The 57,671-nt window shown below is 42.9% G+C and carries 41 protein-coding genes and 1 pseudogene (1 of these 42 running past the window's edge); 23 read left to right on the top strand and 19 right to left on the bottom strand.

Translation table 11 applies throughout. From position 1 onward, the window contains the following. Positions 1-454, top strand: partial view of an amidohydrolase family protein gene (locus tag OPS28_RS05355; RefSeq protein WP_265608428.1) — the 3' end only. It extends 1,001 nt beyond the left edge of the window; the window shows 454 of its 1,455 coding nt (coding positions 1,002-1,455); its start codon lies beyond the left edge, outside the window; it ends in the stop codon at positions 452-454. Positions 455-493: 39 nt separating this feature from the next. On the opposite strand, the gene OPS28_RS05350 is transcribed toward OPS28_RS05355, so the two are convergent. Together OPS28_RS05350 and OPS28_RS05345 are read right to left on the bottom strand one after the other, a co-directional pair. Further along, a complete protein-coding gene (locus tag OPS28_RS05350) occupies positions 494-2,395 on the bottom strand; it encodes a M1 family metallopeptidase (protein ID WP_265608427.1) in 1,902 nt (633 codons plus the stop codon). Between the two features lie 140 nt (positions 2,396-2,535). After that, positions 2,536-3,429 carry a substrate-binding periplasmic protein gene (locus OPS28_RS05345; protein ID WP_265608426.1) on the bottom strand — a complete coding sequence of 298 codons (894 nt, stop codon included), beginning with the start codon at positions 3,427-3,429 and terminating at the stop codon, positions 2,536-2,538. A 508-nt stretch (positions 3,430-3,937) separates the two neighbouring features. Between OPS28_RS05345 and OPS28_RS05340 the strand changes: the two genes are divergently transcribed. Together OPS28_RS05340 and OPS28_RS05335 are read left to right on the top strand one after the other, a co-directional pair. Continuing rightward, the gene (locus tag OPS28_RS05340) at positions 3,938-5,071 is read left to right on the top strand and encodes an NAD(P)-dependent alcohol dehydrogenase (protein WP_265608425.1); all 1,134 of its coding nucleotides are present in this window, start codon (positions 3,938-3,940) and stop codon (positions 5,069-5,071) included. 558 nt (positions 5,072-5,629) lie between these two features. Next, positions 5,630-6,370 (top strand): hypothetical protein, encoded by a 741-nt coding sequence (locus OPS28_RS05335; RefSeq protein WP_265608424.1) that lies wholly within the window; start codon positions 5,630-5,632, stop codon positions 6,368-6,370. Positions 6,371-6,400: 30 nt separating this feature from the next. On the opposite strand, the gene OPS28_RS05330 is transcribed toward OPS28_RS05335, so the two are convergent. After that, a complete protein-coding gene (locus OPS28_RS05330) occupies positions 6,401-7,477 on the bottom strand; it encodes a PepSY-associated TM helix domain-containing protein (RefSeq protein ID WP_265608423.1) in 1,077 nt (358 codons plus the stop codon). Between the two features lie 280 nt (positions 7,478-7,757). On the opposite strand from OPS28_RS05330, the gene OPS28_RS05325 reads away from it, so the two are divergent. The 4 genes from OPS28_RS05325 (at position 7,758) to OPS28_RS05310 (ending at position 11,195) form a co-directional block, all read left to right on the top strand. Beyond that, the gene (locus OPS28_RS05325) at positions 7,758-8,732 is read left to right on the top strand and encodes a phospholipase A (protein WP_265608422.1); all 975 of its coding nucleotides are present in this window, start codon (positions 7,758-7,760) and stop codon (positions 8,730-8,732) included. Positions 8,733-8,930: 198 nt separating this feature from the next. Then, a complete protein-coding gene (locus tag OPS28_RS05320; protein ID WP_265608421.1) occupies positions 8,931-9,650 on the top strand; it encodes an SDR family NAD(P)-dependent oxidoreductase in 720 nt (239 codons plus the stop codon). 28 nt (positions 9,651-9,678) lie between these two features. Next, positions 9,679-10,380 carry a class II aldolase/adducin family protein gene (locus tag OPS28_RS05315; protein WP_265608420.1) on the top strand — a complete coding sequence of 234 codons (702 nt, stop codon included), beginning with the start codon at positions 9,679-9,681 and terminating at the stop codon, positions 10,378-10,380. Positions 10,381-10,382: 2 nt separating this feature from the next. Then, positions 10,383-11,195 carry an amidohydrolase family protein gene (locus OPS28_RS05310; protein WP_265608419.1) on the top strand — a complete coding sequence of 271 codons (813 nt, stop codon included), beginning with the start codon at positions 10,383-10,385 and terminating at the stop codon, positions 11,193-11,195. A 71-nt stretch (positions 11,196-11,266) separates the two neighbouring features. Here the strand turns inward: OPS28_RS05310 and OPS28_RS05305 are convergent, their stop codons facing one another. Beyond that, on the bottom strand, positions 11,267-12,394 hold the full coding sequence (locus OPS28_RS05305; protein ID WP_265608418.1) for a histidine decarboxylase: 1,128 nt from the start codon (positions 12,392-12,394) through the stop codon (positions 11,267-11,269). A gap of 86 nt (positions 12,395-12,480) precedes the next feature. Continuing rightward, positions 12,481-14,070, bottom strand: a complete 1,590-nt coding sequence (locus OPS28_RS05300) for an ABC-F family ATPase (protein WP_265608417.1) — start codon at positions 14,068-14,070, stop codon at positions 12,481-12,483. A gap of 585 nt (positions 14,071-14,655) precedes the next feature. Between OPS28_RS05300 and OPS28_RS05295 the strand changes: the two genes are divergently transcribed. Continuing rightward, positions 14,656-16,680, top strand: coding sequence for an NADPH-dependent 2,4-dienoyl-CoA reductase (locus OPS28_RS05295; protein WP_265608631.1), 2,025 nt, complete (start codon positions 14,656-14,658; stop codon positions 16,678-16,680). Positions 16,681-17,106: 426 nt separating this feature from the next. Here OPS28_RS05295 and OPS28_RS05290 read toward each other — a convergent pair whose 3' ends face one another. After that, positions 17,107-17,280, bottom strand: coding sequence for a hypothetical protein (locus OPS28_RS05290; RefSeq protein ID WP_265608416.1), 174 nt, complete (start codon positions 17,278-17,280; stop codon positions 17,107-17,109). A 427-nt stretch (positions 17,281-17,707) separates the two neighbouring features. On the opposite strand from OPS28_RS05290, the gene OPS28_RS05285 reads away from it, so the two are divergent. Next, positions 17,708-18,415, top strand: coding sequence for a class I SAM-dependent methyltransferase (locus tag OPS28_RS05285; protein ID WP_265608415.1), 708 nt, complete (start codon positions 17,708-17,710; stop codon positions 18,413-18,415). Between the two features lie 315 nt (positions 18,416-18,730). Here the strand turns inward: OPS28_RS05285 and OPS28_RS05280 are convergent, their stop codons facing one another. The 6 genes from OPS28_RS05280 to OPS28_RS05255 all read right to left on the bottom strand — a co-directional run bounded on the left by OPS28_RS05280 (position 18,731) and on the right by OPS28_RS05255 (position 26,515). Next, a complete protein-coding gene (locus OPS28_RS05280) occupies positions 18,731-19,966 on the bottom strand; it encodes a serine hydrolase domain-containing protein (RefSeq protein ID WP_265608414.1) in 1,236 nt (411 codons plus the stop codon). An 801-nt stretch (positions 19,967-20,767) separates the two neighbouring features. Further along, positions 20,768-21,220 (bottom strand): endonuclease/exonuclease/phosphatase family protein, encoded by a 453-nt coding sequence (locus OPS28_RS05275; protein WP_332017585.1) that lies wholly within the window; start codon positions 21,218-21,220, stop codon positions 20,768-20,770. A gap of 333 nt (positions 21,221-21,553) precedes the next feature. Next, entirely contained in the window at positions 21,554-22,855 is a 1,302-nt protein-coding gene (locus OPS28_RS05270; protein ID WP_265608412.1) for a DUF2254 domain-containing protein, read from the bottom strand. Between the two features lie 890 nt (positions 22,856-23,745). Further along, positions 23,746-24,354 carry a TylF/MycF/NovP-related O-methyltransferase gene (locus tag OPS28_RS05265; protein WP_265608411.1) on the bottom strand — a complete coding sequence of 203 codons (609 nt, stop codon included), beginning with the start codon at positions 24,352-24,354 and terminating at the stop codon, positions 23,746-23,748. Positions 24,355-25,001: 647 nt separating this feature from the next. Further along, positions 25,002-25,766, bottom strand: a complete 765-nt coding sequence (locus OPS28_RS05260; RefSeq protein WP_265608410.1) for a class I SAM-dependent methyltransferase — start codon at positions 25,764-25,766, stop codon at positions 25,002-25,004. Between the two features lie 578 nt (positions 25,767-26,344). Then, positions 26,345-26,515, bottom strand: coding sequence for a hypothetical protein (locus OPS28_RS05255; protein WP_265608409.1), 171 nt, complete (start codon positions 26,513-26,515; stop codon positions 26,345-26,347). Positions 26,516-26,899: 384 nt separating this feature from the next. Between OPS28_RS05255 and OPS28_RS05250 the strand changes: the two genes are divergently transcribed. Next, positions 26,900-27,556, top strand: coding sequence for a hypothetical protein (locus tag OPS28_RS05250; protein WP_265608408.1), 657 nt, complete (start codon positions 26,900-26,902; stop codon positions 27,554-27,556). A 393-nt stretch (positions 27,557-27,949) separates the two neighbouring features. On the opposite strand, the gene OPS28_RS05245 is transcribed toward OPS28_RS05250, so the two are convergent. Then, the gene (locus OPS28_RS05245; protein WP_265608407.1) at positions 27,950-30,343 is read right to left on the bottom strand and encodes a TonB-dependent receptor; all 2,394 of its coding nucleotides are present in this window, start codon (positions 30,341-30,343) and stop codon (positions 27,950-27,952) included. Positions 30,344-30,728: 385 nt separating this feature from the next. On the opposite strand from OPS28_RS05245, the gene OPS28_RS05240 reads away from it, so the two are divergent. The 5 genes from OPS28_RS05240 (at position 30,729) to OPS28_RS05220 (ending at position 36,609) form a co-directional block, all read left to right on the top strand. Then, positions 30,729-31,760 carry a Fe(3+) ABC transporter substrate-binding protein gene (locus tag OPS28_RS05240; RefSeq protein ID WP_265608406.1) on the top strand — a complete coding sequence of 344 codons (1,032 nt, stop codon included), beginning with the start codon at positions 30,729-30,731 and terminating at the stop codon, positions 31,758-31,760. Between the two features lie 42 nt (positions 31,761-31,802). Next, positions 31,803-33,476, top strand: coding sequence for an ABC transporter permease (locus OPS28_RS05235; protein ID WP_442863969.1), 1,674 nt, complete (start codon positions 31,803-31,805; stop codon positions 33,474-33,476). Positions 33,477-33,479: 3 nt separating this feature from the next. Next, positions 33,480-34,526: an ABC transporter ATP-binding protein gene (locus OPS28_RS05230; protein ID WP_265608405.1), complete on the top strand. Its 1,047-nt coding sequence runs from the start codon at positions 33,480-33,482 to the stop codon at positions 34,524-34,526. Between the two features lie 137 nt (positions 34,527-34,663). Then, complete coding sequence (locus tag OPS28_RS05225; RefSeq protein WP_265608404.1) at positions 34,664-35,377, top strand: ABC transporter ATP-binding protein; 714 nt, start codon at positions 34,664-34,666, stop codon at positions 35,375-35,377. Beyond that, positions 35,371-36,609, top strand: a complete 1,239-nt coding sequence (locus tag OPS28_RS05220; protein ID WP_265608403.1) for an ABC transporter permease — start codon at positions 35,371-35,373, stop codon at positions 36,607-36,609. The genes OPS28_RS05225 and OPS28_RS05220 overlap by 7 nt, the downstream gene beginning before the upstream one ends. Positions 36,610-36,627: 18 nt before the next feature. On the opposite strand, the gene OPS28_RS05215 is transcribed toward OPS28_RS05220, so the two are convergent. Beyond that, the gene (locus OPS28_RS05215) at positions 36,628-36,816 is read right to left on the bottom strand and encodes a DUF3185 family protein (RefSeq protein ID WP_265608402.1); all 189 of its coding nucleotides are present in this window, start codon (positions 36,814-36,816) and stop codon (positions 36,628-36,630) included. A 431-nt stretch (positions 36,817-37,247) separates the two neighbouring features. On the opposite strand from OPS28_RS05215, the gene OPS28_RS05210 reads away from it, so the two are divergent. Next, positions 37,248-38,843, top strand: coding sequence for a hypothetical protein (locus tag OPS28_RS05210; RefSeq protein ID WP_265608401.1), 1,596 nt, complete (start codon positions 37,248-37,250; stop codon positions 38,841-38,843). Positions 38,844-39,368: 525 nt separating this feature from the next. Here OPS28_RS05210 and OPS28_RS05205 read toward each other — a convergent pair. Then, a complete protein-coding gene (locus OPS28_RS05205) occupies positions 39,369-41,435 on the bottom strand; it encodes a glycoside hydrolase family 97 protein (RefSeq protein ID WP_265608400.1) in 2,067 nt (688 codons plus the stop codon). A gap of 548 nt (positions 41,436-41,983) precedes the next feature. Here OPS28_RS05205 and OPS28_RS05200 point away from each other — a divergent pair. Then, a complete protein-coding gene (locus OPS28_RS05200; RefSeq protein WP_265608399.1) occupies positions 41,984-43,369 on the top strand; it encodes a S41 family peptidase in 1,386 nt (461 codons plus the stop codon). 368 nt (positions 43,370-43,737) lie between these two features. Here OPS28_RS05200 and kynU read toward each other — a convergent pair whose 3' ends face one another. Beyond that, positions 43,738-44,973 carry a kynureninase gene (kynU, locus tag OPS28_RS05195; RefSeq protein WP_442863970.1) on the bottom strand — a complete coding sequence of 412 codons (1,236 nt, stop codon included), beginning with the start codon at positions 44,971-44,973 and terminating at the stop codon, positions 43,738-43,740. 10 nt (positions 44,974-44,983) lie between these two features. Further along, a complete protein-coding gene (locus OPS28_RS05190) occupies positions 44,984-45,841 on the bottom strand; it encodes an alpha/beta hydrolase (protein WP_265608397.1) in 858 nt (285 codons plus the stop codon). A 567-nt stretch (positions 45,842-46,408) separates the two neighbouring features. Here OPS28_RS05190 and OPS28_RS05185 point away from each other — a divergent pair. Then, the gene (locus OPS28_RS05185) at positions 46,409-48,274 is read left to right on the top strand and encodes a tetratricopeptide repeat-containing diguanylate cyclase (protein ID WP_265608396.1); all 1,866 of its coding nucleotides are present in this window, start codon (positions 46,409-46,411) and stop codon (positions 48,272-48,274) included. A gap of 229 nt (positions 48,275-48,503) precedes the next feature. On the opposite strand, the gene OPS28_RS05180 is transcribed toward OPS28_RS05185, so the two are convergent. Continuing rightward, entirely contained in the window at positions 48,504-49,301 is a 798-nt protein-coding gene (locus OPS28_RS05180; RefSeq protein WP_265608395.1) for a haloacid dehalogenase type II, read from the bottom strand. A gap of 217 nt (positions 49,302-49,518) precedes the next feature. On the opposite strand from OPS28_RS05180, the gene OPS28_RS05175 reads away from it, so the two are divergent. From OPS28_RS05175 to OPS28_RS17140, 3 genes and pseudogenes are all read left to right on the top strand, one after another. Then, a complete protein-coding gene (locus OPS28_RS05175; protein WP_265608394.1) occupies positions 49,519-50,070 on the top strand; it encodes a CHRD domain-containing protein in 552 nt (183 codons plus the stop codon). A gap of 537 nt (positions 50,071-50,607) precedes the next feature. Further along, a complete protein-coding gene (locus OPS28_RS05170; RefSeq protein ID WP_265608393.1) occupies positions 50,608-51,225 on the top strand; it encodes a hypothetical protein in 618 nt (205 codons plus the stop codon). A 21-nt stretch (positions 51,226-51,246) separates the two neighbouring features. Further along, a pseudogene (locus tag OPS28_RS17140) lies at positions 51,247-51,633 on the top strand (GGDEF domain-containing protein); the annotation flags it as partial. A 111-nt stretch (positions 51,634-51,744) separates the two neighbouring features. Here the strand turns inward: OPS28_RS17140 and OPS28_RS05165 are convergent. Further along, positions 51,745-52,512 carry a hypothetical protein gene (locus tag OPS28_RS05165; RefSeq protein ID WP_265608392.1) on the bottom strand — a complete coding sequence of 256 codons (768 nt, stop codon included), beginning with the start codon at positions 52,510-52,512 and terminating at the stop codon, positions 51,745-51,747. A gap of 753 nt (positions 52,513-53,265) precedes the next feature. On the opposite strand from OPS28_RS05165, the gene OPS28_RS05160 reads away from it, so the two are divergent. Beyond that, positions 53,266-56,568 carry a S8 family serine peptidase gene (locus tag OPS28_RS05160; protein WP_265608391.1) on the top strand — a complete coding sequence of 1,101 codons (3,303 nt, stop codon included), beginning with the start codon at positions 53,266-53,268 and terminating at the stop codon, positions 56,566-56,568. A gap of 243 nt (positions 56,569-56,811) precedes the next feature. Beyond that, positions 56,812-57,671, top strand: an 860-nt coding sequence (locus OPS28_RS05155; RefSeq protein WP_265608390.1) for an IS4 family transposase, incomplete at its 3' end; no start/stop codon positions are given.

The following is a 57,671-nucleotide window of genomic DNA, read 5'->3' as shown; positions in this document are numbered from 1 at the left end:
ACTGGTAAACACTATTTCACCTAACAGTAACGTGTATGCCGAACTCGGGTCAACCTGGCGGTTTGTTATGCGCCATCCAGATCAAGCCGCCCACGTGCTTGGTAAGTTAATTAAATACGTAGGTGAAAATAATATACTTTGGGGAACAGATAGCATTTGGTACGGGTCGCCTCAAGACCAAATACAGGCATTCCGCACCTTTCAAATCAGCAAGGAATTTCAGGAAGCCTACGGATATGAAGAGCTGACCAGATCAGTCAAGCAAAAAATCTTTGGCTTGAATGCCGCAAAACCTTATGGCATTGAAGTCGATGAGATTAATCGCTTTATTAAAGGTGATGCCATTACTACAGCAAAACAAGATTACTTAAATAACCCTACCCCTCATTTTCAAACCTATGGGCCAAAAACCCGCCGTCAGTTTTTAAATTTGAAACGCTGGGAAAACGAGTAATTGAAAAAGCCGGTATGTGATCATACCGGCTTTATGCGGCTAGTTAACGAACCCTTCGTTAGCTTTCACGGTTAAAGGATGATAACCAGGTTTTGCCTCTTCAAACGCTTTCTTAGCAAATGCTTTACCCTCTGCGGTTTTAGATAGCTCTCGATACAGGGGCTTCACTAGTTTATTTCGACCAATGCTAACCAGATAGTCGTATAAACGCGAGTAAGCGGGTTTATATTCATTTTTCACTGCAATCAGTAACCAGCTGTGCGCAATTTCGTTGTTTTTACTATTCGTTAATGAAAAAGCCTTGTCCAATTCTGCCAATTGTTCTTCATCCAGCGCCCCAGGCATATTGTTCAAGAAGTATAACCATTCGTGTACCGTCCAGCCGTGAGTATCGATTTTTGCTGCTGACATCTTTCCATTCAACCATGCTGTGCGCTTAGCATCAATTTTGTTAAATGCATTTGAGTGGGGTTGTGGCGCTCCATCAGGAATGCCCGGTTCGAAAATCCACTGATTGATTCTTTCGCGGTCTAACTTTTCTGAATATTCGCTCAACAATGTTTTGTCTAAATAGTCAATAAACTCATCGGTGGTAATACTCTTAAACGCAAAGTGCTTGAAATACTCCCTTAAAAATTCGTCAAAATTGTCTCGACCTACCTTTTGTTCCAACTCTCTTAAAAATAAAGCGCCTTTTTCATAAGGGATATTTGAAAACACATCATCCGGATTGCGCCCGCGCAAATCGATCGCCAAAATTTCATCATTACTATCAAGTGCTTCGATGTCTGCTTCAAGATCTTGATAACCTAACACGGCCTCTTTTTTGAAACGATTCTTGCCATACACCATTTCCATAATCCGATAAGTTAGATAAGTAGTGAAACCTTCGTTTAACCACAAATCTCGCCATGTGGCGTTGGTCACGGTGTTGCCTGACCAACTATGCGCCAATTCATGGGCAATCAAGGAAACCAGGCTTTTGTCGCCTGCAATAACCGTTGGTGTAATAAACGATAAGCGCGGATTTTCCATACCACCGAATGGAAATGAGGGAGGCAAAATCAGTAAATCATAGCGCTCCCAGCTATAAGGACCATAGGTTTTTTCCGTCACTTCTAACATGGCTTCGGTATCTTCAAATTCTTTTGCCGCCGCGTCTAAAATCTCAGGTTCAGCATACACGCCCGTGCGCTCGCCCATCGCTTTAAATTCCAGATTACCTATTGCCAACGCAATCAAATAAGAAGGGATTGGCTGTGGCATGGTGAATTTATATTCACCGTCTCTGTCAGTATCAGGGTCATTCGACGCGCTCATTACTGCACGCAACTCTTCAGGTGTGCGGATGATAGCGTCGTACGTTACTCGTACTTGTGGTGAGTCCTGCAAGGGGATAAAGCTACGGGCGTGAACTGCCTGAGCCTGCGTAAACAAAAACGGGTGCTTTTTGCCCGCGGTTTGTGCAGGTGTAAGCCACTGTACACCTGAGGCATCAGGAGAAGTCGCATATTCAATCGTTACTTTACTGGCGGTCTTAGGTAGCGTGATAGTCAATGCAGAACCAAGCTCTTCGTCAGCTTCACTTAAGCGAAACTCTACAGGTTCCCCTTCGACCGTAACCTGATTGATGGTTAACTCACGGGTATCCAATACTAATGTATCAACGCTATGCTGCTGTCTTTCCACCGAAAGTGTTACTTGTCCGTTTAACTTTTTGGCATCAAAGTCAGCGGTTAAATCCAAGTCTAAGTGAGTTACCCTAATCTCGTCTGGATTGGCAAACGAGTGATAATCCTTACCTACGTCCATCAATGACTTTACCATGGTCGCATCAGGTTGGTCTGCGATCGCAGTTACAGTCGAAGTATTCTCATTCTGGGTGTCCACGCACGCCCACAACAAAGTGGCAGAAAGCGCCACCAAACCAAGCTTTCGCATAGCTGTCCTCTATCTGAATCAAACTCAAAAATCTATATTACTCTTTTTCAAAGCATTTCCTACCGTTCAGGGGGAAATGCGAAGGGAAGTCGTCATTAAATAATTACACGGCGGAGTTTCGGCGAACTTTTTACCGGCTGTTAGTAGTGCTCGGATGAAGACCAGATCGCGCCCAAGGTCTCGGGCGTGGCGCGGTCCAAATATGCATCCATGTATTTTTGCGTGAGACGATTAACGGTACCGTTTCTTTTTAAGTGGTAAAGTTGGATATCAAACTTCATTACAAAGTCATCTTTAAATGGAAAATTTTTCTTATCATTTACATCCGTGTAGCCTAAATAAGCATCATTCGTTGCTACAACATTCATTTTAACCAGTTTTACCGCTTTACCCCCATCCCCTTTCGAACCTTTCTTTTCTTTCGCAAGTTCCCGACTTAGCCAGCTATAAGGTAATTTCGACGTTACCGTACAATCTGCCCGTCCTAAACGAAGCAATTCTATGGCGGTCTTAATGTCGTTGACATAGGTAACAGAAAGTTTGTTGTCGTCCACCATCTGATTAAACTCAACGCCTGCCCTTCCGTCACCGCGCCACATAACAAAATTTAGTCCCTCATAATCTTCAGGGTAATAAGGACGAGCTATGACCGCCGCTGCTGCGGTACAAACCACCATATCCTGTTGAGTATACAAAGACATGGAATAAGGCCACAGGTATGGTCGTTTAGTGTCTTCGGTTAACCAATCATGGGCGTGGAAATAAGGCGCTAAGATGGCGAAGGCTTCGCCTTTTTGTGCCATTAATTTTGCGCGTTGCCAAGGCACTACTTTGAATACAACATCATAATTTGGCATGCGCTGAACCACTTTTTTAACTAGTTCCACATACAAACCGGTTAACCGTCCATCTTCATCTGTATAGGCAAAGGGTGGCAATGTGTCGTACGTGTAAATTTCTATCCGTTGCGCTGTAGCAAAAGCCGAACAGGCACAGACACTCAAAATTGCTACTACCATTAATAGGCGATTCATATGCGTTTTAAATTCTCGTTTGATGCATACCCCTTAGTGGTATAAACGTGTGAAAAAACAGTATGGATGTAACGCTGCACAATTTTTTACATTTTCCCCTGCTAAAACTAGTGGTTAGTTAATTTCCCCTCTTAAACTCGTTATTATGGTATCAACCCATCTATACTAGGTTAAAAGGTATAGCGGTCATTAACGTTGTTCTTACCCAAGGATTACAACTGCCCCCCACTGCGCGCCTAATTAGCTTAGCTTGCTCTTCGCACAAAATTGTCCTTCCTACATTCCCTTACTCTCGATTTAAGTTTTCTGTCAAAGTGGCAACTTTACACCGATAAATATCCATGCTTTTTATCAGCCTTCATGAAATATTTGAAACAATCTGACCTTTCACCTTTAAAAACGCGTAGCCATCACAAGTCACAATAAAACATATTTTTTATTTACTCTTTCACCTATCGAACCTTCGACTCATATTCGATGCAAAGTGTAAAACATTGGGAGAATGCATATGAAAGTATTTGGTTTTGGCACGCAAGATGCCGACAAAGAATTAACGCCGGTTGTCTTTGACAGGAAAGACCCTCGTGCAGGTGAAGTAGCCTTTAAGGTCACCTATTGCGGTGTTTGTCATTCTGACCTTCACCAGGTAAGAAACGATTGGGATAATACAAAATACCCATGTGTTCCAGGTCACGAAGTGGTGGGAGAAGTAACCGAGGTGGGAGAAGGTGTTACTCGGTTTAAAAAAGGTGACCTCATAGGTGTTGGCTGTATGGTCAATAGCTGTTTAGACTGTGAAAAATGTGATGATGGTGTCGAAAATTACTGCCAGGGTCCTATCGGTTTTACCGGTACCTACAATGGACCAGCGAAGAAGGAAGATCAAAATACGTATGGCGGTTACTCTTCTTACATGGTCGTGCGTGAAGAGTTCGGGATTACCGTACCTGAAAATTACGATCCGAAATACGTGGGCCCAGTGATGTGTGCCGGGATCACAGTTTATTCACCTATGAAACATTGGAATGTGGACGAAAACACCACCTTGGGCGTCGCTGGCGTGGGCGGTTTAGGGCATATGGCTATCAAGTTAGGCAAAGCGCTGGGGGCTAAAGTTGTTGCGCTTACACGTAGTGAGGGCAAAAAAGATAAGCTCCTCAAAATGGGTGCTGACGAAGTAGTGATTTCCGAGAATAAAGACGACATGAAATCAGCAGCACAAAGTATTGATTTGTTAATCAATACAATTCCAGTGCCTCACGATATTAATCCCTATGTAAAACTAATGAAGCCGGATGGTACGGTCGTCATTGTGGGTAACCTTATCAATTTTGAAAACGTGGTACCCGCCCCGCTTGTTATTAATCGCGTGAGCATTGCTGGTTCGCTTATTGGTGGCATTCAGGAGACGCAGGAAGTACTAGACATCTGCGCCAAACATGATATTTCACCCGATATTAAAATGGTGAAAATGCAGGAAATCAATGATGTACTGGATACCCTCGAAAAAGGAAACGAGAGCGATTTTCGACATGTAATTGATATGCAGTCACTGCATGACGATATTGATAACTTGCAGAGCGAAGCAAAACAAATTGATGATCCAGATCGCGGTGAAGTGGTTAACCGAAAGGCTAGCTAAGTAGCGCTGTCCCGACGCAGGTCGGGACACCTTTATAATTTTGTCTAGGCTGCAATCTCCTGAAAAAAATAGTGTCTTATTCGAAAACACCGTGGCAAGACGGGATTATGTTTCGCCACTCATGGATGCTTTTTATGCAGACAGCAACCGAATACACGACGATTTAACACGCCCTACCATAGATGAATGAAAACCAACCCGGCATATAACTATGATTTAACTAGGGTGAATGATGCCTGATTACCTACTCCCACCACCCGTATTTGTGTTCAGCTTCATTCCGGGTGTTTTCCACTGACTCATTCTTCTGGGCTATTTTTTTGGCATATCGTTAAATAGAAAATTTGAACAACACCACGCGCCAGCAAATTGTATGCACACGGGGCAAGAGGTTGCCAACTTTTGACCCACCAACATTAAAAGTCACAAAACTCTATCCTTAAACATTGAATCATTAATTTTGTTCTGATTTACTTAAATTCCGTTTACTTACTAATGTGATCAGGTTTGTCATATTTTGGGACAAATATACTTTGTTTAGGGTTGCAGGTGTTAGCATTGAGCGTGCTTTTACCCGTAACTTATGCTGCTGCTCAAACGCAAACGTATGTTATTGGTGCTGAACAACTAGACTATTACCCTCATTTTGATTTTGCACGACCTTATGACAAAGGTTTTGCCTGGAAAGTGTTACAGCGGTTTGCCACTAAGCACAATATCAAATTTAAATATATTTCTCTTCCCCCTAAGCGACTTAAACTGGAGCTTCAAAAAGGCACTATTGATTTTGCATACCCTGATAATCCCAGATGGGAACAAAAAGGTTTAACACGCATAAACAAGGTTTACAGCCAAGGGCTTGCCCTGGGTGTATACGGGACAATGGTTCAGGCTAATGCACTTGGTAACAAAATCGATAAATTCAGGCGACTGGCGTATCCAAATGGTTTCACCCCGGTAAAGTGGGAGGGTCTTTTGAATGAATATAATATTGAGACTCTCAAAACATATGATGCGATGGGCGCAATACGTGCAGTTTTGAGGGGGCGCGCTGATGGGGCAGATATCGAATTTAATGTGGCGACTTATCTAACTTCAACCTCTGTAGATAAACAAAAACTCGTTCTTGATCCAGAACTCCCTTTCAGCGTGGTGCATTTTTCACTTTCCACAATTGCTTATCCAAAAATAATTGAGAAACTTGATACATTCTTGATTGAAGAGAAAGACTTTATCGATGAACTCAAAGCTCATTATCGTCTGAAGCAATCTATAGAGCCAACAGATTACAGTTTGTAGTACTTAATCATGTATGTTGGCTCAATATAATCAAGCATGTCTTCTACGTTTCTTTCTAAACCAGTAAAAATACAACCCAGTCAACGCCAGCCATAATGGACTTAGTCCTAAAATAGACCAAATAATTTTACTGGGTAAGCCAGCAAAGTAACCAAAATGCAATTTACGGAACATATCGACAAAAGCATTCCAGTCTGTCGCCGTTCGAATATCGTATGCGGAGATTACTTCCCCACTTTGTCGATCATAAGTCACTACTGACGAATACTCACTTGAGAATACATTCTTTTCAGGTACATCACCAAATACACTGATGTGCAGTTCCATTTCGAAAGGAAAAGTCAAATACGTGGGGCGGTGAGCTGGAATGTGGTTTGATGTAGTATCAATTAGCGCTTGAAAATCTAAATTGGGATGATAAAGCGCTACCTTTGTATATGCATGCGCCCCCGAATGCTCAGTCGCTTCATGCACTACTTCCGAAGCATTCCAATACGCCCCTGTAAACGCCAAAATCAATAATACTGGAGAAGATAGAATACCTATAAACTTATGTACGTCACTAAAAAGTATGCGCTTGGCCGAATAAATACGAAGGATAAACAATTTCTTCCAAAACTGCCGATGTAGAATGATGCCGCTCACAGCCAAAAACAATAACATCAGGGCAAATACAAATCCCACTGCAGTACCCGCCGTACCAAGCAAAAAAGTGTAGTGCAATGAGAGCAGCCAATCGGTTATATCATGGGTAACGGAAACGGGCTCGGACAATAACCCCCCCGCATACTGATCCACGTAGAGTTTGTACCATTTGCTATCTTCTTTATTAATAATGTAAGCAGTGTCAGATCGCGCTTTATCGTCGAACAGCTCCCAGCTTCCCAACACAAACGTGGGGTATGTAGTTTCGACTAAACTAATTAAGCCGTTCAAATTTACTCTGGATTGTCCAGATTGTGCTGAAACCTGCATATTTTCTGGCATTAGCCACGTATCGATTTCAACTTTAAATACTAAAATACTGCCTGTAATAGATATGACAATTAAGGGCACCATTGCGAGTAACGCAATGAAGGAGTGCCATTTAAATAATGTTCTACGCATAATGATATTGTTGATTACCACTAGTTTTGAGTAAGTGTGTTTCAACGTCTACGCGGAAGCGAAAACGACACTTTTCATCAATGATTTTTTGAAGCCAGTCTACCGGTAAACATGCAAATGTAAATAACAATCAATCTCAATATCATTTGAGTGAGGATATTTCCGTAGTTCCTCCTATTGTGTGAAAGTCATGCTATTCTTTTATTGTTCTTATCAACTATATTTCACAATGCTCACATTCAAAGCTCCTACTTTTCTCTTATTGTTAGTCACTTATAGTGTGTCATCAACCGAAGATTTAGAAAGTCAGTGTGTGCTTACACTTTATCAAACTGGCCACGACGCTCTTACTCTTAAAGAAATAAAATCCCATTGTAGTAAAGCACTTAAAAGTTCAGGTTCAGAGAAATATGAACAAGCAGCAGAAGAAACAGAAGTACTGCTCGGCGGAATTTCAAACCGAATAATGAGCGAGCGAAAAACAGAATTTAATCCATACGTCATCACCCCCCATAAGATGAATTACATTTTGCCTGCCTGGAAAACTAACGCCATTAATCGGCAAACTTACCGGTCTTTGCAAGGGTATGAAGAAAACCTTGAAGACACGGAAGCTAAGTTTCAACTAAGCCTGAAAGTACCGTTAAATACCGATTCAATGTTCGTTGAAGGCGATGGTCTTTATTTAGGATTTACCCTGGAAGCATGGTGGCAGATTTATGCTAACAATATCTCTAAACCTTTTCGGGAAACAAACTACCAACCAGAGTTGTTCTATATTGCCCCCCTCCCATGGCACCCGCTGGGGGGAAACACAGGGTTTGTTGTAGGCATTGAACACCAATCGAATGGGCGTGGACAAATTTTTTCCCGAAGTTGGAACCGCGTTTATTCTCACTTTTTGTTTGAGAAAGAGAACTTTGCCCTATCAATTAAACCGTGGGTGAGGATAGAAGAAGATCGAAAACTTTCGCCCCAGGACTCCGATGGGGATGACAACCCAGATATTGAAGACTATTTAGGTCATTTTGAACTCGCTATGGTGTATCGCTGGAATGATCTTGAATTTAATATTCGCGGTCGCCAAAACCACCACACCCATAACGGCGCATTGGAAATGGGAATAACCTTCCCCCTGTGGGGCAAATTACGTGGCTATGCTACAGGATTTACCGGCTATGGAGAAAGTCTGATAGATTACAACTATAAGCAAACGCGGGTAGGAATAGGAATTTCTTTAAATAGTGTACTGTAGCTTTCACAATCGCAGAATAGATTGACTGAATGATGAATCATTCTATGAATATCGTTTTCCCAGCTGGTTTTACTCATATAATGAAGGGACAGGCGCAATATGCTCATGAACAACCCAGCCTATTAGATTGCTATGTACTGCATTAAATAATAATGGCAACTATGCTAATATTCCCCTCCCGTTAAGTAGGTATATAAAATGAAGAACTTTATTGTTTCTGGTGGCTCCACCGGAATAGGAAGGGCTGTAATTGAATCGTTAATTAACCAAGGCAATGCAGTTATTAATTTGGACATTAAACCTCCTCAGACGCCTTTTGGAGGAGAAACGTTCATTAAAATAGACTTGGCCGATTACAAAGCAGTAAAGGAAAAGATTACACTAAATACCCATTACGATGGTTTATTTTTAAATGTCGGTATTCATCGCAGTGGGTCCATTTTTTCTCAATCCCTTCAAGAAATCGAAACGGTTCTTAATACGAATTTACTTTCCAACATCGCCGTATTAAAGGCTTTAGAAAATAATTTTAATGAAAACGCGTCAATCGTGTTTAATGGTTCTGATCAATGCTTTGTCGGCAAGCCGAATAGTTTTGCTTATGGGTTGACGAAAGGTGCTATCGCCCAAATGACTAAGTCTCTGGCGCTGGATTTAGTTAAGAAAAAAATTCGCGTGAATACAGTGTGCCCCAGTACGACTGAAACGCCTTTGTACAGACAGGCCATTGAACGATATGCGAAACAAGAGAATATTCCTCTGCAACAAGTTGAACAATCTGAAGCAGCAGAAATTCCACTAGGTAGAGTTGCGTCGACCCAAGAAGTGGCGGATGTGGTTTTGTTTTTACTCAGTGACGCATCACGGTTCATGACAGGATCGCTAGTCCCCGTTGATGGTGGTTATACGGCGAAATAAACCTGTCCCTAAACGTTGAGGAACACCCATGCATGCAATCGAAAATGATGTTCGACAAAAATTAGCCATAGCTCATCATGTCATCGCTTATTACGGGTGGGACGAGCTTGTAGCCACCCATCTATCTGCCAGAATGCCGGACAGCGACGCGATACTGATCACGCCGAAAAATACAGCGTTCAAAAACGTTACGGAAGAAAACCTGGTTAAGCTTAACCTAGACGGCGAATATCTTTCAGATAACGGACACACGGTCCTGGAACAGGCTGCAAATATTCATTTAGAAACCTATAAAGTAAGGCGCGACATTCACTCCATCATCCATACGCATAGCATGTACTCGACTATTATTTCGTCTTTAACTACTGGTTTTAAGTTTACAACTCAGCATAGCCTACGCTTTTATGACGATATTGCCTATCACCCGTTTGACGGTTTGGCCTTCGAAAACGAGGGCGCCGCCATCGCTAATTCCTTAGGCAACAAACGCGTGTTATTTGCCAATAACCACGGCGTCATCACAACAGGGGGTAGCATCGAAGAAACACTTTTATATCATTACCACCTTGAAAACTGCTGTGAAACACTGGTCAAGACATTGCAGTGTAGTGAGGAGATCATCGACATCCCAGATGATATATGTAAATTAACTAAAGCACAGTTTGATAAAATCAAAACGCCCCATGTGGAGTTTGCGTATTTTGCAGATTTAGTAAGATCTGTAGGTTAAACGTGAAAATTATAGATTCTCACATCCATTTTTGGGATGTGGCGAACGGGTTTAATGAATGGGTTGAAGAAACTACATTACCCAAGCAGGTTTCGCCCGACCATCTCAACGCTGAAGGCTTTGTCCATATTGAGGCGCACGGCGAACATCACTCTCCTTTTTGTGAATTCTCCTGGCTTAAACAAACTTATCCTAATTGTCATATCAAGGTTATCGCGTTTATTGACTTCACCTTACCCTTAAAAGACTTTGAACGCTGTCTTTCAGTGCTATCCGCTCAGCCTGATATAGTGGGTGTAAGGCAGATTATGGCGACCACCTCTGAATTTAGCTATAACCCATTTAAAAAAGCAATTCCTGTCGATTTGCGGGAAAAACTTTCCATGTTGACTGCACACGACATGATTTTTGAAGCTCAGATGTATCCCAATCAGTTTCTGGATTTACTCGATGACATCAAGGCTTCCGACGTCACCATGACGCTGCAACACATGGCTTTGCCCGTGCTAAGTTCAGCTGAAAACCAGAGCCATTGGAGGACGTTATTAAAAGAGATATCGCACCAGAAAAACTGGATTATAAAATTATCAGGTTTCGAGATGTTGAATAAGGATAATCAATTAGAAGCGTGCCTTGACTCTATTTTCGAGATAATTCCACTGAACCAGCTTTGTTATGGTTCCAATTACCCTGTTACCCACCCCCATGATTATGCCCGCTGGCAAAATCAGTTGTGCGAATACATTAACGAGGAGGACGTAAAAATGAATATTTTTTATCGCACGGCAAATCGTCTTTATTTTTCCGGAAGATAAATTCTCATACCCAAACTCATTTACGTGTGTTCTACTCACAAAATCAGACGTAATTATAGATGAGTTTTACTTCAAAGCGGATTCACAAAGTAGTCGAAACGCTTAGCACTGGCCATATCAATCGCGTCTGGGTTTTGCATATCAGCAATAAGTTGATGGAGCATTTGTTCAGTAAATTTTGGCAAGCAGGTTAACGTAGCGCGATGACGGCATTGGGGAAAGTGCCACTTCTTAAATACTGACTCAGGCACATTTTCCAGCACAATCGTAATAGCTTTTTCGTTCTTCCAGCAATTAATTGAATGCTGCTGAAGGATCTGTAAAAAAGTGTCTGCCTTTTCTAGGCAAGCGAGGTACTTTGCCCGCATACCCCGTTCAGAGTTTAGGTCCTTAATAGCGTTGTACATGAAGACTGGCGCTAAACCATTTCGACTGCCGCCAATAGTCACGTCGTCATTGTTGATGTATTCCACGTACTTACCACTGACAAATTGTTTTTCCATCAGCAATACACCCGATGGAACAGGTGCGCCTAAAAACTTATGTCCGCTAATATTGACTGACGAAAAATTTTTGCCCAATGCATAGTCGTCTACCAGTGGAAGAAATGCTCCATCGAATGCACCATCTAAATGAATAAAATGTTCTACTTGCGCATTCTCGAACACTAACTTTGCTTCGGCAGCATCGTCTATCGAAGAGGTAATGGTTGAGCCCAATGTTGCCACGAGAATATAACTTTTATCAGGCGTGGAGGTGATAACATCACGCAAGGCGTCAAGGTTCATACTGCCGTTACTGTGTGAGGCTATAACCCGATGCTGTATTCCTAATAAATTAGCGATTTTTGGTACGCAATAATGGGCATATTCCGAAGATAGCAGTACGGCATCTTTACTCGCATGCTCACGATAACGCCAGCAAGCATAAAAAATGGCCTCCGTGCTACAACTCGCAATATATCCCCAGGCGTGGTCCTTATTGGTCTGGTAGAGGCGCATAAAGAACTCAATCACAGCAACTTCGTGAGAAAAAGTGCTGTAACACGACACACTTTTAAACGGGTCACCTATGTTATTTAAGTGCTGATTAAGTAATTCAGAGCAATTAGTGTTATTAAAATCGGTGGCGGTGGGATAGCCGACGTAAATAGGTTTATTGTGCGCTAATTTATCCAGCAAATTGGCGATATCTGACACGTCCCACCACACTTAGTAGTAAATTGAATTTTCACTACTATATCACTGTATCTAATTTAATCACTACTCTTACCAGAAACAAATGCTCAAGCGGCGCGATGAGCGATAAATTCGTTATAGGTGCCTTCAAAATTATTTATTTTCTGGTTGCTGATTTCAATGACCTGGGTAGCCAGTGACGATACGAAAGTACGATCGTGGCTTACAAAAATCACTGTGCCGTCAAAATTAAGCAACGCTTTATTTAGTGCTTCAATAGATTCCATATCCAAATGGTTGGTAGGCTCGTCCATTACCAATACATTGATATCCTGTAACATTAATTTACCGAATAACAGTCGATTCTTCTCACCACCAGAACAGACTTTAACCTTCTTGTTAAAGTCATCCGAACCAAACAGTAACCGCCCAAGCATAGCTTTGACCTGTAGATCATCATGCTGCGGCCCGCGCCATTGAGACATCCATTCAAATAATGTGAGATCTACATTAAAATCTTTGCTGCTGTCCTGTGGAATGTAACCAATGGCCGCATTTTCTGCCCACTTTACCGACCCTTCGTTCACATCAATGTCGTTGAGTAAACACTTCAAAAGCGTTGTTTTACCCGCACCATTTTCACCGATAATAGCCAGTCGCGAACCGGCTTCCAATAACAAGTTAGCGTTACTGAATAGGGGCTGATCAGTATAGCTGTGTCCTAACGCCTCTAATGTGATTGCTAATCTGTGTAGCTTTTTGTGCTGTTTAAACTGAATGAAAGGCTTGCGACGGCTGGAAGCTTTCACTTCTGCCAATTCAATTTTTTCAAGACGTTTAGCTCTCGATGTTGCCTGTTTGGCTTTTGAAGCATTGGCAGAGAAACGAGCTACGAAACCTTGTAATTCTTCAATTTCGGCAGACTTTTTTGCATTTTCATGATGCAGTTGCTCCTGAACCTGGGCCGCCGCGGCAGTAAAGGCATCATAATTACCAGGATAAATACGTAATTCACCGTAATCAATATCTGCCATATGAGTACACACGGAATTTAAGAAATGGCGATCGTGTGAAATAATGATCATCGTGGACTTACGTTTGTTCAGTTCTTCTGCCAACCAATTGATGGTGTATATATCGAGGTTGTTAGTAGGCTCATCAAGTAACAAGATATCGGGATCAGCGAATAACGCTTGAGCTAGTAACACCCTTACTTTACGACCTGGTGCGACTTCTTTCATTAAACCGAAATGATAGGACTCTTCAATACCTGCGGCACTTAAAATATCTCCGGCTCGTGCTTCCGCTGTATAGCCGTTCATTTCTGCAAACTGCGTTTCCAGCTCCGCTACGCGCATACCTTCGTCTTCGCTCATGTCCGTTTTGCTGTAAATCTCGTCACGTTCGCGCTTTACTTCCCACAGTTCCCGATCACCCATGATAACCGCCTCAACGACGCTCATTTCTTCATATGCAAATTGGTCCTGACTTAATATTCCTAGCTTGGTGCCCGGCGCATAAGAAACATTACCCGAAGTAGGCGTTAGTGCGCCGCTTAGTATTTTCATAAACGTAGACTTGCCGCTGCCATTCGCTCCAATTAGACCGTAACGATTACCGTTACCGAACTTCGCGGAGATATTTTCAAAAAGAGGCTTAGAACCAAACTGCATGGTGATATTGGCGGTGGTGATCAAAACAGGACTTCCAGAATAAAGATTGAGAAACTACGACACTCCGAATTGGAGCAAGGTCGCGCAATATAAAGAAAGAGCAGCTAACTGTCGAGGAAATTTTGAGCATCTACCTCAAAAACTTCTGACCTCCCCCCCTCATCAATACTGTGTATCCGTTCATAATAAGAAAGATATTTCTTTCATCGCGTATTAGCGAAGACATACCATGACTTGTCAAATCAACGACATAAAGCGTAGAACCACGCTTTCTTCTTTTTAAGACCAAGGCGTCGTGACCGAACGTATCAATTTTTTAATCAAGGATGACGGTTTATAGATAAAGATGTGTCCCATAATGTCCTGGCGGTGAAACCCTTTTTCCCGCTACGTTAGAAAGTTCATCTGCGTATATCGAAGTGAGAATAAATAGCACTGCAGGCGACGCGCGGGAACCAAACGCCAAGCTGGGTTGTAAAGATGCACTATCCTTCAATGTGTGGAGGTGCTTATTTAGGCGATGGGCAATCTGTTTGGAAATTTCCTTGCAGAAATTCAATTTGTGATAGGCTAGACTAGTTGTCAGACCACTTAACATTACAACCGAATATGACTAAAACTGCTTACCCTAACCTGCTTAAACCTCTGGATCTTGGCTTTACTCAATTACGCAATCGAACATTAATGGGTTCGATGCACGTGGGCCTTGAAGAAGAAAAAAATGGATTTGAAAAGTTGGCTGCATTCTATGCAGAACGCGCTCGCGGCGGGGTTGGCTTGATTGTGACAGGGGGGATTAGCCCCAATATTGAGGGCTGGGTGGCACCATTCGGTGGGCGCATGAGTAGCCGTCGCCACGCCAAAAAACATATGGTAGTCACTGAAGCAGTACATGCTGAGGGGGGGAAAATATGTATGCAACTTCTTCATACTGGGCGATATGGCTACCATCCATTTGCTGTTTCAGCTTCAGCAATAAAATCACCTATTACACCTTTTAAACCCCGAGCATTATCTAAACGCGGAATAAAACGTACCATTAAAGCCTATGCCAAATCAGCCAAACTCGCGCAGCGCGCAGGTTACGATGGGGTCGAAATAATGGGCTCTGAGGGTTACTTAATTAATCAGTTCTTTTGTGAGCGCACTAACAAACGAGATGATGAATGGGGTGGATGTTTAGAGAACCGCGCTAGACTAGCGATTGAAACCGTTCGTCAAACCCGGGACGCTGTAGGTACGGATTTTATTATTATCTATCGCTTATCTATGTTGGACTTAGTAGAAGGCGGAGCTAAATGGGAAGAGGTAGTTTACCTCGCCAAAGAAATTGAAAAAGCAGGCGCGACGTTAATTAATACAGGCATTGGCTGGCACGAGGCTCGTATTCCGACTATTTCTACTTCTGTCCCCCGCGCTGCCTTTACCTGGATTACTGGCAGAATGAAAAATGAAGTTTCTATTCCATTAATCACCACTAACCGTATTAACACGCCCGAGGTTGCTGAAAATATATTAGCAAAAGGCGAAGCGGACATGGTGTCCATGGCGCGCCCTTTTTTAGCCGACTCCCACTTTGTAGCGAAAGCAGAAAGAAATCAGGCCGACCACATTAACACGTGTATTGCCTGTAATCAGGCCTGTTTGGACCATGTATTTCAGCGAAAGCGAGCAAGTTGTTTAGTTAACCCTCGCGCCTGTTATGAAACCGAACTAAATTTTCCGACTACCAGCGTACCTAAAAAGTTAGCAGTTATCGGGGCCGGCCCCGCAGGACTGGCATTTGCCACCTATGCTGCTGAACGCGGCCATGAGGTACATTTATTTGATAAAGCCAGCGAAATAGGCGGACAATTTAATTACGCCAAGCAAATTCCCGGCAAAGAAGAGTTTTACGAAACGTTACGCTATTACAAAAAACAAATTGAATTGCACGGCGTCAAGTTGCATCTGAATCAAACTATGACGGTTAACATGATTGTTGCGCAGCAATTTGATGAAGTAATACTAGCCACAGGTATCAAACCTCGTCAGTTAGATATCCCGGGCATTGACCATCCGAAAGTTATGTCTTACCTGGATGTTTTACGCGACAAAAAGCCGGTAGGACAAAAGGTTGCCATCATCGGCGCCGGCGGTATAGGTTTTGATGTGGCCGAATATTTGGTAGAAGATGAGCATCTTACTACCCACCCCGACAAATGGTTAAAGCACTGGGGAATTGATAAAGAATATTCCCAACCCGGCGCTATAATGCCCCCGCAAATTGAACGAACCCAGCGAGAAGTATTTTTACTTCAACGAAAAGAAACGAAGGTCGGCGCAGGCTTAGGCAAAACCACCGGATGGATCCACCGAGCTTCGCTTAAAAATCACAACGTGAAAAAAATCAATCGTGTTACCTATCAGAAGGTAGACGACAATGGATTACATGTTCTAGTAGGTGATGAGCCAAAAGTATTAAACGTGGACCATATTATTGTGTGCGCAGGACAGGTTCCTTTGCGGGTATTGCAACAAGGTTTAGAAGATGCTGGTCAAAAAGTTCACATAATCGGTGGCGCCGATGTCGCAGCCGAGCTTGATGCTAAAAGAGCCATCAGGCAAGGAGCTGAGTTGGCAGCTGTCATTTAAGGCTAAGATGATAAGGGCTATTACGCCCTTTTATTCATAGGACATATTCGGACTGGATAAGCGACTCTCATACTAGTGGTTGTCTGAAAGGGTGTTAATAACCTGAGGCTGGTATCAACCGCAAGCGTGCAGTTGGTTATGCCAAAATCAATGGCACTACCTGTGTTTTACGCGATCCTAGCGGTGGTTAAGGCCACACCAAGTGGATTAACGTTAAAAGGGCCTGTGGCACGTAATTTGTTGTTGTACGCGGGAACAATTTAAGCTGTTCCTGTCTATTATTCATTACCAAAACATTTAAAGAATGCTTGACTAAAGAACACGGTAAATTTCTCTAGGTAATTAGCGAGTACGACCAAATCCCGCGGTAATTAAATTACGATTCAAACCTTCTGTGTCAATACGGTTTGAATCGACATCAATAATCTAGACGCTTATTAGTTGAAGTTGCAGCACAAAGTGCTGGGCAGGGTGCAGCAAGAGAAGCTCGATTAGCCAGCGAAAGTATCTCTGCGGCCAGTTAGTGGTGCAAGCATCACGAATATAGTTTCCTAGTAACAATGCCTCAGGTTGATATTTGACTTTTTTCAAATCTTTCATTACCACCTCCCGAGCTCGGGATAAATGGCTTACTGCTTCATCTTCTGGATCAAACTGGTAATCAGTGGATCAATCTGATAGCCACGAGGTCCGGCCTCATAAACCAAATGCAATGTTGCTGTCGGTATTTGGATTCGAACTGACGAATGAGCTTTTCCACACTCACTTTTGACGAGGGGTTGCGTCCGAAGTGAACAGGTGAAAAAGCTCGGCCATTCATACACTATGCGACTTCATAGAATTCTTTATGAGTATCTTATGCTAAGAAAAATATGCTATGTTTGTTCTCGTTAGTCTCCAATCAAATTTAGTATTGCACAAACTAATTATGGCTGGGTCTGAAAAGTTGATTCACGAAAATGCCGAGGCTAACGCTTCCGCGGGGAGTCAGTATGTTTAGCCTCGCTATAAACCAAGGAGTATAAAAATGTTTCAGGGAGAGAGTTTCCAGCCATCTAACACCCCTGTAGAAGTCGCTAAATATGAGGAGAGTTCTTATGAAATTGGTCGCGTTGAGCTTCTCAAAGATTTAATACCTTCAGGTCTGGGTAAAAGTGCCATTGATATCGGTTGTGGTCCTGGTTTTTTCTCCAGTGTACTTTCCAATAAGGGGTGGGAAACAACAGCTATTGATACTGACTTCGTCAATATTGAGAGCGCTAAAAATCACGCGTACGAAACGCATCTGGGAGATGCTTTAAGCCTGTTACCGGACCTGCCAGAAAGTCAATATGACTTAGTTCTTTGCTTAGAGCTCATAGAACATATGCCGAAACCTCTTGGCCAAAATTTACTTAAGGAAATCATAAAAGTACTCAAACCAGGTGGTGGCTTAATCATTTCTACACCGAACAAATTTTCTCCTGAAGGATTGGGAGGCTATTACTGGGGTGAGAAGATTAGAGGTCATGGAAAGTGGACTGCATGGGACTCAACCCATATACACATTTACTCTTCGTCTGAAATTATACAACTACTAAAAACAAGTGGGTTCGTCGTAGATAGAATTACCGGTTACTACTATGAGGGCACGCTTCCTGTTATTGGCCGCTGGAAACTACCACTTAAGAAGTCAACGAAGTTTCCACTCAATCAAATTGGATTTAATATCGTCGTTGAATGCCATAAGAAATAGTCGATGACCGTTTATCCATAAGTTGAAAAGGTCAATTGGTAGAATTTTCAGCCAGTCAGTTTTGCGGACGTAATCAATCGTCCGTTATTCAAAGGAGAGAAATCTGATGATCTCTCTTCCAAAGAATATTGATAGATATATGAATCATCTTGTGTGAAGCTCATACGCTCTTCGTTTTCTTGGTATGCCTTAGCAGTGATAATTGCGTTTAACACAGCCGGTTTTTAAACCAGGGTAATTTCGTTAAGAATATTGCGGGAATTGAAAAGGCCATATCAATCCATCGCAACTAATCGCTGTCTTAGCCCCTAGCCTTTATATGAAAGCTGGTACAATTCTTTCCGCAATCATCTGCAAATAGGCTTGCCGCGAGTGAGCCGTAACAATTACAAGAAGATCGAGTTCATCAATGGAGAGAATAGTGACCCCGCCTCCCCCTTGAGCAGAATTAGATAGATATTGCTTATCTTTAACCTTCATATCAGTTTGCCACCAGAAATAGCCGTATCCGGAGTCAGAGAGGTTATCGCCAGAATAAAAGTTTTTAACCTGTTCCTCACTCAATTGGATATTTCTTTTTGTCGCTTTATTAATGAAGGACTGGGGAATCAACTGGCTTCCTTTCCACTTGCCTTCATTCATCACCAGTGAGCCCAATTTGAGCATATCCCGTGACGTTATGCTCGAGAAAGAGCCCGCTGCTGGCAAACCGTTTTTATCCGTGCGCCAATCATAGTTAGCTATCCCCATTTTATCAAATAGCTCGTTTTCGATAAAATCCTTAGCCGAGCCTGGTACCACTGCATCAAGAACCTGCATCACCACATCCGGATTAGCACCTTGATAATTGAATGTCTGAGACGCTTCAGTAACAGGAGCGCTATCTTCGAAAAAAGCCTGCACTAGTTTTATGCCATTATATTGTTCAGGATTTTTTTGATATTCCTCTAATTTTTCTGGGCTTATCTGCAAACCAGATGTCATGGTCATAAGTTTATGAAGGGTGATTGTTTCAACGCCTTTATCAAATTTTGATTCGTCTAACCCTTTTAGGAAACTGACAACAGGCTTGTGAAGATCCTTCATTGACAAATACCCTAATTGGATAGCGCGTCCAATTGCCAAGGCGGTATAAGATTTGGTAGTAGATGATTGTGGGTGAGATAAATCAATGCGCCCGCGCGCAAAATACGACTCAAAAACCAGGTCACCGTTGTGAGCGATAAGCAAGCTGTCCACGTTACTGTGCTTTTTGTCTGCGATTTCCTGTGCCAGAGTAAGGATCATATCCTTGTTGGCACCGTTAATACCCAGTTCACCCACGGTGATGCCGTCATTTTTGTTCGTTGGTGCTACACTAATAAACGCTTTTTCTAGTTCAGCAATATCCCAGAATGTACGTTTTATTGCGGGTTCGCTCCAGTGTTTAATTTTAGTTTCTTCTACCGTAGCTGTCGGTGCCTGATTGTTCGTTTCCTGAGTCCCTTGCGCTGCAAAGCTACCTAACACGCTAATCGCAAGTAAACATTTTAAATTGAATTGGTTGAACATATTAACTTTCCTGTTATTGATGAGGCCTTGCAAGACAATACTCAAACTCAGGCAACCCTCTATTCATCGTTATTATAAGGCTATATATGGAGCTTAGGGTTTCGTTAATCTGCGCCTCCATCCGCATAAGTCCAAAATCCGGGGGCGTAAAACGCCGACAATAATGAAGCTATTTTCAGTCTGGTATGACCTAATCTTTTGCCGACCCGCCCCTCCGTTTCTATTTTCAACGAAATCACAGCAGCCTATGACCCATCCATGCCTACCTAAATTTGACTGCTCAAAGATTACACAGAGACTAAATAAAGCAAACAAAAATCAGTTGGTTAAGCCAACAATCGCGTTAAGTTGCGAACGCTAAACTTTCAATCACCTAGAAATATAAGCTAAATTCACCATGTTTTTGGGGCCTCGCCCTCCCGCAATTGTGAGTAAAGTGGACCGCAAACGAATCCTCGCCCGGCAACCGCATCAGCAGACCGTTACCCCTGGTTCGAATTTCCTGGTTCTGGTACATCGTTCTTTTTTACGTCTTGTTCTTCGGCTATTTTATCCGCCCAATTATGGTCAGAAGCATCAGAATCTAACCCTTCTTGGTCAGCACCTTTGGTGGGAGAAAAGGTTAACTTAGTCAGTAAGGAAAATGATCTGAACCGATTGAGGGTAATCGTTTGATGCTGTTTAATGTAAAAGGGTGGCTATGAAAAAAGTTGGTCTAAAGGCCAGCGCAGAAAAGAATAGTCCGCATGAAAAGTGTCGAACACGCCGCGGCCTACTCGAGGATCTAACAAGCCGCTAACTTTACGAAAAAAGACGCGTGGTAGCTGCCCATGCCAAATCATTAGGATCGCCAGTGACTATGACAGGTTGGTCACTTTCGGCAACGCTTCGAGCTACAATTACCAACTCGACGTCCCGCTCAGCTGACTCGGGGTTTGCTGTAGGACTAGGTGGCGCTGGATGAACAAAGTGCATGCGAATAGTTTTGTCTGAGAGCAACCTCAACGTTATGTGTATTGATGGCACATCTTTTTCAACTAAGTTAGTAATTTCGTGTTCGTTCAAAGGTAATGTTGAATAAACATGCATTCCGTAAAGATTGTCCAGAGGACACTTCACGCTGTAAGGCATATCTGCTGCAATTTCCTTCAGCTGAACTTCCCACCATTTGTCCGATTTAAGGGTGAGCAAAACATCGGGATTATGCTCTCTTACCAACTGAATTAATAAGTTTGCCTTAGGGTTAGGTGTCAGGACTTTAGCGGTTAAAATGCTAATTTGACTTTCGACATTGCTGCTGCGCGTTCGTTTGACCTCTTGGCGTCACAAACGTGTATAAGGAAAACTCCAGCTCAATTGCCAAATTACACAAAAAAAGCGATTTAGATGAGTAGCCAGGCTACTCCCTATTTCATACCCAAGAGAATAAACTCGGCCACTAGCAAACAAGTGATGAGAATTGCAGATTGCAGACGCGCAAAGTCCATCCCTCGAATAATTCGATGTGGATGACGAGAAAGCAAACGTAAGGTCAATATCAAAGCGAAAGCTGAAAAAAAACAAATATTGATGTCATGTTAAGGCCTATTATGTTTTATTTTTAAGCTGTTTTATTGAGGGTCTAACATTGTGTGCAGCATCTTTAACGGCAACTAAGTCCTCTTCTACATCGAGTACTTTAGATGCTCTCTTTAGCGCTAACACCTTGTGATAGCTAGCGGCTTTACGAATTTCATCATTGTTAAGTGATTCAAGGGCGCTCAGAGCCTTTTGTAAACGAACACCTACCTCTACCGCCCCTGCGCCATCTCGGGCTATGGGCATAAAAGCATCGTCAAACATATCAGGTATTGCGATCTTTGGTACCGCTACTCTGTCATATTCAACTTCGTTTTGATTCTCTGCTTGCGCTTGCTCATTAAAAGAAGTAATCAAACGTACTAATGTTCCAATCACTTTTATTGCTGTACCTGGATCGTTGACTGCAGGGGAAAGCGCTCGAGCCGCAATTTCGGACAATGCGATCAGACCAAATCGAGGATCATCTTCGAAGGTTCGGTCGCGGCCAATTCGGAATGAGTTGATCAGGCTATCGCTGCCAGCTTTATGCAGTGCTTCTGATGAAATGCTAACGTATGCCAACGCCTGATTGGGCGAAGCAAAGGCTCCTGGTAACGCTGATATGACAACCTGAGCGTCAACATCCTCTGCCCAACGCTGAATTGTTGCCATGTCGATATGCTGCACATAACCAATTTTCGATGCATATACGGCAGTGCCTGGCCTAGGAGAGCTAGATATTGATATTCCTCCCAGGGTCGGTTTATCTTGCCTTCTTTTAAGCGCGATCTCAGTCGCCCTCTCAACCTTTTCAATCGTCGAGCCGATTCGCCCCAATCGCGCAATGGTGTCTACCCAGCGTACAAACGTTACTATGACCATCGCAAAAACAATTATTGTTAGAATGAAAAGGACGAATAGACCTGCTTTTCCATAAAAAGCGTTCTTTACCGCTGTTAACGCGACCACACTAAAAATAAACGCACCGACAAAGGTCGAAAGCGCATTTTGTGAGACGTCATCCGCCAATACAAGTGTGAAGGAGCGAGGGGTCGCTGAGCTGCTTGCTGCGGCATAGGCAGATACCATAGATGCCACCGAAAAGGTGGCAATAACCAGCATGCTAGCCGCCAATAGGGAGAGCAAATTTTCAACCGAGTCCTGTGCAACTTCAGGTGCAAGGATCGCATAATCAGAGCCATCTATGATTTTGGCCGTAAACACCACAGTAACAGAGATTAAGCACACCGCCAAAGGCCGCACCCAAAGCTGTTCACCAAGTCGATTGCACCAAAAACGAAGACGATCTAACGAGACGAATGAGGTCATGATGCGTTCCTTTGTCCTGTTCAATATCTTAATAGTTTAACTGCATGGTTTTGGTTATGAGTCAAAAACCTTATCGGATAGTTCTACAACACTGTTGTTCAATTCAGTATAGAGGGTTTAGTGTAATTTATATTATTTGAGAAGAGGCGGCTGGTTTACGCAGGAAACGTGTTAATGGGCGGTTTTACCTTATACCGTATTTTTACCCTCGTTAAATTAGAAATCTACGTATCTAGCTCATAAATTTCGCCTTGCCTTATTTCAAAGCAGAAATTGCCGACTGGAACAGCCACAGAGATGTTAACCTTCGATAACGGACTAATCTATCAGACAGGCTTCGGCTAAAATCTTTCCGAAACAATTTGTCTATTCGGCCCCGCAATCAAGCAGACTAAAGCTTGCTTCATCCGAACAGCAGCGGCTCCAAGCTGTATCAGTACACGACAAGGATTCGTATCTTGAAGAAGTCGATTAAAAAATAGACGTATACAAGAGAAGTTCCGCTTGGAGACGAGAAAAGCTTATTATTAAAGCGGTAAATACGGTACAGCTGCTTACTTTTCTGCCGTTCTTAATAAGTGATAAGCTTAACGCAGCTACAAAAACATAAAAAATGCCCTATTTCAGCGGGCGTGACTGAAAGGAAGAAGATAGACTGCGTATCCAGCTATGGAGTCGCGGGTGTACCCTCTTTCATCTCTACTATGACGTGCGTCTCGTTGTGTTTCTCCCGTTCCGCTAAATGGCCCTTTTGCATCTGCGCCAGAATTTCAATGGTCAGCAAAGGTTTAACCCGCTGTGAATAATGTAGCGAATTATTTTAGATCGCAGCGGTTTTTTTAAAGATGTTATCTTAGTTTTCAATTCCCGAATTACCATCAAACTTAATATCATTCAGTTAATTTGTCTTGTTCGGCCTTTTTTTTCCGTATAAAGCAAACGCCTTCATACGAGGAAAGCCGTTCAGGTCGCTGGTACTTTGAAAGGTAATCATGCACGGCCTTAGAGCAACCATCCCACGTATAATAGTCATCAATGATGATAAGCCCGTTATCGTTTACAAGCGGGAACAGTGAGTCAAGAATCTGATAAGTTGATTTATACCAGTCTCCGTCCATTCTTAATATTGCGATGCCATTGGGAAAGGATGCCTGTGGCAGCGTATCCTCAAACCACCCTTTCACCACATTTGCGTCATTGATTTCCGCCAACGACATCGCGGTTATGGCTTCAATTTCGGCTGCGGAACAATTATCGAAGTAAGCTGGTGAATCGATATCTTCTTGCCATCGCTTTGCTGCTTGGCCATCGATAGGGTCTACTGGTGGCAGCCCCTCAAAGCTGTCGAAGAGGTAGTAGTCTCGATTTTTCCCAAGCAGCTTGGCTATCCCGGCTATCATTCCGCCTTTCCACGTACCGCACTCAACCACCGCTCCTGGAATCAAGGCTGCAGAATTGGCTAATTTTAAATTAGCGACATAGTTGGTCGGTGGGATCATTGTATAGTCGCTGAAAAGTCTATAGTAGGTGTGTAGTCTGTGATCCTTAATGCTTCGCATGAAGCGGAGGGTTCTTTGAATGATTTTCATTACTGGTCCTTGGGTAAAATAATCGATTATGCAGTGGCTTTTTCTATGTGAAATGGCTGGGATATCTTCAGTATATGAAGTTTTAACTGGCCTTTCCCTAAGATGACTACCAACCCTTTTTTGTGATTTGTTATATTATTCTGCCTATCATACTAACGTAAAAGTCGACATGTATTGAACTAAAATGCGGCCGAAAATGACTGCAATGTCCTGGCCACAAATCAGTTTCATATCATGGCCTTACTAATCTGCTACGCGAAGCAATCACGGTAAACATGAATGCGTAATTGAACCTAAATAAGAAGTGGATGGCGCTGCAAATAAAGCTCTTTTAAGTAAGGAGAGGTATCATCACTTTCATCGTTTATATTTAAATACCCATAAAATATTATTTATAGGTATTTAAACAATTTAATCTAAGGAAAAAAATAACCTTCTCTTTGCACAACTTAAATCCTTCATAAACTGAAAGTTTCCTTTAAAATCTAAGCCATTTTATTATTTTTTGTTTTTATTTTTGTTTTTGTTTTTGTTTTTGTTTTTGTTTTTGTTTTTTATTATCTTGCTATCCCTAACTTAATTTTAATATAGCGCTTTATACAACCAACTATAAAATTTAAAGACGGATTGCGTATTTGTGAAAGTAGTTGCTCTCTACTTTTCACTTTTCTTTCATAACTTAATGGGTGCACAACATCTACAATCTTGTTTTTAACATTAGACTCATCTAATGCTTTTAATTGAGAATCTGATCTGATAAACAGAAATGTATTTTGTTTATACCACACCTCTACAGAGGGATTATTCCATGTTTCACCTCTGATTATATCTACACAATCGTAGCCTTTAGATTGAAATAGCGCTACCCAATAAGATTGCCATTGCTCATTAACATGATTCGTTCCCCCCTGGTGTTTTATTGCTGCACTAAACAACACAACATCAGATAAACTACAAAGAAATTCAACAAATTTTTCAGCATTTTCTTTAGGTAAATGTTCAGCTACTTCTAGTGAAATACAAAGTTCATACCGCTCATTATGTGTTGGGATTGCTTTAGTGAAATTTGCGGCTTCAAAATCTATACGATTACTTAATAGCGCGTGTTGGTTCACCCAGTCCCCATCAAATCCTTTCAATTTTTCAATACCTAAGGACTCCGCTGCCGCTAACCACGCTCCCTGTCCACACCCCACATCCACAATACTTTGGGGTTTAAATTTTTCATGAAGCAAACCTAATATCACTTTTGCTGATTCGCTCATTCCCTGATTATGTGATTTATAAAAACTCGAATTGTAATGCTCAGCTAAATTTTCCACAAACAGTCAAATCCTATTGAAATTTTAATATTAACTTTTTCTTAAATGCTTCTTCGATAAATATACTATCTAAAAGTATGTTTAATTAGTCAATTTTTTGAGTTAATCCCTTGTATTACTAGCTAGGTAAAATAGCTACTGTAACGTTAGAAATAGGCATTAATAAGTAAATCTCGCGAATTCAGATAGCAAGTGCACCACTCAAGCTCAAGCGGTGACAATCGAGCAACTGCCTGTTGGTGGTATTCTATGGCCGCCCCCCAAAAAAATAGAAAGAATTACCATAAGTCCAAACAGTTGAACGAGGCTCCACAATACCAGACCCTAGCCTACTTACGCGAAACTTTCGGTGATAGGGAAATCGGAAAGGGAATAAATTTAAGCCATAGCATGCTCAGCCGAGGAGGCCAGTGTAATCGAATCCGGCGTAGCTGCTATTGGGCGGAAGAAATTCAGGCAAAGTAGACTAGGGGTCCTATAAAGCTGCAAAATAACATGTCGCTGAAGCGCGACCAATAACATCGACACCTCCCAACCGTTCTTGGCGCTGATCGTGAGCGAAAGAGTTCATAAGCACATTAACTTATCTGCGAATCTTTTCGGCTAAGGCTATCCAACTCTTCGTTTAGTAGATACTTCTTATCGGAAACAAGGGCTTTTAATGCTTCCAGCCTTTTTTTGACCGCTGCAAATTCATTAAGCATATTTTGCTTTTCTGACTTACCTAATTGAATGTTCATTTTTGCCATATCTTTCTTGTGGGAAGTTCATATGCCAACAGCCACTATAGGCAAAACAACTGCAAAAAGAATCATCAAAACAAACGCCATACCTTCATCCATTTTTGGCTCCAAAGCATCCAGTATGTTTACAAGATAAGCCGCCAGTCTACATCCATATCTGGGCTAAACTAGTTTAACTATAGTTTTCAATCTGTTGTAATTTATCGAGATCCGGTTAGGCTTTAGAATCAGGCGTTGCTCTCTAAAAAATAGCTTAAATCGTCATTCTACCTACTCCAACGACAGGTAATGCTTGCAAAATATAGTGTTTTTATAGCGCGGCCATTGATCCCAATAGGGAATTATGACGATACTGAAATATACACCATAAGAAACTTACAGATTTTTATAATGAATTTGACTAAAACATTCTTTGCATTTTTGGTGTTAATGTTAATCGGCGACGGGATACTTATATCGGTACATGTGTTGAACAAACTGGATATAGTTAACAATACTAAGCTTTTACTCACTACCGACGGTGGCTACGGGGAAATGTACCAGTATTTTAAAGAAGGCATGATAGCGGGTATTTTTCTTTTTGCAGCACTTAAAACCCGTTCTCTCATGTTTTTTGCGTGGGGAGCGTTGTTTATATTCCTACTGATTGATGACGCTGGCCAGCTGCATGAAACAACGGGAGAAATATTGGCTACCAGTTTTGAATTTAAATCTGTTTTCAACATGCAGCCTCGCGATGTCGCCCAGCCTTTAGCAGTTGCGCTATTGGTTAGTCCCTTGTTTACTTTGCTTGCCTTTGCTTATTTTCATGCTACCGCTAAAGAAAAAAAGGTGTCTCACTGGATGATTCTTCTCGTAGCTGGCGTGGGCTTCTTCGGCGTTATCGTGGATGTGATACATGCTGCAATACCATGGGGTTTCGGCATTGTAGCATTGATTGAAGAAAGTGGTGAAATGACGGTAATGAGTGCAATATTAGCGTTTGTCTATCATACCCATTTTAAAAATTCTGAATACGCTACCGCAGCCCACCCTGAATATACCTGACAATGAAGAAATCATAAAAAACCCGCGTTCCCAATTAAAGGAGCTGCGGGTGAGAGGTAGAAATGCAGTTACGGTTCCATCGCGGTTTAAAACATGTTGAACCTGTCAATGCGGTTTGAAATTAATGCTAATTCAATATCACTGGTTTTCTTTAACGTGTTATGAGCAAAATGATGGGCAGTTCGCACTCAATCAGTGTAGCCATACAACTCTATACCGCACCTTGAATGGCTAGGCAGGTTTGTTCTCACACTTATACCTGCTCGCCTCTACCCTGATTCGATTAATAATCGGTAACCGGTTAGCAGGGAGATACTTAAACCGGTTTCGGTTAAACGAAATCAAAATCCTGTTCATTGTTTAGAATTTTTTTAGGTAACGTTAGCCAAAAAATTAGAAATAACCTCGGATCCCCAGTGCGATACTTCGTCCAGGTCGCGGGGCGACATCTTTCAGAAATGACGTATGAACGCGCGCTTCTGTATCAGTCAAATTGCTTCCTTTCAGATATACCACAACATCTTGACCCCCTAATGGCATGTTGTATGAAATGCTGGCATCTAACATGGTATAACCATCGGTTACCGTTTCTTCCAATGTGATCCTATCTTGTTGCTCGTAGCGGGTAATATCCAAATGGGCAGTAAACTGTTCGTCTTGATAACTAAACTGTGACCCCAAACGTAATGGGGGGGTTCGTGGAAGGTCGCCCCCGTCTTGAAGCCGCGCTCGAACATAGTCGGCAAAAATCGTGGTTTTAAAGGTATCTGTAGCCTGCCACGCCATTTGCGCTTCGAAACCGTGTAAAATAACGTCATCGGTTCTAAATATAAACACAGGAAGTTCGTCTGCATGCTCATCAATACTATGTTCTTCCCCTTCTTCATGCCCCCCTTCAGCGAACAATCCCGTATTTGACTGATAAAAATAATTATCTACTTGATTGTAGAACGCATTAAATACAAAGCCGATTTGCCCTTGCTTTTTTCGCAAAGCTAAATCAATGTTGTTTGCCACTTCAAGCTCTGTATCTTCTCTAGACCTCTCAATATGCGTTTCGCCTTCATCTTCATGTGTTTGGAATAATGCGCCAATCTCATAACTGCCCGACGCTATGTGAGGGCCAAAAGATAGAAGTTCAGCAGTAGATGGAGCGCGCTCAGAACGAGAAACAGAAAGTTCTACGTTATAACCCGGAGTGAAGTCCCAGACGAGTCCGGCTGAAAGGGATATAGGTGTGAAATCTTTCTTAAAAGCAAAACTCGCCGTATCGTGCAATTCCTCTTCATGTTCAGTTTCATGCATTTTTTCATCGATTCCATGTAATTGGACTTCCGGAAGCAACACCTTATCAGCATCCAAAGTGACCCTTTCAATTCTGCCACCCAGTTGTAATAAAAACGCCCCTAAATGCCGCTCTTCCATAAGGGCTAACGCAATAGTTTCTTCAGTTGAAGGTGGTGTAAAAGCTTCTTCCCCCAGCGCAGCAGTATCACTGGCTTTAAGGTGGAAACTGACGCCTCCATTCCATTCGCCGAACTGATTATGCATAAGATCAACTTTTAATTCTTGTGTGTCACTTTTAAAGGTTGTCCCCACTTCCCCATTCTCGATTTCCGAATGCTCGTAATTGGTAAACCCGCTTCGTAAGTTAATCCGCTTTAGCCAATTACCGTTGACCTCAAATTCACCCAATATCTGCACGCGGGTTTGCGTTAAATCGGCAAAAACTCTTTCTTCTTCACCATGGTCATCCTCTGCTTCGTCGTCATGTCCATGACCCGGTATGCCGTATTCACGATTAAATTGTTCCGCTGATAAACCGATAAATCCTTTATCCAACAAGTAACTGGTTCCTAGGGTGACCCCCTCTGATTGTTCATTACTGTTTTCAACGACAAATTTATGTTCGTCATCTTTCACATCATCCAGATCGGGCGCGATAGGTGTTTCATAATCGTCAGATTCACGCCAGTAACCGTCTGCATAAAACGCAATTGACTCCACTCCCGTCGTTACATTAAATGAAGCCAGTTTTTGATTGTTAACTGAGTCTCCTTCCAGCAACCATTCGCCCCGCGTGGTTTTGTCGGTTGGAACACGTCCATCTACAACATTAACCACTCCCCCGATGGCACCACTTCCGTAAAATAGCGTGGCCGGGCCGCGAAGTACTTCAATTTGTTGAGCGGTAGAAGCCTCAGACGCTACCGCATGATCTGGCCCTACTCTGGATACATCACCGACATCGAGTCCGTTTTGGGCAATCATTACTCTGGGCCCACTTAAACCACGGATTATGGGTGTACTGGCAACATTTGCGTGAAAGGAAGTCTGCACTCCCGGCAATGTTTCAAGGGTATCGCCTAATGTCGCTGATTGTTGTCTGCGTAGCGTCTCGCCCCCTAATACACTAACGGGGGAGGCTGATTCCATTACAGACATATGGACTGGAGTAGCCACAACGTCGATTACTTCAATAGGCGAACGTTCAAGGGTAAAGGTAAGCTGCTTGCGCTGAGTTCCAATTATTGCGATATCAGCATGGTGATGGGCGAAACCCGCTGCCGTAACATGTAACTCTTGTATACCGGTTGAAACTTGAGGCAACACGAAATAGCCATTGCTATCCGATTTGGTTACTAGATCAGTGCCTTCGACCCGGATGTTGGCATCTGCTACAGCATTACCGTCTGCGTTTTTAATCGTCCCTTCTATTGACTGAGCCACCACACTTAAAGGAAATAACGTACCTATAATTGCCGCAATCTTTGTAATTCTACTCATTTTCTCACTACCGCAATGTTATACCATATCATTACCGCAAGATGTTATAATGTAACAAGTTCGGATTCAACAGGTAAAATAGACAAAGTTCTTATTACTCCCCCCCTTCCTCAGTTCACCCCAGAGCATTCACCTCAATATCAGTACCACGCAAATTACTTTTATTCTTTTGCAATAATATGAGTGTACTTAACGGCGCCGCTTCTTCGCTTTCCACGCACCAAGGGGAGAAAGGTGCGGGAACGTCAGATTGAGCAAAATCCGGGCAATTCAAAACGCGCTATGAACGTCCCATATTGACATTACCTGTGATACTGCTATTGAGAATAGTTATCAATAAGAATACACTTAGCTTCACTCTACAGATGAAGGATTTTATTCGGGTATGCTCTCACTTAAGAAACGTCTAATTTCAATAACAGTCGCCTTAGCGACTACTCTCACTTTTGCTATCCCAGTTAGTGCTGACGAAGTCAATGTTTACTCCGCACGAAAAGAAGCACTAATCAAGCCTTTGTTAGACAAGTTCACAACTGAAACAGGCATCGAAGTGAATTTGGTAACCGGTGGTGCCGATGCACTAATTAGCCGTATGAGCAATGAAGGTAAATATAGTCCGGCTGATGTGTTGATCACTACAGATGTTGGCCGTTTAGTGAGAGCAAAACAGCAAGGTTTAACTCAGGCTGTGGATTCAAGTGTGCTTTCACACGCTATTCCCGCCCAGCTTCGCGATAAAGATAAGCATTGGTTTTCATTAACTATGCGAGCGCGCCCTATTATGTATTCTCCTGAACGTGTTGACGCAGATAAGCTATCTACTATGGAAGCGTTAACTCAACCAGAGTGGAAAGGACGCATTTGTATTCGCTCTTCTTCGAACATTTACAACCAGTCGATGATCGCGTCTATGATTCAGCAAAAAGGTGAGGCTGACACGTTGAGCTGGGCTGAAGGATTGGTGAAGAACTTTGCTCGTCCACCGAAAGGTGGCGATCGTGACCAGATAAAGGCTGTGGTTTCAGGACAGTGCGATATCGCCATCGCGAACACCTATTATTTGGCAGGTATGCTTAACAGTGCTGATGTTACTCAGAAAAAAATTGCGTCGCAAGTTAAGGTTTTCTGGCCAAATCAAAATGGTCGAGGCGCACATATTAATGTCTCAGGTGCAGCTGTGGCAAAACACGCCCCTAATAGTAACAATGCCGTAAAACTACTTGAGTACATGGTGCGAGAAGACGCGCAAGCTTGGTACGCAGAAACAAATCATGAATATCCTGTACGGGATGGGGTAGAATGGAGCGACACATTAAAGCAATTTGGTACATTTACAGCTGAAGACATTACACTGCATCGCGTTGGTGAGCTTAATGCTGATGCTGTTAAAGTAATGGATAAAGCGGGCTGGAAATAACCTTTGCGTCTTTCCTACCGTTAACAGGAAACTTTTAGTAAATTGAGTCAGTCGTTTAGTCTCACTATAAAATCATCAATACGCGCCCTGCTGGATCCCTGGCAGGGCGCGCTGTTATTCTTAGGTGGCGTACTCAGTCTGCCCGTAGTAGTTATATTTGCGAGCTGGATTGCGCCGCAATTCGCACTTTGGCAGCACTTAATTGATACGGTGTTACAAGACTATGTAACTAATTCATTGCTACTTGCTTGCGGCGTGGGTATAGGCAGTTTATTGATAGGCACGACTATCGCTTACCTGATCAGTCGATATGACTTTACCGGACGAAAGCTTTTTCGCTGGTTAGCCTTGTTACCCCTAGCCATGCCTGCTTACATTATTGCCTATACCTACACGGGAATTCTTGATTTCAGCGGGCCAGTTCAGACTATTCTACGTGATACTTTCGACTGGGGTTATGGCGATTACTATTTCCCCGACATTCGCTCATTATGGGGCGCTATAATCGTAATGTCTCTGGTGCTTTACCCTTATGTCTATATGTTAGCGCGAACGGCATTTAGCGAACAGCCTGCAAGCTTGGTTGAAGCCAGTCAGATAATGGGGATCAGTAAAGTCGGGTTTTTAACTCGGGTATCTCTACCCCTTGCTCGTCCCGCCTTGTTCACGGGTACTGCCTTGGCAATGATGGAAGCACTCGCAGACTACGGAACGGTGCAGTACTTTGGCGTTTCCACGTTTACCACCGGCATTTTCAGAACCTGGTTTGGTCTGGGAAACGGCATCGCTGCAGCGCAACTTAGTTCACTGCTGTGCACGTTCGTTTTGGTTGTTCTATTGTTCGAAAAATGGTCTCGCAGACATATAAAATACTATCATCAAGGACAAAACCATAAGGTACAAAAACGCAAACAATTAAAGGGGGCCAGCGCTGTCTTGGTCTTTATCCTATGCCTACTCCCCCCTTTATTTGGTTTTATCGTCCCAATTATTCAATTGGTTTATTGGACGTTATTAACCTTACAACAAAATTTTGATTCGCAGTTTATTTTACTGATCGTCAACTCATTCAGCTTAGCATTAACTGCGGCTGTTATTGTCGTGGTGTTAGCCCTTCTGTTCGCTTATTCCCGGCGTATAAAAAACAGTAAAATGATAAACTCGCTTGGACAAACTGTGTCATTAGGCTATGCGATCCCAGGTACCGTTATCGCAGTGGGTGTATTAGTTCCGTTAAGCTGGGCAGATAAAATAGCTAACCACTTTTCGGAACGGTGGTTTGACAGCAGCGTTGGCCTTATTTTTTCTGGTACGCTATTTGCGCTTCTATTGGCATACAGTATTCGTTTCCTTTCTGTCGCATTACATAACATAGAGGCTGGACTTAGCCGAATTACCCCGAACATGGACAACGCCGCGCGCTCGCTAGGCGCATCGCCTGCTCGCGTATTGCAACAAATTCATATCCCCCTTTTAAAAACCAGTGTGTTAAGTGCGGCTTTGCTGGTATTCGTCGATGTATTGAAGGAATTACCCGCCACATTAATTTTGCGCCCCTTCAACTTTAATACGCTTGCAGTAAGAAGTTTCGAATTAGCTTCTGATGAAAGATTAGTCGATGCGGCGACACCCGCTTTAGCTATTGTTCTAGTAGGATTGCTGCCAGTTATACTCATCACTCATGCTATTGATAAAACAATCAAAGGAAAGTCCTGATAAATGCTGAACTTGCATAACATTGATATCCGATACGGAAACTTCCTAGCAGTAGACGGGGTTAATATTACGCTGAACAATGGCGAAATTGGATGTTTATTAGGGCCTTCTGGCTGTGGTAAGACATCAATATTAAGAGCGATAGCGGGTTTTGAGTCAATCAGTAAAGGGCAAATTAAGTTACGTAATGAAATAGTCAGTAGGCCAAACCATTTGGTCGCGCCAGAAAAGAGACATATATCGGTAGTCTTTCAGGATTTCGCCCTCTTCCCCCACTTGTCGGTCACCGAAAATATTGCCTTTGCGCTGCACAAGTGGAAAAAAGCGGACCGCGAAAAAAGAATTAGCGAAGTACTGAATTTGGTGGGGCTATCGCATACAGCGACGCGTTTCCCACATGAGTTATCAGGCGGTCAACAGCAACGAGTCGCGCTAGCGCGCGCGTTAGCCCCAAAGCCTGATTTACTGCTAATGGACGAGCCTTTTTCAAGCCTTGATGCTGAACTTCGTGAGGAGTTAGCAAAAGATATTCGTACAATACTAAAACGCGAAAATACCAGTGCATTGGTAGTCACCCACGATCAATACGAAGCGTTTGCCATAGCAGATATTATTGGCGTACTCAGTGAAGGCCAGTTGCATCAATGGGACGACGCCTATGCACTTTATCATAAGCCTGTTTCGCGATTTGTAGCTGACTTTGTGGGCAGTGGCGTTTTTTTAAAAAGCATGATCAATGATGATGGCAATATCCATTGCTGTTTAGGAAAAGTTAATGTCGACCCTGCCCGCTTGAACGGCTTCAAAGTGGGACAGGAAATTGAATTACTGATCCGTCCTGACGATATAGAATACGATGAATCCAGCGATACCATTGCGACAGTGGTGCGACGTTCGTTCAGAGGGGCACACATCATGTACGAATTAGCGGTGCCCGGCTCGAAGCAGACTATTTTGTGTCTAGCTCCCAGTCATAACGATCATGCCGTGGGCGAATCATTTGGAATCAAATTAGATTTAGCACATTTGGTTATGTTCGCGAAAAACTGAGAAAACCCGTATTTTTAGCTATTTAAAGGGGATAACGGGCGACGATCTATTTTCTGTTAACACTCCCGACCCGACATGCTATAACATTTCGCAAGCGAATTATTTTTGGATAGTAATTACGTAGTGGCCCTTTTTAGATGAATTCTGACACGACACGCATAGTAGAAAAAACGGCAATTCACGTTGAAAACGTGCTTCATCAATACCGTAACGGTGACGACAACGGTATGTTTATAGCTGAATGGCGTGTAGACCGTGGCCAACAGATCTTTCTACACGGTGAGTCTGGCTCTGGTAAAACCACATTGCTTAACTTGCTTGCAGGCGTATTGACTCCAGATAAAGGCGAAATACAAATATTGGGGAAGCCATTCTCAACGTTAAAAGCTCACACCCGGGATAAATTCAGAGCGGATCATATCGGTGTCGTTTTTCAGCAATTTAATTTAATTCCCTACCTTAGCGTGCTGAAAAATATCCAACTGGCGAATCATTTTTCTTCCACGCATCTTAACAATGTTGAAGACCTGGCGACGGATTACCTTCAAAAACTAAACCTTCCCCCGAATATCCTTTTTCAACCTGCAAACGCAATCAGTATCGGGCAACAACAACGGGTGGCCATAGCCAGAGCATTAATCAATCAACCCGAACTTTTATTGGTAGATGAACCCACCTCAGCCCTTGACGTGGCCGCCAAAGATGCATTCATGGCTATCTTGACGGAAATCTGTCAGGAAGCAGGAACAACGTTAGTCTTCGTGAGCCACGATATGCATTTGAAACAGTTTTTCCCAACCAGTGTGGAAATAACTGAGCTGGTCTCAACCAAGGAGAATCAGCTATGCTAATGTCGCTGGCCTGGAATAGCCTTAAAAGCAGAAAAAAGTCAGTTATCCTTACTTTTCTTTCCCTCGTCATCAGCATTAGTGTGCTGCTAAGTGTTGAGCATATTCGCCTACAGGCAAAAGAGAGCTTTAACCGCACAATTTCCGATGTAGACCTAATCGTGGGCGCGCCCAGTGGCCAGTTAAATTTATTACTTTATTCTGTTTTCAGAATGGGCAGCCCCACTAATAATATTAACTTTGAAAGTTATAAAGTTCTTAAAAATAACCCTCACGTGGAATGGGCAATTCCTCTTTCTCTGGGCGACTCGCATCATGGCTTTCGGGTACTAGGAACTAATGATCAATACTTTACCCACTTTAAATATGGCAACAAAACAGCGTTGACCTTTTCACATGGTGAGCCATTTCAAAGCGTGTTTGAGGCAGTAATCGGGGCCGATGTAGCCAAACAACTCAATTATAAGGTAGGTGATGAAGTTGTCATTGCGCACGGTACGGGCTCTACCAGCTTTACCCACCACGACGATTCCCCCTTTACGATAAGCGGTGTACTGAATCCTACCGGTACGCCCGTAGACAAAACTGTTCACGTTAGCTTACAAGCAATTGAAGCCATTCACCTTCACCCCTTGCATCCTACTGGACAGGTGAAGGAGCACCTGGCTGAAGAAGAGTTAATACCCGATAGCGTGACAGCTATCATGCTTGGTCTGAAATCAAAATTTGCGATTTTCAAACTTCAACGTGAAGTCAATAACAATAAAAACGATAAGCTTATGGCCATTTTGCCAGGGGTCGCACTTAATGAACTGTGGCAGATGATGGGAACCATTGAAAATTTATTAAGGATTATAAGTATATTAATTTTGATATCGTCGCTATTTGGTTTATCAACCATGTTGCTAGCCTCTATGCAACAACGACAAAATGAAATTGCAGTCTTGCGCGTGCTGGGGGCTGGGCCTCATGTGATATTTTCGTTAGTTCTTATTGAAGCTTTGATTTTAGTAGTGTTAGCGATTATCGCTGCTACAGGCATGATCAGCGTCACTATTGGCTTGCTAAGCGACTGGCTGGCAGCGCAGTTTGGCTTGTTTTTATCTGCCAACCTTTTGCAAGTGGAGGTTATACAGGTTTATGTTGTAATAGTAATCGCATCGATTGTCACGTCCGCGCTGCCTGCTTACGATGCCTATAAAAGCGCTCTACATTCGACCTTGTCAGCGAGATAGGACTGCTACCCCCTTGTACTATTTGACTTTAAAAAGACCCAATAAAAAGCAGATGCCGCCACCGACCATACCAGCCCAGGCTTCCCAGGGCGTTTCTCCATCCAGCGCCCGCCTAAACTGCGCACTCGCCGAATCATAAATATCGTAGCCCCACCATGCCAAAGCCACACCAACGACTATCAATACGATACCAATTACTCGATTCATTTTATGACCTTGTTTAGTTTAACTATCTGTTCTTTAGACAATGATTCATAGGCACCTTTGTGTCTACATTGTGGGTGCCTGTGCTCAAGTATGCACCCCTCACACGTCGATAGTAAAGAATACCAAACCCACTATGCGAAATACGAACCGCCAACAGATTTCAGTCCACCCGATGTGAGATTTACCCTGCGTTTTATTAGGTGTAGCACTTATGAAGCACCTCTGGGCATGAAAGGCAGTTAACGGTCGCGAACAAAAACTAAGAATTGGCATATCGCGTATGCAATGAAGGGGGTTGACCCAATATACCCCTTTAAGAGGCCAGTGTAATTCAACCCACTATTGTCGGCACTATTGCAAAAGCAAGATCGCGATGTTAATTTTAGCTACTCTTCGTTTTTAATTGTAATTCACAGGGATGCTGGTGTTCGATGCTTCTGGATAGCAAATCAACCTCTAGCTCAACTTCAGTAGCTGAAGAACGCTTATCAAATATTCCTACAATGGTAAGTGAGATTTCCCGCAAAATTTCTGATTTCATGCGCAGGTATCGTGCACTCGTTGAAAATGCACAGGCTTTTTTTGAAATATATCAGGAAGAATATCAAACCCTTTCAGCCCTTAAGGATAGAATTAAAAAACTTCAGGACCAAACAGATCGTATTGATAAATACCGTAAAGACACTGGCCGATATCCTACGATAAAGGGACAACCTTCAGCCCAGCGCTATCTTGCCAGAATAGTTGCCAAGCAGAGCAAATTAGAAGATGAATGTCGCGAGTTAGAAAATAAAATCAATAGTGCCAGAAATAATCGGTATGAATGTCTTGATCACCTTACCGATGAAATCTTAGACCTTTTAGACGGGCATCAAATATTTAGCCAGTTTTTGGGCACCATTGCTTTATCTACTCCTTCACCAGAAGATAAAGTTCGTTATATACGGAATGAAAAATATAAACCCATTTATATAGCTGCTCTGGCTATCGCTTTGTTTGATGAAGTGAAATTTAAAAAATCGTTTAAATCAACGTTTTTAAAACAAAGGTTAGAACACATTTTCCCGCCACAAAGCAAAATGAGTTTAATGGCAAGCAAGGGCGATACAAAAGTAAGTTTAGATATATTCCGCAAACCAATGGAAGCGGAAACCAAACTGGCGTACCGCGAAAAAATTCTTAAACCGTTAGCAAAAGTCGCCTTGTTACAATCTATTGGTATGCATAGCCCACAGACAAAAGCGTTGTTAGGAGATGATAGCTATCGGCTTTTAGAGCAAACGGAGCGAAAACAGCTTACGACTCTTATCGATAAGAAAACCAAAGATTATATTAAGCTTGGAATTGGGGTCCCTATCGTTCGCTATTTATCCCCTGAAGAAAAAGAGAAATTTGAAAAAGAGGAAAAGAGTCAGCTTAATTTTATGTTAGATGTGCTGACATCGCTAAAAGAAAACAATGGTGAATTAGGTGATTTACTGCGCATACCCATGACGTATGCCTCTTTCGTTTTGTCGACCAAAAAAGAATACGACTATAGAGATATCTACCGGGTATACGGCATATTAGAAGAAGGGATGTATCGCAAAACGTACGACCCAGACTATGTGCAATGTTTTCTAAAAATGGTGGGGAGGTTTCCCCTTGGTGCTGGGATCTATTTCGTTTCAGAAGATTCGGGCGAAATTGAGCGGGCGATCGTCTCCTCTCTTTACCCTCAGCACGTCGATGAACCCATTTGCAAGCAAATTACGCGACGACAAATTCAGTTTTTAAGTCGAAAAGAACTCATTATAAGTAAACAGAGCAACTTCTTTTTCGAAGTAAGCAGAGAAGAAAGTCATTACGAAAAAGATTATCTGGATGCGCGATATAACAATGAATTTACTTGGAATGCCGCTGAATTATGGGAATTTCAAATTCCAGCTATTGAATTCTGGAAACGAGACGGCATCCGTAAACGAAATGCAAGATTTAACCCTGAGTCCTACAATGCTGTTGCGTCTGATTCAACCAGGTCGGGTTGACTCTGGTTACAGGTTTGGTCAGTAGCCTATACCCATTCACAAAGAGATTCATATAAACAAAAAGCGTATTTTTCTGTAGATATTCATATGTTGAAATAAGACATTCACCTAAGAAAAGTAACAACAATCAACACATCAATGTCATAATCAGCTGATTTTTTTATTCAAGCTTTGAGCGGTACATGGCAGATAAATTCAAACTTAAAAAAATATCGACACGTACTTATTTATCACCCTTCTAATGGTAAGTTTTAATCTTATACGCGCGATATAATTTATATCCACGATAAATATTATAGGTGGATGGCATAGGGTTGGCTACAAAATCGAACAACGTTATCGACTTAAAAATTCACAGGGGCCGCACCCGAAGGGTGATAGAAAAATGCAGTGCGCCATATTACCTTGATATGGAGGGAGGCGTACTTCATCATCTAGATCAACCTCAACGTTATATATAAGTCGTGCCTGAATGCTTTCCTTTATACCAACTCGGCGTACCCAATAGGTCGAGTTAGTAATACATCATAATGCTTTAAAACGTACCGCAAGACCTCCAGCGGCTGCTAATCGCACGTTAAGCGTATCGGCGCGAGTCACTTTTTTCTTCTCGATTATCATGGCATATGGATTTTTTCGCCAATCGGTTTGGTGAGTGTCGCGATAGATTTGTGCTTCGTATGCCATCCCTTTTTCGAGAAAGTCTAAAGGAACAGTAATGGTTCTGGCTTCACCGTTTGTTATAGCTCCAAGATACCAGTCGCGGCCATTATATGAGCGGTGCTTTTTTTCTTTTCGCGCGACCACTACAAAGTCACCAACCTCTCCTTGCAACGCGCGCGTTTCTTCCCAGTCAGTGGGAACGTCTTTGATAAACTGAAAAGCGGCCGGCTTTGCTTCGTAATTTTCAGGAAGATCGGCGGCCATTTGAATAGGGCTGTATAGCACAACATATTCAGCCAACTGTTTAGAGAGAGTGGATATCGGCCGTCTCAACTCTTTCGTACCCACATCCATCCCGCTATTATTTCCAAGCGTATAATTAAAGTTAAAAATACCGGGAGTGAAATCCATTGGACCCGCGAGCATGCGAGTGTATGCAAGCATCGGTATGTGTTCTGCTGGATTAGGCTTAGACCATCCAGCGTTATATTCTTGACCTCGGGCGCTTTCGCGGGCAAGCCAATTAGGATAAGTGCGGCGCAAGCCCGTATCTTTAACAGACTCATGAGTATTAATAGACAATTGGTACTTAGCAGCAGTTTTCACATTATTAATAAAGTGGTTCACAGCTGGCTGACTATCGGTGAACTCATAGCGCATTACGCCGTTTTCATCCACCACTTTAAGGTTTTGACCATAGCTGACATAGCCTGTTTTAATTTGTTCTACGCCGTGTTTTTGATAAAGCGCAAATCCGCTTTCCATTTGCTTTTCATAATTAGTGATGCCACCCGAGGTTTCATGATGACCAATAAGCTTTACCCCTATTTTCTTGCCGTGTTCAGTCACCTTTTTTATATCAAAATCAGGGTAGCTTTTGGTAAACGAAAAAATCTCGGAATTGGCTATCCAATTACCGTCCCATCCTTCATTCCAGCCTTCAACCAATACACCATCGAAGCCGTGTTTCGCAGCAAAATTCATGTACCTTATCGTTCTTTCGGTGGTTGCGCCATGCTTTTCCCCCGCGCCCCAACTAAACTTACCGATATGCATGCCCCACCAAATGCCTATATATTTCCCAGGATTGACCCAATCGACTTCACCCAATTTGTTAGGTTCATTTAGATTCAGTGCAATATAACTATTGATTAAATCTACTGCCTCATTACCTATAGTGATTGTGCGCCAAGGCGTGTGGAAACTACCTGACTTATGTACCAGTGTACCGTCTGAACGCGGCGCTAGCTTGGCTTCCAGCTTACCTCTTTCGAGGAAATGTAGACTCATGCCGGCGTAATCCACTAATGCCGCCTCATGTATCGCCACATGCGTGCCGGTTTCATATTTTACGGTAAAAGGTGTGTGCGCCAGGCCAACCTCATTCAGCGCTGTTTCACGGTAAAGGTATTCGTAACGTTGTTGAGATTGCCCAGGGATCCAATACGCTGTGGCGCGTTGTGAGTCAGCTAAGTGAAATTGTGTCAGCTCCCGCGTAATCGCGACATCGCCTGCGTCTGGCATTTCGTATCGAAAACCCACGCCATCGTCGAATACTCGCGCTCGAACAGAAAAGTGGCGATTGGCATCGTTGATTTGCGTAAATTTCACTACCAACTCGTTGTAATGGTTACGGATAATTCTTTGCTCACCCCATGGCTGTTTCCACTTATCGTCATTGCTATGTCGAGATATTTCTTCAACTTTGAAGTGATGGTATAAGGGCTGAGCTTGTTCGAAAGTAAACCCTAATTTACTCGGCAAAATAAGGTCACTTCCGTGGTATTCAACCGAATACTGCGCTTCCTGATTAGCGTCAGAAAAAGTGAAAGTAATCCTTTTGTCGGGTGACGAAACGGAAATGTGAGTTGCATGTACCGATGAAATAGCGAAACAAATTAACCCCATAACGTGAAAGAATGAACGCATTGACCGCACTACCCCGTGTTGTTCACAAAGGCCAAAGCGTAGCAATACAAACGGGAAAATAAAAACCTTTTATTAACGCGTGCCGACCATTCTTCTGCCCCCGGCCAATGTTAGAGGTGAAATGGTTAATGCGGCTTCTTATGTATTATAAATACTTTTTTGGTCTATACCGATGATGGCGTAGTTATCTTGATAAGTCCCCACTCGCCGATATATCACTTTCGCCCATGCGAAAAACTTACCTCCTGCTACCAAATACGATAAGAGAATTCTGTGACGGCATTATTCACCTGGCCGAAGATAGCAGCTTCATTAAAGTGCGTATTCCAATAACGTTTGTGCACAGCACGAATCACCCTATTAATATTACTTAAGCCAACAAAAAAACTAAATTGTAGTAGCGATTAACCTACGCGTAAGCCCTTCAGTGGCGCGTAAAAAAACAGCTGCAAATAAACACTACCCTAGGCAAATATATTGTGCATTTCACATTCTCTTGACATCATTCCAGGTACCTTTATGCCATTGAGTCGCTGGAGAAACATAATATGAGAATACTGGTAGTTATCTTTTTTATCACTGTATTAAGTGGATGTAACGGAATAGAGGAGTGGATTCATGAGGACGTCGACCGCGAATTTGTTACCCAAACGTTTACTCCACAACAGATTCATGAAGATATCGATTTCTTAATTGCAACAATGCGCGAAAGACACCCCGCTTTCGACGAGTACGCCGATATTGAAGCGTTAGAAACGCTGGCAGAACATCTAAAATCAACAGCCTTGGGGCCCATGACCCGCCAACAAGCGTTTAAACACATAGCTCAGTTAACCCCGCTATTCCGCGATGGGCATTCCATACTGTTTCCTTTACTCGCAGAGTTTACGTTCGCAGAAAAGCAGGGGATTCAAACCTTTCCATTTGGTGTAAAAATACGTGATGGGGCAGCCTATTTAGCCAGCTCCTATACCAGAGAGCGCGACAAGCTTACATTGCAAAAGGGAACAGAGATCAAATTCATCAATGGTATTTCGGTACATGAAATAATTGGCGATTTGACCAATCTTAGTCATGGTGAAACCGCTAATCTGCGCGAAAGTATGCTGTCACTATTGTTCCACTATTGGGCATTCGCAGTATTTGATGTGGCGGGGGAAATCACTCTGGGTATCTTTGACCAAGGAAAAACGCACGAAGTCGTTTCCAAAAGCTCGGATAAGTGGGAGCGCTCCGATACTTACCTTGAAGACGTGCAATTAACTTTTGTTGATGACGACACCGGATATCTTCGTATCGATTCTTTCGATGTGGACGCTGAGAGTGACAAATTTGCGAACTCTGTTGAGGATGCCTTTGGTCAACTTGTAGCGAAAAACACAGCAACACTAATTATTGATATAAGAGGAAACACGGGCGGGCAGTCGGATGCAGGCGCCGAGGTTATCAAATATCTCATCTCTAAGCCTGTCTCCCAAGCCTCTTTCGCTATTGAAAAGTTGAATAGGGATAACAATGGATGGTTTGGCTACAAAGGTGACGTCGGTGAAGTCATTGAATTAAACGTCGAAAAAGAGGGATTAATTGAACCTGTCAGTGCAGATAAACAATTTGCCGGTGACGTTATTGTTCTTGTGGATCGAATGACCTACTCAGCTGCCATCTTGTTTGCGACAACTATTTTGGATAACAATATTGGTACGCTTATAGGCGAACCAACTGGAGGATTTGCCAATCAGACAGGCAATCTATCCCCTTTTCATTTGCCCCATACCAAGCTCGTAATGTTAGCACCTAGTCGGTACATAGTGCGTCCTTCCGGAGATAAACGAAGACAGCCTGTAATACCGCATCACATTATTAAACCAAACGATGGCATGAACGAATTTGAATGGTTAAAACAGGTTAAAAACATGACGATAGCCAGTCGTTGACACTGTAAATAGCAACTTATGAATGAGGTTCAAATGTTGCTCATAGTCATGCATTGTGGATGAACTATGGGCAACTTACGATGTAATCAACCATTTTATATAAGTAAAAAACATTGGCAGCTTCACTTGCCTATCCTTAATGTGTTAACTCATTGGATAGCTATAGTTGATCTGTTCATGTTCAGTCACCACAACCATGGCGTGAAACAACAGTTAGCGTACGCTATGTAAATTAATTCGCTACGTTAAAACAAAAAGCAATCAACTTCATTGCAACCTCTCAGTATGCGAGCCTTTAATTAAGCGATGAACCTCGTAGACTGGTCAACTCTATATTATGGGTTTAGCTGATTATTAACTTGCCGATGCTACGTAACTGTCTTTTTCTGCTGATACTTTGCGTTGAGGTATCGCTTATCCTTCATTATCTCGTTTAGCCGCTCAATTGCTTGCCCTATTTCTGCATAACGAAGATATAGTGGCGTAAATCCAAAACGGACGATATCAGGAGCACGAAAATCGGGTATCACACCGGCGTCGATCAACGCCTGACAAATTGCGTGTGCATGGGGGTGTGAGAAAGAAAGCTGGCTACCTCTATCTTGACTGTCGGCGGGAGACGCCAAGGTCAATTCATTTAGCGTTGGATGTTCATTTTTTAATTCTAAAAATAGCTCGGCCAGCTTGATAGATTTATCGCGCAGTTGCTGCATATCTACATCATCAAACACAATAAGCGCCGCATCTAGCGCTGCCAAAGCCAATATAGAAGGGGTGCCGGTTAAAAACTGTTTTATTCCTTGAGCAGCCTGGTAGTCGTCAGAAAACGCAAAGGGATTAGCATGCCCCATCCAGCCACTTAAAGGCTGGCTTACTTTACTATGGTGTCTGTGAGCTGCATAGATGAACGCCGGTGCACCCGGGCCACCGTTAAGATATTTATAACCACAACCTACCGCGAAATCGACCTCCCACTTATCAAGCTCCAGCGGTACAGCACCTGCGCTATGCGCTAAATCCCAGACCACCAGAATACCTTTATCGTGGGCAAGCTGAGTCAGACGCTGCATATCATGGATACGACCACTTCGAAAATTAATATGCGTTAGCATCAGCACCGCAATATCATCGTCAAGAGCCTGTTCTAGGTGATCAGAAGGCACACTTAACAACTGACATCGGTCTTCGCCTAAAAGCGCCTGTATACCTTGTGCCATGTATAAATCAGTAGGGAAATTACCTTGCTCTGAAAGTACTTTACCCCTATCCGGACGCATGTTTAGCGCTGTAATGAGTACTTTGTAAAGGTTAACGGAAACAGAATCACAAACGACCACCTGGCCGCGTTCCGCTCCGAGTAAAGGGGCAATTTTTTCGCCTGTGCGTTGAGGCAACCCGATCCAGTCATGGCAATTCCAGCCTCCGATTAAGTCCTGCCCCCATTGATGATGTACAACGGTTTTCAAGCGCTCTGCACTAGCATAGGTTAATGCACCAAGGGAATTTCCATCCAGGTAAATAGTGTCGTTGGGAAGTATGAACTCTTTTCGTTTGTGAGCTAAAGGATCATTGGCATCTAAACGCTGAATTTTATTTATCATGATTTGTTTTGCGTTATTCATAATTTAAGTATTGCAGCAGTAGGTTAAAGGCGGGCGTGCCGGGATGTACCCAATCAAAATGTCCGGCTTCCTGAAGTATTTCAAATTGTGCTGCTGGTAGCGGATTCTCAGTTAGCGGAACAATATTATCTAGCGCGCCTGTTAGCAATACAACCTCTCTATCAAATGGGTAATTCACCGGGTTGGCCTGTGCATAGTTTTTTGGCTGTTGCGCAGGTGTGCCATTCATAAATTCTACCGCTGAGTTTTGGCAACTCCCGGCTTCTGCCGCGTATTGCGTTATATCAACAATAGGTGCCACACCAATAATTAGGCTCACTGGGACCGAAAGTTGGCTGGCGGCAAGTAAGGCAAGGTGACCGCCCGCTGAATGTCCAAGCAACGTAACCCGCTTCCAGTCAAAGCGGTAACTGTCTTGCGTGTGAATAAATTCTATTGCCTGCACAATATCGTTCAAGCTCCCCGGCCAGCCCCCACCCGTGTCTCCAACACGGCGATATTCAATTGACCAAACTGCATATCCTTGCTGCTTCAGCGCGGACGCCAGCGGGTAACTGTATTCCAAATCGTACTGATTCAACCAACACCCCCCGTGAACAAAAATAACTAACGGAGGCGTGGGCTGGTAAGGAACCCAAAGCTTTCCAAATTGTAGCGGTTCATCACCATAACGTAACTCAGCGTCTGTCTTCGTATAACCAAGATGAAGAACCTGACTAAAACTTACGTTGTTAGCGTGCGGATAGTTGACGGTATTGTCATGTAGGGACACCGCTTGACCAACTGAATCAGTAGATGATGTACATCCAGCAAGTACCCACAATAGGATTAAACACAATCCAATCTTCACGATTTGTCCTAGGCAATAAGCGTTTTCTTATATGAGCAAGAAAAACCTGAACTGACAAGTGTCCGATTGATAACTGTTTTATATGAAATAGAACGAACTGCATTTCCCCGTGGCGTTCCTTTGGCAATACAACGCCCCATTTAAGCGCAAAACCTTCCCTTTTCATGCGTGTTAGTAAAAACCTGATTAAGACTAAAAATCACTTTGTGATCTTATGACCTTAAAACAAGCATTGATAGGGGATAGTGACTTATGACCAAGGTGCACATTTTTACTAAATGAAATAGCGTCTTACGGAAAAAGATTGGTGATATGATAAGTAGCTAATGTTTTTTTAAAAAGTTGACAAATATGCAGACAGAACTAAAGTGGGCATCTAATGTAAGCCCCATGATAATAATGTTGCTACTGGTTGATTGCTTTGTTATAAAGTTTTAACTTCTTGACTTAGAAAATATAATTTTTATTTACCACAATAATATTGACTTAACTTTATTTGCCGAAGAAGGGCCACGACCAATTAAAGTAATTAGCGTCTATCCTATGATAATAACTACAACAAGATATGTGCTTTTCTTATTTTTCAGCCTGATATGCTTTACCGCCTCAGCTAATGAAACAAAACTGAAATATGACGACGAGGGCAAGCTGGATATTGACTATTACAATCATTTAATTGTCACCCAACCTCAACAGCTTATTTCCCAGCTAAACCCTTTCATTAATGAATCTGATACTGAAACGGACATTGAAATTCAGTTACACGCTCGATACCTTATTTCAAATGCGTATTATTATTTATCGCAACGTAACAAAATTTCATCCGTTGCCGAAAAAGGTCTTACGCTAGCAAAAGCCCACCGCTCTAAAAAATTTGAATCTCGTTTTCTCGCGATATTGGCTATTGGCGCGCTGAGTAATCAAAATATTAATATCGCGAATGACTACGCCCACCGCGCATTATTATTGGCCGAAGAAGTAGAGGCAAATTCATCTTTTCATGGCGAAGTCTTATTGCTCGCTGCGCAGGTTTTTTACGAAACAGGCGCTCTTCAAAGTGCGCTAAAGGTTATGGTGAAAGCTAATAAAATTTTCACTGACCTTAAAGACGATAAAAATCGTTCGGAAGCAATGGCCAGTATTGCGTTGATGTACGATGAACTGGGTCAGCCGGAACAAGCTATCGAATACCACTTGAAATCACTTGAGTTAATTAACGTTGAAGAAAATTTAGTTGAAGCGTCGATCACTTATTACAATATAGCACTGACTTATCGCAGTTCAGGTAATATTGAAAAAGCGCAAGACTATGCAGAACTATCCTTAGAATATGCAAGCAAAGCAGGCGATGAGGTAGGTGCAGCTTATGCAAATTATGAATTAGCTAGTCTTTATGAAGAACTGCAACAAACTGAACGCGCCCTGGATTTAGTTAACAACATTCTTCCTGTATTTGCAGAAAACAATGTCACTGGAATGATCATCCTCAGTCACTTATTGCGCGCTAGACTAAAAGCGCAATTACAGTTACCTGGGTGGAAGACTGACATAACGACAGCGGAGCCTTTAGTAGAAAAAACGCCCACCCTAAAACGTCGACTCGCGCTGGTTCGCTCAAAAGCTAAAATTTATGAATCGATAAATAATGCTTCTCTGGCACTGGAATACTATAAACAGTGGGTGGAGCTTAATGAAGAGCAACTTAAATTGTCTCAGGAACAATCCACCCGTCGCTATCAAGCCATGTTTGAATTAAATGAAGCTGAAGCCGAAAATAAATTATTGCACACCCAAAAGAAACTAGCAGAGACCGAACTGGAAGCCAGAGAATTTCGCCAATGGTTACTAATCATTCTTTCGTTATTATTGCTTTTGGTACTAGCGGCGGCTGTTACGGTTCTATTGATTCAAATAAAAACCAAGAAAAAATTCAGAGAATTAGCGCTAATTGATGAACTGACCAATACGCGCAATCGCCGCAGTATTAGTGTGTTTGCCCAGAAATCATTAGATGAAGCAAAAAAGAATGAACGCGAACTCTGTTTTGCTATGATTGACATAGATCACTTCAAATTGTTTAACGACCGTTATGGCCACGATGTAGGTGATGAAGTGCTGAAATCGGTCGCCAATGCGATCGCAGGTGAACTACGCAGCCGGGATGAACTGGGGCGCTGGGGCGGCGAAGAGTGGCTTGTGGTCTTGCCAGATAGTCAGTGCGAGAATATAAAGCACATTTTCCTACGAATTCAATCCCGGCTTAAAGCGATGCCGTTAAATATTCAAGGTGCACCCACAGTAACAATAAGTATGGGTTGTACAAATTTGACGCAGCAGGACACATCGCTGGAAAAAGTACTTAAACGCGCAGACGAAGCGCTATACGAGGCTAAGAAAAATGGCCGTAACCGCTTTGAAATTAATTTGGCCTAGGGAGTATGGGTGTAGTCGCCTGCAATTTTACGTAGCCATTGCCCTGTACCGGTAGCCAGACTGTAGGCTTATCCTATATTATTTTTCTTTGTACACTTTTCACTTTTAATTTTTCATTTTTCATTTTTCACATTGCGTGTACCAGGAAACGCTACTATGCAATAACAGCTTGGCCATTCCTACTATCCCGCAGTTTAGCGTGCAGTTGTGTATCTCTCCTTGCGTTAGGCTAATTTAATAAACTAACGAGTTCTTCTATATCCTCGACGCAAACGGAAGCTTTGGGAGCTAGTGGGTATTGGCACTTCCCTTCCCTCGCCACAAAAGCAGTTTGCAAACCCGCCGCAGCGGCACCCGCAATGTCCCATCCATGCGCCGCTACCATCATACAATTTTTAGGTTCGATACTTATTTGCTTGCAAGCCCATTGATAAACCTCAGCATGGGGTTTAAAAATGCCCACTTCTTCAACGCTTAATACATAGTCGAAATATTCAGCCAAGCGGGAATAAGCCAGTTGGTCGTCTAACGCACAAGTTGATGAATTTGATAGTGCTATCAGTTTAATATCAATATTACGTAACGCTTTTAGTGCGGTGAGTGCATCGTCATATGCCGCTAACGTGGTCATTGATTCAGTAATAACATTTTTAGCATTTTCAGACGAAAGGGATATACCGTTTGCTTGCGCGACAATTTGGGCAGCGGCCACCGCAATGTCTGAAAAATTATGCTTCCCACCTATAGCAGATTCAACTAGCGAATGATGAAGCAAAGTAGAAAACCATACCTCTACCGCCGCCCTATCATCACCAAAAAGCTTCGCTAAAGCTGGTTTAGCAGAACTCAAATCCAGTAAGGTTTCGTTGACGTCAAAAATTAACGCTGAAGGAGGTGTCATAACGGCCCCTAAAGATAACTCAATTAGGTTGTGTACAAGCTTGGTTGTAATTGGATCAGCAAGAGAAGGACCCAACGTCAGATTATATGCGCCAGCCTCGTTATCTAATGTGTAAGTACTTTGCAAGGATCAAGCCAGTCTACTGCAGGAAAACTGTCAACACATTTTACACGTGTGAATATCCTCATTTTTAACCCTCTGATTTTAAACAAGAATGAAATAAGGCTGAAATATTGCTTAAATTTTAATCCGATCATATTAAGCCGTTGTTTTCGGTTGGTGCCGAGTGCGGTAGAAAACGTGCCCTCGGTATTTCCTTTCAACACTAAAAAATAGGGTATATATGAAAACTAAAATAATCGTTCAGTCGCTTTTTATATGCGTTGCAGCATACGCACATGTGGCTAATGCGGATATCATCTTTACCGCTACATTAAGTGGTGACCAGGAGGTCCCCAGTGTTACAACACCTGCGTCAGGAAGTGCTATTGGCGAGCTTTCGGGTACCGCAGGTTCGTATGTTTTCACTTACGAAATAAATTATACCAATCTTAGTTCTCCCATCATTGATGCCGCAGGTGGTGGCCACTTCCATAATGCTACAGCAGGCAATAATGGTCCGGTCGTCCATCTTTTCGACACAGCAGCCTTTGCGTTTTTAGGTTCCACTGATGGCACCATTTCAGGTGACTGGCGGTTTGATGATGCTTCAAATCCGCTCACGGACACGCTTGCCAATGAGTTAATCGCTGGAAATATGTATATTAATTTGCATACTGAAATTTTTAATGGAGGAGAACTCCGGGGCCAGCTATTTGCTGTTACTGAACCCACTTTATTACTGCTACTGGGTAGCGGTTTGTTATTTGCGTCGCGCAGAAAGACAAAAACGTAAGCCCCCTCGGCGCACGCAGTAGGTGCGCTAATTTACCGCGCGCGGGGCTCAAACAGCCTTTTCTACGGATCTCAATATCTACCCAGGTCGACCTGATACAATAAATAACCACAAGACTAATCTAGTTTATATATCAAAAAGTACAGTTTGTCCGAATAAAAAGTCATGTCTTTTTTTGCTGCCGTCAGGGCTACTAGCTATTGACCACTAGGGCAAAATGTATTTGTGAGTGAGATGTAGAAACACGCTTACTTACCATGCAGCTCTATTGAGGCTGCCTTCCTATCTCATTATATGAACATTTAAAAAAACGTAGCAACCGGGAGAAAAATGGACGCGTTAACTGTAATTCTTATCCACCACATTGTTTTACGTAAGATTTTAAATTTAATAGTAAAAAAAAGAAAAATTATCATTCATTTTAGGATAAATTAGTATTGTTAGTATCGAACGAACCTAATGGAAAGCGCATACAAGATTTTTAAATTTAGATCTTATGCATTGACAAAAATTATTGTGTTCTCAATGGAGTGTGTAGTGGGAAGATTAGATACTTCTGAACAAATTGAAAATCAGCGCAAACGTTTATTAATTATTACTTTTGCCGTCGTAGGATGCTTTTTTTTAGGACCCTTCGGCATTCTTTCTATCTTAAAAGGTCGCATTTATTTGGGCACCGTTCTACTGATGTTCATGGGGATAGTGATTGCTATTGCATGGAATGTGAAAAAGATTGACCAGCTGCAGCCCATTTCCACCTTTATTTCTTCAATATTATTCGTGCTAGCCATGTACCTTTTAACATTAGGAGGAAATGAAGGAACCGGCGCATATTGGACGTACCCTATTGCCATGTTAATGATATTTCTTGTGGGTCCCAAAGTTGGTTTCTATTTCATGGCGGCATATATCTTAGTAAGCATGGTTTTTCTTTTCGGTAATTTTTCATTCGTTTTCGATTATAGTGCTGCGCATAAAATACGAATTATTGCCGCCACAATTTCATTACTCACGTTGGTGATTGCTAGCGAATGGATACGGTTTGGTTCCTACAGCGCTATTTCAGAAATATCTAAAGAACACCAGAGTCGGGCCAATACAGACTCGCTAACCAACGTGCTTAATCGCCATGGTTTGCAAGGTTCGTTAACCTAAAGCCCCGTAAATAACAACGCGGTAATTGCCTTAATCGATGCAGACAGCTTCAAAGCCCTGAATGATAATTATGGCCACTATTTTGGCGATAAGGTTTTAATCACACTGGCAGATATCATTCGCCAAAATATAAAGGGGGCCGATTTAATCGCCAGGTGGGGAGGCGAAGAATTTCTTTTAATTTTATTTGATACGCAGATACACAATGCCCAAGCGCTCGTCGAAAAAATGAAGCGGGATTTTTCTAGTTTTACCTTTTATCACAAAGAACAAGAAATTTCTTGCTCCTTCAGTGCTGGTATCTCACAGTTAAATAGCGCCGCGGATTTCGAAATGGCGCTCAAACTTGCAGATAAGCGCCTGTATAAAGCGAAAGAAGCCGGTCGTAATACCGTTTGCGCTTCGTAATGCCTTTTTACCGAACGCGTACGAGGAGGAAATATACGGGAGAACGCCAGTCGATTTGCACTCTTTACTGGCACACAAGAGTACAAATCGAACGTTTCATATCGTTAGTTTTTATTTCATCATGTCACTACGCAATGCCCAAATGTTGTAACTAATCTCTTCAAAGTGGGAACCCCAGCTTTCCATTAATTTTTTAGCCTCTTCAGCTCCCATGTGGTTTGAAAGCGTTTTCATGAATTTTGTTTCCGGGGGGGCCATAGACGCCCAATTTTGGTAGGGGACAGCCAGCGAAATTTCACCTCGGCCTCCGATTTCCTGCGCGAATGCCCAATGATAGGGCCAATTCTGGCTTTTAGCGGCCTCCACCATAGCTTTCTTGTCTTTTTCAATTGCCATGCGATGACCTATTTTAGGAATATAACTAGTCACCCCAACATATCGATATTTTACATCTGGACCCCAGTTGCTGTTTTCATGGTCTTCAACTGAAATGTAGTGGTGATAGTGATCGACTAAGTCCCCGCCGGTTTTTTCCCAATGCTGGTCGATTCCTTCTTTCATAGACCAGTCTCGGTAAGAATCCATATCTTTCCACGTAAAGCCATTCGCACGTACGGCAATACGGTCTAACTTATGACCAAGTACGGGAGAGTAAACATGCCACTCACGTGGTTCTTGTTTATCGCGTCGGAACTTAATATGTTCAACTATCGCTTTTTCCAGTTCTTTCATCTTTCCCGTTTTGGGGATCATCACCCACATTTCGGCTAACATTTCCTGTTTCGCACCTTTTGTCTCGCCTTCCTCAGCGAAGACAGTTGACGCGACTATAACTAGCAGCGCCACGCCTATACTTATACCTCTTTTTATATGGTTCATTTTTCACTCTCATCTGTCGATTAACAAACACGTTCCACCTACGCTAACTAAGCTACCCTCGGCCAGTTGACAAAAACTCATTGCGTTTTAGTGAGCTATAAGCGTAGACGCAAGTGGTAAAACTGCCCACGCTTATAAAGATATTGTCTAATACCTCAATCATTTAGGATAAAAGATAGTAAAAAAATATCGCTAGCGAAGACGGGCTAAAAATCTCCCAGATTTTCTGTTAAAAAGCGGTGGTCGGCATTGTTCGAATAATATTTACGAACATCCCATTTACTGGATGCGTTAAAGAAGGACACGACTGTCATCTAGGGTGTTTTAACCTTTTTAAACTTACGAAAAAGATGCTATAGACATTGGGCGAGATCATTACTCAGTTCCTCTTTAATTATTTGTAAACTATTTGTTAAAATTCTTTGTATATTTTTCAGACTGCACTACAATGATCTGGGCGTTGCATAAAAAAACCATTGCTATCCTTGGTCTAGCAGCGTCATACCGAAGTCCATTCCCACAATAGTGAGTTTGGAAAGTAAACGAAAACGATGATTGGGAGCTGTAACAAAAAGGACCACAAGACGTACTATAACTCTCGTTTACTACACCAAATTTGCCTACTCACTATGCATGTAAGTACGCTTTTTAATCAATGCAACGTATTCGATAGTTATTCGCGGTCTTGCTTAATCTACAAGTGAATAAAAATACGGAGTAAAACGCATGAGAATGGTGAATAGGAAATACCTTATGGCTATGCTCGCTGGTGCGATGTCGAGCATGACCGCCATTGCATCAGACCAGTTTAGTGTTGCCTCAGTGCAACCAACACAAGAGCCATTTGTTTCCTCAGTCGAATCAGATAATGTTTATATTGTCAGACTGCAAGAACCCGCAGTTGCCGTTTATGACGGGGGGATCCCTGGTTATGAGGCAACCAGCGCTAAAGCCAAAGGCAAGAAAAAACTCAATACAAAAAGTAAAGCTGCGAAAAATTACAGAAAATTTCTTAAAAATAAACAACAGCAAGTATTGGCCAAGGCCAGTAGCAAATTTAGTCGCAATCTAAACCCGACCTACACTTATCAATTCGCTATTAATGGCTTTGCCGTGCCTTTAAGTCGTGAAGAAGCTAAAGCGATGGCGTCGATGGAAGGCGTACTAAGTGTACAAAAAGAACGAATGGAACGATTACTTACCGACGTGGGTCCTCAGTGGATTAGCGCGCCCGAGTTATGGAACTCCAACAGCGATGGGCCCAAAGGAGAAGGCATGGTAATTGCTGTGCTTGATAGTGGAATAAACAGTGACCATCCATCTTTTGCTGATATTGGTGGTGACGGATATGACCACGAAAACCCGCTAGGTTCAGGCAACTACCTGCCCGGAAGCTACTGTGATACGGTGGATCCAAGTTTTTGTAATGACAAATTAATTGGCGCGTGGGACTTTTTACCTATTGACGGTACAGTGCCTGAAGATGATGACGGCCATGGTAGCCACACGGCATCGACAGCGGCAGGGAACGTGGTAAATGGTGCAACTATTGTAGCACCTACTACGTCTGCCTCGTTTGACATTTCGGGTGTTGCTCCTCACGCCAATATTATTGCGTATGACGTATGTCAAAGAACATGTCCAGGCTCTGCATTAGTAGCTGCCATTAATCAGGTAATTATTGATGCGGGCAACCTTCCTAACGGCATTGCAGCGTTAAACTATTCTATTTCAGGTGGCGGTGACCCCTACAACGATACAGTAGAACTCGGCTTCCTTGCAGCAGTCGAAGCTGGTATTTATGTCGCCGCTTCTGCTGGAAACTCAGGCCCAACAGCGAGCACGGTGGCGCATTTGGGCCCATGGGTATCCACTACTGCCGCCTCCACGCATAACCGCGAAATTGGCAATTCTCTGGCCGATATGAGCAGCGATGGTGCGGGTTTACCAGATATTGAAGGTACAAGCTTTAGTTCTGGTTACGGGCCGGCCCCCATTATTCATGCTAACACTACCTCTTTTGACCCTGCCGGACAGTGTCTTGACCCCTTCCCTGCCGGTACTTTTAATGGCGAGATAGTGGTATGTGATCGGGGTACCATTGCCCGCACGGCGAAAGGTCAAAACGTATTGGCGGGTGGCGCAGGCGGATTTGTACTTGCTAATTTAGGACAAGGCGAAGGTACCGCAGCTGATGCCCACTATTTGCCTGCTATTCATATTGGCGATTCTGCCGCTGCTGAACTGCGTGATTGGTTAAGTAATAACACCAATACGGTGGCCACCATTACCCCAGCTGCATTTAATTATGATGAAGAGAACGGGGATGTCATGGCGGGCTTTAGCTCCAGAGGCCCACAACTGGCGTTCAATGTCTTAAAACCCGATATTACCGCTCCGGGGGTAAGTATTATGGGGGCCGAAGCCGATGGGCAGGCCGCTGCTGCGCCTGAATATCAAATTATCAGTGGAACGTCTATGTCTAGCCCCCATAACGCGGGTGCGGGTGCCCTGCTTGCTGCGGCTCATCCAGAATGGACACCCACCGAAATCAAATCTGCTATTATGATGACGGCTGTAACCGACAATACCCGAAAAGAAGATGGGGAGACCCCTACAGACCCCTTTGACTTGGGTGCTGGACGTATCGATTTAGGTCAGGCCGACAGTATCGGTTTGGTAATGAGTGAATCTATTGAAAACTTCCTCGCTGCCAATCCTGAAACGGGAGGCGATCCTAAAACTTTGAATCTGCCAAGTATGATGGATAATAACTGTGTCGGTACCTGTTCTTGGACACGTTATGTTACCAACAAAACGAAGCATACGGGTCACTGGAATGTAACCGTCACGGGCGCTGGTTTTGATGTAACGGCTGAAGTATCACCTAAATCAAACAGCAACAAGCACAACCTTAAACTCAAATCTGGCGAAACCGCTGCTATCACAGTAACCGCGACGAATTATGATGCCGATACCGGTTGGCAATTTGGTCGTTTAAACCTAACAAGCAATGGTAACAGCAGTCCTGATTTACATATGCCGATGGCTGTATTTGCATCCAAAGCAAGTAAACCTGAGTTATTCAGCAAAACGGTTGATAAGAGCTCGGCGGTAGATGGCGATCTACTTACGTATGAATTAACGGTTAGTAACGGACAACTTTCAGGACCCATTACGGTAACCGACAAAATTCCTGCTGGTAGTAGTTTTGTCAGCGGCTCAGAAACAGAGTCGGTGGTGAACGGTATGACCACAAGTGGCTGGACATACGACGCAGGTAATAAAACCTTATCGTGGACCGGCGAATTAGCTCCAGGTGGTATTGACGTTTCAATGGATGCAGGCGGCAGCATCGCTGGGTACGTTCCGTTGTCGCTATTTACCGCTCCACTAGCTAAAACGTGTAACGGAGACTGTGATGATGGCGGCTTCTTATTTAATGTCCCCGCCTATACCTTTAATGGCGAAACGTATACGCAAACGCTATTCTCGGTAAATGGCACGTTAGAAGCTGGCAGTGACAGTGGGGTATTCAGCTCCTTTAATAACCAGGATTTCCCTGATCCTTCGTCGCCAAATAATATACTGGCGCCATTCTGGCGAGACCTCAATCTAAACGATGGGGGTAATATGTATGTTACCGTATTGAATGCTGGCGCCTCACAATGGACAGTGTATGAGTGGGAGGCTGTACCTCATTTCGGAAATACTAGTCGCACGGTAACGATGCAAGTATGGATCGGCAACAATGGTACACCCGTAGAAGGCGATATACATTTTGTATATGGCGACATGTCAACCGGCACAGCCCATGGTGGAACAGTGGGCGCAGAAAATGCCTCTGGCACGGCGGGTATGAGCTATTTCTATAACGGCTCAGGCACTGCGCCCGTAGCAGGTGATGAACTTCGCGTATCAACGTTGGATGGTGGTTCTGCTACATTAGGCTTCCAAGTTGTAACCGATTGCTCCGTTGACTCGGTAATCAACCGTGCTAGCCTAACTGGGGACGGTCAACAGGAGACAGCAATTGCGGTCACCGCTTGTCAATAACCTGTAAAGTGTAAAGTGTAAAGTGTAATAATTCTGCCTAATCCTACGATAGGCAGATATCTATTATAATTAAGACGCCCGGTGAATTCATCGGGCGTTTTTTGTATTGTAAAATGTAATGGGGTCAGAGTCTGAGGTATCCCCACAAATAATTACGGTAAATCAGTGAGATAAAAAAGAAGGGAACATTCATGACGTTTGGTGATCAGATCTTTCGCCAAAAAAAAGTGAAGGTTAAACGCCATGAATGCCCTGTCTATTGTGAACAAAGTCATATCGCTTGTCAGCTATAAAATGCATAAAACACGTCAAAACGCGGTGACAGCCTGTGTGAAAAGCTTGCTCAACGGAAGTGCAGCGACCGTCACGAGCATAGGTCGAGGGATTAATACCAAAGCCTTTGAGAAACATCGAATTAAACGCGCTGACCGTTTGCTCTCAAACCCCAATCTGCTTAGTGAAACACCGCTTATTTATGCCGCTATTTGCCAACTCTTTTGTGGCAGCACATCCCGCCCCGTTATTTCAATTGATTGGTCAGATTTAGACGACCATAAAGCCCATTTTCTCTTGCGGGCCGCGATATCGTTAAAAGGACGCCCCGTCACACTTTATCAGGAAGTTCATTGCAATAAGACCAAAGAAAAACCCGCTACGCATAGGGGATTCTTAAAGACTTTACACGCAATACTGCCTGCCAACTGTCGGCCCATTATCGTCACCGATGCAGGCTATAAATCGCCTTGGTTTAGAGAAGTCATGGCGCTAGGATGGGACATTGTTGGCCGTATCCGCAAGCCGCATTTTTACTCGCTTAACAAAGGAAGTACATGGCAATGTATTCGTCACCTTTACGCCCAAGCAACCAGTCGGCCTAAGCGTTTTGATAATAGCCAGATAGTAAGAAGTAACCCGTTTGCCTGTACGCTTATTCTGTTTAAACAAAGAAACAAAGGGCGTCACGCTGCTAACCCGGATGGAACACGCAAAGCATCGAAGCGTTCAAAAGTCCATGCGCAAGGGGCGAAAGACCCTTGGCTGTTAGCGACCTCACTTGATTCTCATCGTCACTTATCAAAACAAGTCGTCGCTATTTACCGGCA

The sequence above is a fragment of the Alteromonas sp. ASW11-130 genome (genome assembly GCF_026183735.1).
GTDB lineage: Bacteria > Pseudomonadota > Gammaproteobacteria > Enterobacterales > Alteromonadaceae > Alteromonas.
This window is presented reverse-complemented; position numbering and strand designations above follow the sequence as displayed.

Excerpts from the sequence above, each read along its gene's own strand:
- OPS28_RS05230 (WP_265608405.1), top strand. The coding sequence starts at position 33,480 with ATGCTGAACTTGCATAACATTGATATCCGATACGGAAACTTCCTAGCA.
- OPS28_RS05320 (WP_265608421.1), top strand. The coding sequence starts at position 8,931 with ATGAAGAACTTTATTGTTTCTGGTGGCTCCACCGGAATAGGAAGGGCT.
- OPS28_RS05280 (WP_265608414.1), bottom strand. The coding sequence starts at position 19,966 with ATGTTCAACCAATTCAATTTAAAATGTTTACTTGCGATTAGCGTGTTA.
- OPS28_RS05245 (WP_265608407.1), bottom strand. The coding sequence starts at position 30,343 with ATGAGTAGAATTACAAAGATTGCGGCAATTATAGGTACGTTATTTCCT.
- OPS28_RS05225 (WP_265608404.1), top strand. The coding sequence starts at position 34,664 with ATGAATTCTGACACGACACGCATAGTAGAAAAAACGGCAATTCACGTT.
- OPS28_RS05295 (WP_265608631.1), top strand. The coding sequence starts at position 14,656 with ATGACTAAAACTGCTTACCCTAACCTGCTTAAACCTCTGGATCTTGGC.
- OPS28_RS05250 (WP_265608408.1), top strand. The coding sequence starts at position 26,900 with ATGAATTTGACTAAAACATTCTTTGCATTTTTGGTGTTAATGTTAATC.
- OPS28_RS05285 (WP_265608415.1), top strand. The coding sequence starts at position 17,708 with ATGTTTCAGGGAGAGAGTTTCCAGCCATCTAACACCCCTGTAGAAGTC.
- OPS28_RS05315 (WP_265608420.1), top strand. The coding sequence starts at position 9,679 with ATGCATGCAATCGAAAATGATGTTCGACAAAAATTAGCCATAGCTCAT.
- OPS28_RS05290 (WP_265608416.1), bottom strand. The coding sequence starts at position 17,280 with ATGAAAGATTTGAAAAAAGTCAAATATCAACCTGAGGCATTGTTACTA.
- OPS28_RS05165 (WP_265608392.1), bottom strand. The coding sequence starts at position 52,512 with ATGAACCATATAAAAAGAGGTATAAGTATAGGCGTGGCGCTGCTAGTT.
- OPS28_RS05350 (WP_265608427.1), bottom strand. The coding sequence starts at position 2,395 with ATGCGAAAGCTTGGTTTGGTGGCGCTTTCTGCCACTTTGTTGTGGGCG.
- OPS28_RS05210 (WP_265608401.1), top strand. The coding sequence starts at position 37,248 with ATGCTTCTGGATAGCAAATCAACCTCTAGCTCAACTTCAGTAGCTGAA.
- OPS28_RS05330 (WP_265608423.1), bottom strand. The coding sequence starts at position 7,477 with ATGCGTAGAACATTATTTAAATGGCACTCCTTCATTGCGTTACTCGCA.
- OPS28_RS05205 (WP_265608400.1), bottom strand. The coding sequence starts at position 41,435 with ATGCGTTCATTCTTTCACGTTATGGGGTTAATTTGTTTCGCTATTTCA.
- OPS28_RS05215 (WP_265608402.1), bottom strand. The coding sequence starts at position 36,816 with ATGAATCGAGTAATTGGTATCGTATTGATAGTCGTTGGTGTGGCTTTG.
- OPS28_RS05345 (WP_265608426.1), bottom strand. The coding sequence starts at position 3,429 with ATGAATCGCCTATTAATGGTAGTAGCAATTTTGAGTGTCTGTGCCTGT.
- OPS28_RS05240 (WP_265608406.1), top strand. The coding sequence starts at position 30,729 with ATGCTCTCACTTAAGAAACGTCTAATTTCAATAACAGTCGCCTTAGCG.
- OPS28_RS05175 (WP_265608394.1), top strand. The coding sequence starts at position 49,519 with ATGAAAACTAAAATAATCGTTCAGTCGCTTTTTATATGCGTTGCAGCA.
- OPS28_RS05200 (WP_265608399.1), top strand. The coding sequence starts at position 41,984 with ATGAGAATACTGGTAGTTATCTTTTTTATCACTGTATTAAGTGGATGT.
- OPS28_RS05160 (WP_265608391.1), top strand. The coding sequence starts at position 53,266 with ATGGCTATGCTCGCTGGTGCGATGTCGAGCATGACCGCCATTGCATCA.
- OPS28_RS05340 (WP_265608425.1), top strand. The coding sequence starts at position 3,938 with ATGAAAGTATTTGGTTTTGGCACGCAAGATGCCGACAAAGAATTAACG.
- OPS28_RS05265 (WP_265608411.1), bottom strand. The coding sequence starts at position 24,354 with ATGATCCCACCGACCAACTATGTCGCTAATTTAAAATTAGCCAATTCT.
- OPS28_RS05270 (WP_265608412.1), bottom strand. The coding sequence starts at position 22,855 with ATGACCTCATTCGTCTCGTTAGATCGTCTTCGTTTTTGGTGCAATCGA.
- OPS28_RS05220 (WP_265608403.1), top strand. The coding sequence starts at position 35,371 with ATGCTAATGTCGCTGGCCTGGAATAGCCTTAAAAGCAGAAAAAAGTCA.
- OPS28_RS05255 (WP_265608409.1), bottom strand. The coding sequence starts at position 26,515 with ATGGCAAAAATGAACATTCAATTAGGTAAGTCAGAAAAGCAAAATATG.